We start from the raw sequence: 52,984 nt of genomic DNA on the forward strand, positions 1-52,984 counted from the left end.
CGTCGAGCATCTGCACGTGCAGTGCCACGACGGTGAGGTGGTGGGCGATGCTGTCGTGCAGCTCGCCGGCGATCCAGCGTCGCTCGGCGAGAACGGCCTGCCGCTCCTGCTCCGCGCTCTCGGCGAGTTCGTGCTCGAGAACACGGCCGCGCTCCGCGGCCGCGCGTAGCGCGAAGCCGACGGCTCCGGAGACCGTGGCCATGATGAGGTAGACGCCGACGTTGACGGTTCCAGCGGTCTCGTCGAATCCGGCCACCGCGGTAGCGATGAGAAATCCCGCCGCATACGACAGAACCAGAGCCGTGCGCCCGAGACGCATCACCAGCCCCGCCGCAACAGCCGCTGCCAGCAGGACCGACGCGTCGGTCGCTATGAAGGAGATCGCCAGAACGACCCCCAGAAGGATCGTCGCGACGGCTGGAGACCACAGGTACAGTGCGAATACTGCAGTGGTCGCGATGCTGAGCAACGACGACCAGAGTGGAACCCCGGGTATGAAGAAGATGCCGAAGACATCGATGCCGACGACGATGACGATGATCGTCAGCAAGGCTATGCGTTCCAGCATGCCAAGCTTCTGCGCGTGGGAGAGGCCGAACGAGGCCGGGCCCATCTGCGCCGACAAACCAAAAGGCATAGCTTAAGTATTCCCTATTGGCAGGGTAGATTTAGCGGTAGAGACCCAGTGCGTATGCGAGCTGCTGCCAGAACGTCATGTCATTCACCTCCGTGATGTGGTCTTACGTTTAGGTACGTATTGATCCTGACGGTTGGCGCACGAAATCACATCGCACCTGTGGTCAGACTTGACTGGCCAAAGGTCTATAGATGCCGAGGGACCCCGGCGCCGTGCTTCGCCCCTCGACTGCCGCAGTTAAGCTGGTCACATGCCGAAAATCCGCGTCTTGATCGTCGATGACGACCCACTGGTGCGCTCTGCACTTGCTCATTTCGTCGCCCGCGGCGATGAGGTCGAGGTCATCGGCGAGGCCGAGAACGGGCTCGAGGCCATCGCGTTCCTGGAGCACGACCGCCCCGACGTGGTGATGATGGACGTGCAGATGCCCGAGATGAACGGCATCGAGGCCACCGCCGCCATCATCCAGCGCTGGCCGGACATCCGCATCCTCGCGGTGACCACGCTCGACGGGAGCGAGACGGTACTGCCGATGCTGAGCGCGGGCGCATCCGGCTACCTGCTGAAGGACTCCAGCGCCGAGAGCATCCTGGAAGGCGTCCGGGAGGTGCACAGCGGCGCCAGCTCGCTGTCCCCGCGTATCGCCTCGCTGCTGGTCAAGCACGTTCGCGAGACCGAGCCGGAGGCCGGCGCGGCCGAGGCACTCGAGACGCTGACCGAACGCGAGTCGGAAGTGCTCGAGCGTCTGGCGCAGGGGATGTCGAACGCCGAGATCGCCCAGTCCCTGATCGTCTCAGAGGGCACCGTGAAGGCGCATCTGGGTCGCATCATGGCCAAGTGGCACGTGCGCGACCGCGTGCAGATCCTCGTCACCGCCGCTCACGCGGGGTTCGTCGACTTCCGCTGACGGAGCGCGCCGAAGCACGCAGGTGCATCCGCAGCGACGCTGCTGTCTCCGCGGGGAGGGCGCCCGATGACGCCACCCTCCCCGCGGCGCGGTATCAGGCCCGCACGCGCTCCCTGCGCCGCACCCGCGCGACCAGCAGCGCCAGGCCGCCGACCGCGAGCAGGGCGAGAGCCCAGCCCATACCGGTGACCACGCCACCCGTCGTCGCCAGCAGGTGCAGGTCCACAGTCGCGGTCGCCGCCGCCGTGACGGTGACCGCGCCCGCCACGCCACTCACAGTGGCCACGTTCACGACCTTGCCCGCTGCGGCATCCGACGCCGTGAGCGTGTACGGGATCGGTCCGCAGTCCGCACTCGCGCCGGGTGCGAGTGCAGGAACGCGGCAGGCGACCGCACCGCCCAGCAGAGGATCGTGGATCACGACGTCGTCGAGGGTGCGCGCGCCGGTGTTCGCGACCGTGAAGCGGAATGCCACGGAGTCACCGGCATCGATCCGCCCGTTCCCGTTGACGTCGGCGTAGTCGCCGCCCGTCTTCGTCAACGCGATGGCGGGCTGCGCCTCGATCGGCGTGACGACGGTGTCCTCGGTGGTCGGCGGTTCGTCTCCGGTTCCGGTGCCCGTCGCAGATGCGGTGTTGGTGATCTCACCCGCGTCGATCTCGCCCTGGGTGAGTATGGCCGGCGCACCTGCGCAGAGCGTGGACGCTCCGGGAACCAGCTTCGTCGCATCGCAGACGATGTCGCCGGTGAGCCGGGGATCGGCCACCGAGACGCCCGTGAGGGTGGTGGTTCCGGTGTTCGTGACCGTGAAGGTGTACGCGATGGTGTCACCGGCATCCGTGCGGTCGTTGCCGTTCGCGTCCACGATGGCCGCAGCCGACTTCAGCAGCGCGAGTCGGTCGGTGCCGACCAGCGCGACGTCCGCTGTCGCCGTGCCGTCCACGTCTCCGACGACGCTCGTACCGGCTGCCGTCGCGGTGTTGTGCACCGTCCCGGCATCCACCTCGGCCTGTGTCAGCCGGTGCGGGACCGGCCCGCACTCGACCTCGGCGCCGGGCGTCAGCGCGAGCCCTTCGAGCGCTGCGCAATCGACCGGTCCGCCCAGGAGCGGGTCGTCGAGAGTGATTCCGCTGATGTTGACGGTCCCCGTGTTGCGGATCGTGAAGGTGTACGGAACCTCATCGTCCGCACCGATCATGCCGTCGGCCCCCGGGACGACAGCTCCCGGCGTCTTCGTGAGCTGCAGTGCCGCCTTGCCGGGCAGTGTGACGTCGGCGGTGGACGCGTCGTCCACCGTGCCCAGGGGGCTCTCCGCCTGAGCGGTCGCGGTGTTCCCGCGATGCCCGGCCTCGAGGTCCGCCTGCGTCAGCGTGTAGTCGTACGGACCGCAGTCAGCTGACTCGCCGGGCAGAAGCTCGGCGATCGCGCACACGACACCGGCCCCCAGGAGGGGGTCGGAGACGGTCGCCCCGGTCAGGATCGTGTTGCCGGTGTTGCGCACGGAGAAGCTGTAAGGAATGGCGTCGCCGGCTCCGACGACACCATCGGCGACCGTGTCCTTCACGATGCCGACGCTCTTGGTCAACTCGATTCCGGCGGTGCGCGTGATGTCAGCGGAGGCCGACGCCGCGTCACCGACCGTGCCGGTGGGCGAGGTCGCCGTGACAGAGGCGGTGTTCGCGACCACCCCGCCGTCGACATCGCTCTGAGTGAGCACGTAGTCGACGGGTGCGCAGGTGATCGACTGCCCCGGGGCCAGGACGATGCCGTCAGCCGCCTCACAGGTGACGCCGCCGCCGAGCATCGGGTCGCTGATCGACGCCTCGCGCAGGGAGGAAGTGCCCGTGTTCGTCATCGTGAACGTGTACGAGATGGTGTCCCCGGCGTTGACCCCGCCGCTGCTGTTCGCGTCGATCACCGTGCTCGCTGTCTTCGTGAGCACGATGCTGCTGACCACCGGAACAGAGACGTTCGCCTCGGCGCTCGCCGTCGTGGTACCCCAGGCCGACTGGCCGGTCACCGTCGCCGTGTTGTGGACGAGGCCCAGATCTGCGTCGGCCTGGGTCAACGTGTACGTCACGGGCCCGCAGGTCACCTCGGCCCCGGGCGCGAGCGCCGCACTCAGCGCCGCGCAGGCGACGGGGCCGCCCAGCAGCGGGTCGCTGATCGATGCACTCGTGAGTGTCGTGTCGCCGGTATTGGTCACGGTGAAGGTGTAGCCGACGGTGTCGCCCGCGCCGATGCGTCCGTCATTGTCCGCATCCACGGGCGCGGATGCGGCCTTGACCAGGGCGACTCTCGGTGTGCCCGACGTCGGCACGGCAACCGTCGAGGTGTTGTTCGAGGCGTCGGGGTCATGGGTCGTGGAGCTGACCGCCGCGCTGTTGGACAGTGCGGCGGTGCCTGCCGCCGGATCGACGGTGCCGGTCACAGTGGCCGTGAACGACGCGTCCACCGCGAGCGCACCGGCAGCGCAGCTCAATACGCCGGCGGCGATATCGCAGCCCGTCGTGGGCGTCGTGGCGTTCCGCAGCTCAGCAGGCAGCGGGTCGGAGATCGTGACTGCGGACGCGATGCTCGGCCCGTGGTTGGTGACGACGATCGTATAGGTCAGCGGAGCGTTGAGCTGCGCCACACTCGCGGAGGCCGTCTTGACGATCGACAGATCAGCGGATTCCGTGCCCTGGATCGTCGAGGTTCCGGTGTTGTCGGCCGGATCGGGGTCGGGAGTCTGCGAGGTACCCGTGGCGGTGTTCACGAGAGCGCCCGTCGCCGCCACCTGTGCGGTGACGGTGAGTGTTTCGGACGCGCCCGGCAGCAGCGTGCCGACCGTCCAGCGCGCGTCCGCGGGGGTCCACGAGCCGGCCGACGGCGTCGCCGCCGTGATGATCAGCCCCGGACCGGCCGCCTCGTTCACGACCACGCCGACGGCTGCCGAGGGTCCGTCGTTGCGGACGGTGACGACGAAGCTCCCGCTCTCATCGAGCGGCACGCTCGGCGTGCTCGTGGTCTTGGTGACGAAGATGTCCGCGGACGGGGCCAGCGGCTCGTCCACCGTCGACGTGTTGTTCCCCGGCGTGGGGTCAGGCGTCGGGGACGTCACTGTCGCCGTGTTGCTCAGCGTCCCGCTGGATGTCTCCGCGAGGGTGCCGTCGAGCCGGATCTGGACCTGCTGACCCACTGTCAGGTCTCCGACCTGACAGGTGAGGACGCTGCCGCTGATCGTGCAGTCGTTCGGCACGGTGCCGATGGCGAAGCCGGTCGGGAGCGTGTCGCTCACACTGACGCCGCGCGCGACGGACGGGCCGTTGTTGGTGACAGTGATGGTGTACCCGAACGCCGTGCCGGGCACGGCCGCCGCATCGGCGGTCTTCACCACGCTGACGTCCGCGCTCTGCACGATCTTCACATCGGCGGAGTCGGAGTTGTCGGCAGGGTTCTTGTCCTCGGCAGGAGACGCGACGGATGCCGTGTTCGTCACCGTGCCTGCCGGCGCATCGGCTGCGACCTTGACCATGACAGTGACCGTGTGGGAGCTTCCTGAGGTGATGGTCGCCCAGGTGCACCGGATGCGCTGCGCCGTCGGCTGCGAGCAGGTGGTTCCGTCAGCGGTCACGCTCTGCACGGTCAGCCCGGCAGGCAATGCGTCGTCGAGCACCGCATTCTCCGCATCGGACGGCCCGTTGTTCGTGACGATGATCGTGTAATCGAACGTCTCACCGGCCGCCGCCTGCGAAACCGAAGCGGTCTTGGTGAGTGCCAGATCGCTTTCGATGGTCGGGTTGATGCTGGTCGAGCTGGTGTTGTTGGACGGGTCGGGATCAGGCGTGCTGCTGGTCACGATCGCCGAGTTCTGGACGACGGCGGTGGCACCGGAGGCCAGCTGGGCGGTCACCACGACCGTGAGTGTGGCGCCGGGTGCGACCGTGCCGATCGTGCAGTTCAGCGTGTGCTGGACCGAGGCGTCATCGCACGTTCCCTGCTGTGCCACTGCGCTGACGAAGGCCGTCTCGAGGTCGAGCGGGTCAGTCACCCGAACGTCCCGCGCCTCAGAAGGACCCGCATTGTGCACGGTGAGCGTGTAGGTCACGTTCTCACCTGCCACCGGCGACGACGGGGCGAAGGTCTTCACGATGGACAGATCGGCCTGAGTCGACAGCGTGCCGGACGCGGACGCGGTGTTGTTCGACGGGTCCGTGTCCGTCAGCGTTCCCGTCACTGATGCGACGTTCGTCAGGGCGGCACCGGGATCCATCGTCGCGGAGACCGTTCCCGTCACCGTGATGCTGGTGCTCGCCCCCACAGCCAGTGATCCCAGCGCACAGGTGACGGCCGTAGTGATGGTGCACGTGCCCTGCCCGGCGGTGGCTCCGGTCACCGAGAATCCGGCGGGGACGATGTCATTCACAGAGGCGCCCGTGGCCGTCTGCGGACCGTTGTTGGTGACGTCTATCGTGAAGGTCGCCTGCTTCCCTGCCACCAGAGGCGACGTGTCCAACGTCTTGGTGATGGCGAGATCGGCGGCGGCGTTCACCGGCGTCTGAGTCTCATTGCTGGTGGAGGTGCGGTTCTGCCCGACGACTCCGTCGCGGAACGCCACCGTCGCCTCGTTGAGGAGGGTCGTCGCCGCGGCGGAGACCCCGACCTTCGCGTCGAACGTGTAGCTGCTGCTTGCCCCGACCCCCAGCGATCCGCCTGACGCGGCGCTGCCGTTGTCGCCGAGCCGCACCTTCACCGTGCGGTTGGATGCGGTGAACTCGCCGCGGTCATCTCCCGAGGCATCCGTCAGCGCACCCGCCCCGGCGCCACTGATGATCCGGACCGAGCCCGGCACGAAATCGATCCCGTTCGCGAGGACATCGGCGGAGGCGACCTGGGTCGCAGGATTGCCGCCGTTGTTGACGGTCGTCACGGTGTACCGCAGCACGTCACCCACCTCGGCGGTCGCACCGCCGCGGGTGAGGTTCGTGACGCTCTTGGTGGTCACCAGGCATGGGCCGGTGCCGAAAGTGATGTCGTCGAGGAAGTTGCCGACAGAAGCGTTCCCGGAGCCTGCGCTGACGGCCTCGAAGCCGAAGCGCGTCATGGTCTGCCCGGCGGGGACGGTGTAGGTGCCCGAATGCGAGCCCCACGCGGCCGTCGTGTCGGAGAGGTTCGGACCGTTCTGGACGAGGCTCTTCCCCGGAGCGCCGATCACCACGCGCATGACATCCGTTCCCATGCGAGCCCGGTGCTTGAGTGACCAGACGAGCGTCTGTCCCGGGGTTGTGGGCACGTCCTGATACAGCCTGCTGGCACTGTTGGCGTTCAGCTCGGCGAACTGCTTCCCCGCAGCGGAGGGGACTCCGTTGAAGCCGCCCGACCAGATCTCGACCTTATTGAGACTGTCGGTCGTGAGCCAGCCAGGTACGGAGCCTGCGTCGAACATGCCCTGCGAGCCGGTCGGAAGCACCGGCGTCTCGAACGAGCCGTTGGTCAGCGCCACCGAGCCCTGACACTGGGTCGGGTCCTGAGCGGCGGACGCCTGGACGGGGCCCGTCACTGCGGTCACGACGGTGAGTCCCGCCGCGATCAGGAGGGCGGATGCTGCGCCGGCGACGGCGCGACGAATACGCGAGTGAGCATATGCAGGCACGAAGAACCCCCCCTGATCCCTGGAAGCTCCCCGCGCCTTTGGGCGGGGGCGCGCTTCCGGTTCATACTCTAGGGGGATTGGAGACACCGCGTCGTCCTTCGCTCGTGAGGATGTTGCGAGATCGAGACCGGATTACCATCGAAGGCATGCCCGTCAGCGCTGCCGCCCTCGCCCACGCCTCCGACCTCGCGGATTTCATCGCGGCGTCGCCGTCGAGCTATCACGCGGCCGAGGAGGTCGCCCGACGCCTGCAGGATGCCGGGTTCACGCGGCTCGAGGAGACCGACGCCTGGCCTGCGCAGCCCGGCGACAGGTTCGTCGTCGTGCGCGACGGTGCGGCCATCGGCTGGGTGGTGCCGGCGGATGCCACGGCGACAACGCCCGTGCACGCGCTGGGCGCGCACACCGACTCCCCCGGCTTCAAGCTGAAGCCCAAGCCGACCACCGGCTCGCACGGCTGGCTGCAGGCCGCCGTCGAGGTGTACGGCGGGCCGCTGCTGAACTCGTGGCTCGACCGCGAGCTGCGCCTGGCAGGCCGCCTGGCGCTGGCCGACGGCCGTGTCCTGCTGGCTGCGACCGGGCCGCTGCTGCGGCTGCCGCAGCTGGCCATCCACCTCGACCGCAGCGCCAACGAGAACTTCTCGCTCGACAAGCAGACCGGCACGCAGCCTGTCTGGGGGCTCGGTGATGCGGCATCCGGCGACATCCTCGCCGAGCTGGCCGCCGCCGCGGGCGTCGACGCCGCCGACATCCGCGGCTACGACGCCGTCGTGGCGGATGCCGCACGCGGCGCTGTCTTCGGCAAGGACGACGCGTTCTTCGCCGCCGGCCGATTGGACGATCTCGCCTCGGTGCACGCCGGCGCGGTCGCGCTCATCGAGGCGGCCGACGACGCGACAGGCTCCGCGACCCAGGGAGGGGCACTGAGCGTGTCGAAGGGCCGCCCGATCTCCATGCTCGCCGCGTTCGACCACGAGGAGCTCGGCTCGGCATCCCGCTCCGGTGCGGCGGGTCCGTTCCTGGAGGATGTCCTCGCGCGGGTGTACGCCGGACTCGGGGCGGATGCCGAGGGTCAGCGCCGCGCGTTCGCGGCATCCTGGCATCTCTCCAGCGACGTCGGCCACTCCGTGCATCCGAACTTCGCGCACAAGCACGATCCTGTGGTGCAGCCGGTGCTGGGCTCGGGCCCGATCCTGAAGATCAACGCCAACCAGCGCTACGCGACGGATGCCGTGGGTGCCGCCGCCTGGTCCGCCTGGTGCGAGAGCGCGGGTGCCGGCTACCAGGAGTTCGTGTCGAACAATGCCGTGCCCTGCGGCTCGACCATCGGCCCGATCACGGCCACGCGGCTGGGCATCCGCACCGTCGACATCGGCATCCCGATCCTCTCGATGCACTCCGCCCGCGAGCTCGCCGGCGTCAGCGACCTGTACGCCCTGTCCCGCGTGGCACGGGCCTTCTTCGCCGACTGAGAACCCCGCCCTGCTCCACAGGGTCATCCGGCTTCCAGGACTCCTCGGAGACTGACTCGCGCCCACCGGAACGAATATGGTCGCACTGACCAGAAGGAGAGGGCACAATGGAGCCATGTCAACGGCATCTCAGATCCCGAGCTCCTCGCTGATCGAACGCACCGGCATCGAGATCGTCCCCGAGTCCGAGCGCACCGCCAAGCCCCGCGACCTGTTCTGGCCGTGGTTCGCGGCCAACATGTCGGTGTTCGGCATGAGCTACGGCTCGTTCGTGCTGGGCTTCGGCATCTCGCTGTGGCAGGCCACGCTGGTGTCGGTGATCGGCATCGTCGTGTCGTTCTTCCTGTGCGGCCTGATCGCCATCTCGGGCAAGCGGGGCTCAGCACCGACGATGATCCTGTCGCGCGCGGCGTTCGGCGTGCAGGGGCAGAAGCTGCCGGGCATCGTGTCATGGCTGACCTCGATCGGCTGGGAGACATCGCTGGCGATCACGGCCGTGCTGGCCACGACCACCGTGTTCCGCAGCCTCGGCTGGCTGGGCGCCGACGACCAGGGCACGGCGCTGAAGATCATCGCGACCGTCGTCGTCGCGGCACTCATCGTCGCGGCATCCGTGCTCGGCTACCACACCATCATGAAGCTCCAGTCGGTGCTCACCTGGCTGACCGGCATCATGACGATCCTGTTCCTGATCCTCACCTTCGACAGCATCGATTGGTCGGCCGCGTTCTCGCGCCCCGACGGCACGCTCGCGCAGACCATCGGCGCGCTCGTGATGGTGATGACCGGGTTCGGGCTGGGCTGGATCAACATCGCCGCCGACTGGTCGCGGTACCAGAAGCGCACGGCATCCGATTCGAAGATCGTCGCGTGGAACACCATCGGCGGCTCCGTGGCTCCGGTGATCCTGGTCTTCTTCGGCCTTCTGCTGGCGGGATCGAACCAGAAGCTGGCGGATGCCGTGGGCGGCGACCCCATCGGGGCTCTGGCGACCCTGTTGCCGACCTGGATCCTCGTGCCGTTCCTGATCGTCGCGATCCTCACGCTGGTCTCCGGCGCGGTGCTGGGCATCTACTCCTCCGGCCTCACGCTGCTGAGCCTGGGCATCCGCATCCCCCGTCCCGCCGCGGCAGGCATCGACGGCGTGATCCTGACCGCAGGCACGATCTTCGTGGTGTTCTTCGCCGAGAGCTTCATCGGCCCGTTCCAGTCGTTCCTCATCACGCTGGGCGTGCCGATGGCGTCGTGGGCCGGCATCCTCATCGCCGACATCCTGCAGCGCCGCCGCGACTACGACGACGAGGCGCTGTTCGATTCGCGCGGCAGGTACGGCGCGTTCGACTGGACCTCGATCATCACGATGCTCGTCGCCACCGGCATCGGCTGGGGCTTCGTGATGAACCAGATCGAGCACACCCCGTGGAACGACTGGCAGGGCTACTTCCTGCGGGCGCTCGGATGGATGGACGACTGGGGCTATGCGAACCTGGGCGTGCTGTTTGCGCTGGTGCTGTCGTTCGTCGTGACGTGGATCGCCCGCAAGGGCAGGATCCGCCGCCAGGAGCAGGCGTGACGGATCGCTGGCTGGTCGTCATCGACCCGCAGAACATCTTCGCCTCCCCCGACTCCGAGTGGGGCTCCCCGTTCTTCGCCGACACGATGGCGAACATCCGGCTGCTGGCCGACGCGCACGGCGAACGCGTGCTGGTCACCCGCTGGATGCCGACCGCCGACCGGTCCACGTCGTGGGGCGAGTACTTCGCCGCCTGGCCGTTCGCCGACAGGCCGGCATCCGATCCGCTCTACGACCTGGTTCCAGGAGCCGCAGGGCTCTCGCACCACCCCACCCTCGATCTGCCGACGTTCGGCAAGTGGGGTCCGGAGCTGGAGGCGATCGTCGGCCGCGGTGCCGAAGTGGTGCTGGCCGGAGTCTCGACGGACTGCTGTGTGCTGTCGACGGCTCTGGCAGGAGCGGATGCCGGTGCCAGGCTCACCGTGGTGACCGACGCCTGCGCCGGCTCCGACGCCTCAAATCACGCAGCCGCACTGCACGTGATGGGCCTGTACCCGCCGCAGATCACGCTGAAGACGACGGCGGAGGTGCTGGGCTAGAAGTCCCAGGTGTGCACGGGGGTGCCGGTGTGCATGCGCTCGAGGTACTCGTCGAGCATGCCGTGCAGGGCCTGGGAGCGGGAGTCGCCGGCTGCCTCGCGAGCGGCCACGGCGGCGCGCTGCCACGTGGCGCCGTTGCGGCCGGTCAGGCAGCGCTGCTCGATGATGCCCAGGTAGCGGTCGCGCACCGCGGACTCCACACCATAGGCGTCCAGACCCTCCGCCGCCAGCGGCAGCAGCCGGCGGAGCACCAGCTCGCGCGGACCCACCCAGCCCACCTCGGGCCAGTACATCCGCGCCTCGATGCCGTCACGCGCCGCCGAGTGCAGGTTCTCCTCCGCGGCATCGAACGTCATCTGCGTCCACAGCGGACGATCCGCCTCGGCCAGGCTGCGCACCAGGCCGTAGTAGAGCGCGGCATCCGCCAGCACGTCCGGGATGCTGGGACCCGCCGGCAGCACGCGGTTCTCCAGCCGCAGGTGCCGGCCCTCTCCCTGCGCGTCGTAGATGGGCCGGTTCCAGCGGTAGATGGTGCCGTTGTGCATGCGCAGTTCGGCCAGCTTCGGCGAACCGCCGGCGGCCAGCACCTCGAACGGGTCCTCGTCGGTGCACACCGGCAGCAGCGCAGGGAAGTACCGGGAGTTCTCCTCGAACAGGTCGAAGATCGAGGTGATCCACCGCTCGCCGAACCACACCCGGGGCCGCACGCCCTGGTTCTTCAGCTCCTGCGGGCGCGTGTCGGTGGCCTGCTCGAACATCGGGATGCGGGTCTCGTGCCACAGCGCCCGCCCCGCGAAGAACGGCGAGTTGGCGGCAAGCGCCACCTGCACCCCGGCGATGGCCTGCGCGGAGTTCCAGTACGCGGCGAAGTCCGCCGGCGCCACCTGCAGGTGCAGCTGCACCGACGTGCACGCGGCCTCGGGCAGGATCGTGTCGCACACGATCTCCAGGCTCTCCCGAGGTCCGCCATCGGACAGCGACGGCCCGTCCAGCACCAGCTCGATGTCCTCACCGCGGGCGGCGAGGATCTGCTGCCCCAGCAGGCCGTAGCGCGGATCCTTCGAGAGCCACTCCTCGGTGAAGTGGCGCTCATCCAGCGTCGGCAGCATCCCGATCATCGCCAGCCCGCAGCCCGCCTCGCGGGCCCGATCATCGGCCGCGTTCAGTGCCCCGCGGAGCACGTCCTCCAGCTCCTGCAGATGCGTCCCGTCGATCGGCCGCGGGGCGACGTTGATCTCGACATTGAACTGCCCCAGCTCGGTCTGGAACGCCGGACTGGCGATGGCTTCCAGCGCCCGCTCGTTCGACATGGCCGGGTCCCGCGCATCGTCGACCAGGTTCAGCTCGATCTCCAGCCCCAGCTGCGGGTCCGAGACGTCGAACCGCCCGTCGGCCAGCATCACGGCCAGGGCATCCAGACAACGCCCGACCTTGGCCCGGAATCGCGTGCGATCCTGGCGTGAGAAGCTCTGCACCCCGACGTGGTCTCCCATGGCCCGACATTACCCGGACGCCGGGGGATCGCACCAGACCTGCGCTCGACCCTCCGCTCTCATGCATGTTCACGGACAATGCGTCTGAGCTCCTCGCCCCTGTCCAGCAGCCTTGCCCCTGCTCATCGACGCAGCTCAACAGGGGCGGGGCAGCTCAGCAGGGGCGTGAACCGGGTGGGTCGCCGGCTAAGCTTCCCGGCGCCGCTCCGGCAGGTGCAGTCGCGCGAGGTACCGGTCGGCCCGGGTGGGCACGCGGTCCCGATCCCGCAGCGAGACGATGACGACCACCGCAGTGGCCAGCGGAATCGCCCACGCGGCAGGCTGCGCCAGCAGGGCGGCCGCGAGTGCGGCATCCGCTCCCGACAATGCCTCGCCGACGAGAGCCGATCCCAGCAGCGCCGCCCCGCAGGTGAGGGCCCCCACCAGCATCCCTGCCGCAGCGCCCCGTGCGGTGAGACCGCGCCACCACACCCCGAGCAGGATCACCGGCGTGAGACTGGTCGCGGCCACGAGGAACACCGTGCCCACGCTCGAGACCAGCGCCTCGGGGCCGGTCAGCAGCGCCACGCCCAGCGGCACCACCACGCACAGCACGGCCGACAGCCGGAACGAGCGCACCGAGCCGTCGAAGACGTCCTGGCTGATCACGCCGGCCAGCGACACGACCAGGCCCGACGACGTGGACAGGAACGCGGCGAACGCCCCCGCGACCACCAGCGCGGTCAGCAGCGTGCCCAGTGGCCCTGGCAGTACGCGCGAGGGCAGTGCCAGCACGACCGTGTCGGCCAGTCCCGGATGCGCGAGATCGGGGGTGACGACCCGGGCGATGAGCCCCATCGTGCCCGAGACCGCGTAGAACGCGCCGATCATCGCCACCACCAGCACCGTCGTGCGCCGCGCGGAACCGCCGTCGGGGCTGGTGTAGAAGCGCACCAGCACGTGCGGCAGGCCGATCGTGCCCAGCAGCAGCGCCAGCATCAGCGATCCGGTCGCATAGGGATGCGTCGCCGCCGGTCCGAGCTCCACCGGGAACGCCTGCAGGGGCTCCATCGCCGGCGAAAGCTCCGGCTCACGGCCGGACAGCGCGATCAGCAGGACGACCGCGGGCACCAGCAGCGCGGTGAGCTTGAGCCAGTACTGCATGCCCTGCACCACGGTGATGGCCCGCATGCCGCCCGCCGCGACCAGCCCGCACACCACGACCGCGACCACCACGGCGCCCGCCCATCCGGGCAGGTCGGCCACCACTTTCAGGGCGAGGGACGCGCCGTGCAGTTGAGGCACGATGTACAGCCAGCCGATCACCACCACCAGCACGCTGGTGAGCCGTCGCACGGCCTTCGACTCCAGCCGCGCTTCGATGAAGTCGGGAATCGTGTACGCGCCGCTGCGGCGCAGCGGGGCCGCGACGAACAGCAGCAGGAGCAGGTAGCCGGCCGCGTAGCCGATCGGGAACCAGAACCCGTCGGCACCCACCAGCAGCACCAGCCCGGCAAGGCCCAGGAACGTGCCGGCGGAGAGGTACTCGCCGCTGATGGCCGAGGCGTTCCACACCGAGCGCACGCTGCGGGATGCCACGAAGAAGTCACCGGTGGTGCGACTGAGCCGCACGCCCATCGCGCCCAGCACCACGGTCGCGATGAGCACCAGCACCACCGCGGCGATGTCGAGAGCGGGATTCACGCGTGCTCCTCGTCAGTGTCCGCCAGGGAGCGGTATCTGCGCTCATTGCGGGCGGCGCCGCGGGCGAACAGGACCGCGAACACCAGGATGAGCGGGTAGTAGCCGTAGGCCTGCAGCAGCCACGACAGCGGCACTCCGAACAGGATCGGATCGGCCGTGCGCGCGATGATGAAGATGGATGCCGTGAACACCAGCGACACCAGCAGGAAGCCCACCAGGCTCCCCGCTGCAAGGCGCAGCTGCGCACGCATCAGCCCGTGCAGGAACACCGTGTCGGCCTCGTGCACGGGCGCACCGGGCAGGGCGATCCCCGAGGTGCCAGGGCTCTCGGCGGCGGCAGCGTCGTCGGCCGACACCCGCACCCGGCGGGGCTCCTCGGGGTCGTCGGTCATCGCCGGTCCGCCCGCACCAGACGGCTGCGCACGGCGGGGATCAGCCGACGGCTGACGGGCAGTTCGATCTCGGCAAGCACCACCACGGGTGAAGGGCCGCTCAGCCGCAGCTCGGTGACAGCGTCGGCGTGCACGAGGTACGAGCGGTGGATGCGCACGAAGCCGGCCGCGGCCCAGCTCTCCTCCAGCTCCGAGATGGGCGTGCGGACGAGATGGTCGTCGCCCGATGCCGTCCACAACCGCGAATAGTCGCCCTCGGCCTTCACCCAGCGCACGTCCCCGCGTCGCACCAGTCGCACCGCCTGGCCGACCGGCACGGGCACGGTCTCGCCATCCTCGCCGTCGACGCCCTCCACGCCCGCCCGCACCGCCAGCACACGGTCCACGGCCCGCCGCAGCCGTGCCGGGCGGATGGGCTTGAGCACGTAGTCCACGGCGCGCACGTCGAACGCCTCCAGCGCCCCTGCATCGTCGGCGGTGACGAAGACCACGGCCGGGCGCTGCACGAAGTGCTCCAGTGCCCGCGCCAGGTCGAAACCGCTCACGCCGGGCATGTGGATGTCGAGGAACACCGCGTCCACGGCCTCGGCCGACAGCATCCGCAGCGCATCCGCGCCGCTGGACGCCTGATGGATGGCGCCGATCCTGGCGTCCGCGCGCAGGAAGGCCGCCAACTCGGCGAGTGCGGGCGGCTCGTCGTCGGCGACCAGCACGTCCAGAATCACGGCGCGTCCGTCTCGTGCAGGGGCTGCGACTTCGGTATCCGCATCCGCACCATGGTACCCGCGCCGGTGTTCGTCTCCACGACCAGTCCCCCGGCCGGGCCGTACAGCCGACGCAACCGGGTGTCGACGTTGCGCAGCCCCACGTGCGTGACGGGTGCGGGGCCGGACAGCGCGGCCCGCAGCTGCTCGGGATCCATGCCGGCGCCGTCGTCCTCGACCGAGATCTCGGTGTGCGTGATCTCGTCGACGGCGGCGATCACGATGCGCCCGCCCTGCGCCAGCGGCTCCAGCCCGTGCTTGACGGCGTTCTCGACCAGCGGCTGCACGGACAGGAACGGGATCACCGTCGACAGCGTCTCGGGCGCGATGCGCAGCCGCACGTCGAGCCGTTCGCCGAACCGGGCGCGCTCCAGCTCGAGGTAGTGACGGATGCTGCCCAGTTCCTGCGCGAGGGTGGTGAACTCCCCGCGCTGGCGGAACGAGTACCGCGTGAAGTCGGCGAAGTCCAGCACCAGTTCGCGCGCCCGTTCCGGATCCGTGGTGATGAACGAGGCGATGGCCGCCAGCGAGTTGTAGATGAAGTGGGGGCTGATCTGCGCGCGCAGCGCGCGCAGCTCGGCCTCGGCCAGGCTCGCCCGCGACTCTTCCAGCTCGGTCATCGCGATCTGCGTCGCGCACCACTGAGCCACCTCGCCGGTCGCGCGCACCAGCGGGCCGCGGACGGTCTCCGCGAACGCGATCAGCACGCCGCGCACCTCGCCGCCCAGCAGCATGGGCGCGCCGACGGCCTCTGCCGCGGCGCCGGGGGCGTCCCTGCGCGGGAACACCTGCCGTCTGCCGGTCTCGCGCACCCGGTCGGCGATGCGCCGGGCCGAAGTCTCCAGTCCCGTCACAGCCCCGTCGGTGGCGACCGCGCCGTCGCCCATCACGATCGCGACGGCCTGCGCTCCCAGCAGCGTGTGCAGATGCCGCGCGGCCCTGGTGAGGTCGGGACCCTGATCTCCTCTGAGCTCGGCGGCGGCCAGCCCCGCCACATGCAGGGTGCGCGACGTGGCTCGCTCGGCCTCGCCTCCGAGGTCGCGCGAGCCGCGCGCGAGCCTGCGCACCAGCACCAGGGCGAGGGTCAGCAGCACGCCGACGGCGACGCCCAGGATGCCGGCGAGCACCGCCTGGTCGGTCATGCGCTCAGCATACGGCCGACCGGGCGGAGCCGCTCAGCAGCACCGGGCGCCGGGGTTGCGGTCCTGGTCGGCCATCCGGTCGCGCCAGAACTGCCGTTCGGTCGGCACCTCGGCATCCGGATGATGCGCGCGCTGGTGCGCGATGTAGGTGTCGTAGGCGCCGTCGCCCATCAGTGCGGTGACATACCAGCGGATGCCGGACGCCGCGCTCCGCACCCACCGCCAGGCGGCGGCGGGTGCGGAGCGGACCGCGGGGTCCTGCGTCCTCGCGATGGCGGTCATCAGTGCCTCGATGCTCCCCGGCCGGCAGGCTGCGCAGCGTCGTGCTCGGCCCACCGCGCTTCCAGCTCGCGCTCGGCGCGGGTCGGGATGAGGCTCGCGGGAGCGAAGCGGCGGGAGGGAACCGGGGCGTCCTCGCCGTCGTCGGAGACGCCGTCGCGAATGGCTCTGATGCCCACGATCACGGCGACGATCATCACGACTGCGGTCAGCACAACGAAGATGATCGACAGCGTGCCCTGTACGGCGGTGTTGCGGATCACGGCCTCGACGACCTCGGGCTTGCCGAGGCTGCCGTCGCCTGCCGCCTGCGCGGCGCGGTACTTGGCGTTGTTGGCCCAGTAACCGATGCCCGGCACCGGCGAGAAGATCTTGTACAGGGATGCCGTGATGGTGATCACCGCCGTGAACGCCAGCGGCACGGCGATGATCCACAGCCAGCGCACGTAGCTGCGGCCCCGCTTGGCCACGATGGCGAACACCACGGCGAGCGCGATGCCGGCCAGCAGCTGGTTGGCGATGCCGAACAGCGGGAAGAACGTGTTGATTCCGCCGAGGGGGTCGGTCACACCGAGGATGAGGATGTAACCCCAGGCCGCGACCATGATCGCCGTGCACACCCACACGCCCGGGCGCCAGCTGACGTCACGGAAGCGGGGGAAGAACGCGCCGATGGAGTCCTGCAGCATGAAGCGCGCCACGCGCGTGCCGGCGTCGACGGCGGTCAGGATGAACAGCGCCTCGAACATGATGGCGAAGTGGTACCAGAAGCCCATGATCGACGGACCGCCGATGAGCTGGTGCATGATGTGCGCCAGGCCCAGCGCCAGGGTCGGCGCACCGCCGGTGCGGGAGATCACGCTGGGCTCCCCGACTCCGGCTGCCGTGTTCGTGAGCATCTCGGGGGTGACGTGCACGCCGGTCAGACCCAGCGAGTTCACGAACGCCGCCGCGTGCTCGACCGTACCGCCGGTGAGGGCTGCGGGGGCATTCATGGCGAAGTAGATGCCCTGGTCGATGGAGATCGCGGCGACCAGCGCCATGATGGCGACGAACGACTCCATGAGCATGCCGCCGTATCCGATGAACTTGGTCTGGCGCTCCTTCTCGATGAGCTTCGGCGTGGTGCCCGAGGAGATCAGCGCGTGGAAGCCCGACAGGGCGCCGCAGGCGATGGTCACGAACAGGAACGGGAACAGCGAACCGGAGAACACCGGGCCCATGCCGTTGGAGGCGAAATCGGTGAACGCGGGGACGGCGATCTCGGGGCGCACCAGCACGATGGCGCCGGCCAGCATGACGATCACGCCGACCTTCATGAAGGTGGACAGGTAGTCGCGCGGGGCCAGCAGCAGCCACACGGGCAGGACCGCGGCGATGAAGCCGTAGATGATGAGGGCCCACGCGAGAGTGGTGCGGTCCAGCGAGAACACGGCCTGGCCCCACTCGGTGCCGGCGACCGCGCCGCCGCCGATGATCGCGGCCATCAGCAGCACGAAGCCGATGAGGGAGACCTCGGTGATCTTGCCGGGGCGGATGAACCGCAGGTACAGGCCCATGAAGATGGCGATCGGCAGCGTCATGCCGACGCTGAAGACGCCCCACGGGCTCTCGCCGAGAGCATTGACGACGACCAGCGCGAGGATGGCGATGATGATCACCATGATCAGCAGCGAGGCGATGATGGCGGCCGTGCCGCCGATCCTGCCCAGCGTGTCACGGGCCATCTGGCCGATGGAGCGGCCGCTACGGCGCATGGAGAAGAACAGCACCGTGTAGTCCTGCACAGCACCTGCCAGCACGACGCCCACGATGATCCAGATGGTTCCGGGCAGGAAGCCCATCTGCGCAGCCAGCACGGGGCCGACCAGCGGGCCGGCGCCGGCGATGGCGGCGAAGTGGTGGCCGTACAGCACGCGGCGGTCGGTGGGGACGAAGTCCTTGCCGTCCTCGAGGATCTCAGCCGGAGTGGCTCGGCGGTCGTCGGGGCGCAGGATGTACTTCTCGATCACCTTGGCGTAGAACCGGTAGCCGATCAGGTAGGTGCACACCGCGGCGAACACGAACCAGATGGCGTTGACGGTCTCGCCGCGCACGATGGCCAGCATCGTCCAGGCGACGGCGCCCAGCAGGGCGATGGCGGTCCAGAGCAGGATCTTGGGCAGGGTCCAGCGGTTCTCCCGCTCGTGCTCTTTCTCGGATACGGCGACGGGCGGAAGCTTCGGGTCCTGTTCGAGGACGCCGTTCTTGCCCCGCCCATGGGGCATGGCAGCTGTCATGGGGGTTTCTCCTTCACACGCGACCTTGCGTGCCTTCACACGCGACTTTGCGTGCCGTCAGGATAGAAGGGGCGCACCGCGCGGGCGCGGCCGGTGAGGCTCGCTGGTGCGGTCGTGCGACGAGCGGTGCCGCTGGCGCGACGAACGGCAGCATCCGACCGAGCTCGGGACAGTGATTTCATTCTTGTGACGCTCGACATAATGCTGATATCGTCAGGTTATGAGCAGCGAAGCGAACGAGCGCGAACTCGAAGAGGGAATCGTCACCGACTTCAAGAACCGGATGACGTACGGCTCGTACCTCGACCTGGACAAGCTGCTGGATGCGCAGCATCCGGTCTCCCAGCCCGAGCACCACGACGAGCTGCTGTTCATCGTCCAGCACCAGACCACCGAGCTGTGGCTGAAGCTCATGATCCACGAGCTCGGACGCGCCCGCGACCTGCTGGCCGCCGACGACCTGCGCGAGGCGCTCAAGCCCATCGCCCGCATCAAGCACATCCAGGATGTGATCACCCGGCAGTGGTCGGTGCTGGCCACACTGACCCCCACCGAATACTCGGAGTTCCGCGGGTTCCTGGGCAATGCCTCGGGCTTCCAGTCCGTGCAGTACCGCTGCGTGGAGTTCGCGCTCGGCAACAAGAACGAGAAGATGCTGAGCGTCTTCCGCAGTCACCCCGAGAACCTCGCGATGCTCACCGCCGAGTGGGAGCGCCCGACACTGTATGACGAGTTCCTGCGCCTGGTCGCCCGGCGCGGCCTGTCGGTGCCGGCATCCATCCTCGAGCGCGACGTGCGCCTGCCGTACCGCGAGACCCCCGAGCTGATCCCCGTGATCAAGGAGGTCTACGAGAACACGCACGAGCATTGGGAGCTGTACGAGGCGTGCGAGGAACTCGTCGACGTGGAGGACAACTTCCAGTTCTGGCGCTTCCGCCATCTGCGCACGGTCACCCGCACCATCGGCATGAAGCGCGGCACCGGCGGGTCGACCGGCGTCGACTTCCTGCAGCGCGCTCTCTCGCTGACCTTCTTCCCCGAGCTGTACAGCGTGCGGACCGAAATCGGCCGATGATCGAGCTCCGCCACGTCGAAGGCGGCATCGTCACGGGCCGCTTCACCGACCACCACGTGCACCTGCAGCTGGTCGATCACCGTCTGCTGGCGGGTTCGCGGCTGGGCCGCGTGGTGGATCTGGGTGCGGAGCCTTCGTGGGTGCGGGAGCTCGCGCGCGAAGTCCGGAGCGCGGGCTGGATGGAAAACGCCGGTCCAGAGGCCTCCGCAGCAGCACTTTCCATCCAGGCCGAGTCCAGTCGGATGGAATTCGCCCGGTCCGAGGGCCAGGGACCTGCGGAAAGCATCCCGACCGACGTCGCGATCGAGTACGCCGGCGCCTTCCTCACCGCACCCGGCGGGTATCCATCGGATCGTGCCTGGGCTCCGGCGGGTTCCGTGCGCGAGGTGACGGATGTTGCAGACGCGGCGAGCGCGGTGGGCGAGCTGGCTGCTGCCGGGGCCTCGTGCATCAAGGCCGTGCTGCACAGCGAGGCCGGCCCGGTGCTGGACGACGACGTGTTCAGCGCCATCGTCGAGGCCGCCGCCGCCCACGACCTGCCGGTCGTCGCGCACGCGGAGGGCGCCGGCCAGGCGCAGCGCGCCGCACGCCTGGGCGCCGATCTGCTGGCGCACGCACCGTTCACCGAGCGCCTGGGCGACGACGAGATCGCCGCGCAGGCGGCATCCGTTCAGTGGATCTCCACGCTGGCCATCCACGACGCCCAGCACCGCGGCATCGCCATCGACAATGTGCGTCGGTTCGCCGCGGCGGGCGGCATGGTTCTCTACGGCACCGACATGGGCAACGGTCCGGGCCCCGTCGACCTGCGCACCGACGAACTCGACGCCCTGCGCGAGGCCGGGATCGACGGCATGCGCCTGCTGAAGGCGCTCGCGCCGTCCGGCCCGGAGGCCCTGTTCGTTCCCCATGGCGATCCCGCCGCCGCACGACCACTCACCCGTTCCGAGCTGGAGGCCTGACATGACCGAATCCACCGCCCCCGAATCACCCGAGGACGAGCACCGCCGCGTGGCCGGCGTGAGCGCTCCCGACCTGCTCAGCGAGGCCCGCCGTCTCGATGCCGCCGACCCGCTGGCCCGCCACCTCGACGCATTCGCCGACGCTCCCGGCGTGACCGCCTACCTCGACGGCAACTCGCTGGGCCGCCCGCTGAAGGACCTGCCCGAGAAGGCCGCCGCGTTCATCCGCGAGGACTGGGGCACGCGTCTGATCCGCTCCTGGGACGAGCAGTGGATGGAGTTGCCGATGACGCTCGGCGACCGCATCGCGGAGGTCACGCTGGGTGCCGCCGCCGGACAGACCGTCATCGCGGACTCCACGAGCGTGCTGCTGTACAAGCTGATGCGCGCGGGGATCGCAGCGCGCCCGGGCCGCGATGAGATCGTCATCGAGGCAGGCAACTTCCCCACCGACCGCTTCATCGCCGCCGGCGTGGCGAAGGAGGCCGGCGCGACGCTGCGCTGGGTGGAGCCGGATGAGATCACCGGCGTCAGCGTCGCGGATGTCGCCGCCGTCGTCTCCGAGCGCACGGCACTGGTCGTGCTGAGCCACGTGGACTACCGCTCCGGTGCGCTGGCCGACATGCCCGCCATCACGTCCGCCGTGCACGAGGCCGGTGCGCTCATGCTGTGGGACCTGTGCCATTCGGTGGGCGTCGTGCCCATGCAGCTGGATGCCTGGGGCGTGGACATGGCCGTCGGATGCACGTACAAGTACCTGAACGGCGGGCCCGGCTCCCCCGCATTCGCGTACCTGCGCACCGAGCACCACGGCTCGATCACGCAGCCCATCCACGGCTGGTGGAGCGCTGCCGACATCTTCGCCATGGGTCCCGAGTACGCGCCGGTGAACAGCATCCGCCAGTTGCTGAGCGGAACCCCGCCGGTGCTGTCGATGCTGGGGATGCAGGGGATGCTGGACATCATCGAGGCCGAGGGCGTCACGGCCGTCCGGGCCAAGTCGGTCTCGCTGACCGACTTCGCCGTGCGCGCCTACGACGAACTGCTCGCCCCGCTGGGCGTGCGACTGCTGTCGACGCGGGATGCCGCGCACCGCGGCGGCCACATCACGATCGGGCACGACTCGTTCCAGCAGGTCACGAAGACGCTGTGGAGCGAGGGGATCATCCCCGACTTCCGGTTCCCCGACGGCATCCGCCTGGGCCTCTCGCCCCTGAGCACCTCTCACTCCGAGACGCTGCGCGGCATCGCCGCCGTGCGCGACGCCCTGCTCGCCTGACCCCCGCCTCATGCCCGCCATGCCTTTTTCGCCGAACCCCCTCACCACCGCCGAAGCCCCTCGTGATTCGCGTCGCTCAGGAGGGGTCTCGGCGACCAGGAGGGGTGTCGGTGAGGTGGGTGGCGCGGTGCTCGACGACGTCGACGCCCGCCCGGGCAGCACTACCTCACTGCTGCGGACGGTGATCGGTCTGTACCTTCGACCGCTGGGCGGGACCATCACGTCCGCGGCGCTGGTCCGGCTGGCCGAGGATCTCGGCATCCCCGCGGCGCGGGCGCGCACGGCGATCACCAGGCTGAAGAAGCATGGGCTGCTGCTGGACGGCCCCGGCCTCCTGACCCTGAACCCGGCCGCGGTCCCGATGCTGGAGCGCGGCGACCGGCGCATCTTCGCCGTGCGCACCATGCACGCCGGCGACGAGTGGATGCTGGTGTCGGCGACCATCCCGGAGACCCGGCGCGACCTGCGGCACCAGCTGCGCAGACGGCTGCAGTACCTGGGTGCGGGCGCCGTCTCGGCCGGGCTGTGGATCCTGCCCGGGCATCTGGATGCGGAGGTCGAGGAACTGCTCGACGAGGTCGGCGCTCGCGAGTTCGCGACGCTGTTCCGCACTGCGGACCCTCGGCCCGCCGTCCCGCTGGCCGAAGCGGCGGCGAGCTGGTGGGATCTGGACGCGCTGCGTGGCGAGCATGAGCGCTTCCTGGCATCGGTGGAAGAGCTCGACACAACGCGCCCGTTCGCCGCCTACACCCGGCTGCTGGACAGCTGGCGCGTGATCCCCTACACGGACCCCGGCCTGCCTGCCGAGATGCTCCCCGCCGACTGGCCGGGCAACCGCAGCGTCGAGGCGTTCCAGCGCCTGCGTGCCGAGTTGGCCGACGCCGCGCTCGCGCATGTGCGGGATGCCGTGGGCTGAGTGTGCTCAGCCGATCTCGGCGATGAAGGCGGCGACGTGCTCCTGCAGGCGCAGCATCCGCAGTTCGCGGGCGAGTTCGCGGTCGTAGCCCTCATAGGCCAGGGGCGGCAGCCTTCGGACGTTCGCCGAGCAGCCGAAGTTCTCGCAGATCAGCGTGCCGATGGTGTCGCCCTTGCGGCCGGCGGCTCCGCCCTTGCGGGCCGAGAAGAACTGCACGTCGTTGCGCAGGGTGACGTCATCGCACCACGAGCACTGGGCTCGCCGCGCGGTACGCTGCTCGGTGCGCTGCAGCAGCACGCCGGCCAGGCCGTCCTCGGTCTCGACCACGACGTAGGCCCGGCGGGGCATCTTCGGATCGAACCAGCCGAGATAGTCGAGCCCCGAGAAGGCCAGCTCGTCGAAGCCGGGCGGCAGGGTGAGAGACGAGACCTCCTTGCGGGAGGCGTTGCGGAAGGACGCGCGGATGGCGCGCTCGTCGATGGGACGCATGAGAAGTGCTTTCTGTTCGGAACCGCCGGGTTGGCGGGAGTTGGGCGGGCCCGGAAACGGGCGCGGCAAGAGACAAGAGAAGGAGCCCGGATGCCGGGTACGACGCTTCTCCGGTGACGGGGGTTCCGCCGCCGGATCGTTCTCAGCCTCTGCCGTCGGCGCGTGACGCGCCGACGATCACCTCTCGCGCCGTACGGGCGCACTCATGGAACAGCACGTCGGCAAGTGTACGCCGCCGCTGCGGACAGCTCACCCTGAACGCCGTCAGCGGGCATTGTTTCGTCGCGTTTCACCACGAGTCGACCGCGCCCGATCACGGACGTAGCCTCGGAGCATCCGATCGTGAGGAGATCACCGTGACCAGCCCGCAGACCCGCCTTTCGCCCGTCGAGGTGACTGAGCGTGCTGCGTGCATGTGCGACCACGGCTACGCCTGCTCCTCATTCGCTCCGGGCCACGCGCTGCACCTGATCCAGGCGCGGCTGGCCTCGGCCACTCCGCAGGGCTGGGCGGATGCCCTGGTGGACGCCGCGGACGCGGCATCCGGAGTCGTCACCCTGCGCACACTGGACGGCGAGAGCATCACGGTCTGGAACGCCGGCGGCGCGGCGCTCGAGGTCATTGCGGGCACGCCGGTGGCTCTGCACCGCAACTACCACGTGCTGGCGGTCGGCACGGCGCTGTACAACGTCGCCCGCTGAGGCTCAGCTCGCCTGTTTCGCGATGGGGCACTGAGCCCGTCGAAGAGTCGTCAACTCGCCATCTTCATCATGGACTCGCGCATCGCCATGCAGGCGTCCATGCAGGCCTTGCACGACTGAGCGCACATCCGGCAGACCTCGCTCATCTCGGCGTGCTCCATGCACTTGTCCATGGCGTACTGGCACATCGCCATGCAGGCATCGAGCATCGACATCATCACGGCTGGAGTCATGCCCTGCATCCGCATCATGCCGCGCATCATGGTGTTGCACATGTCGGCGCAGTTCATGCATGCCGGGGCGCAGTCCATCATCTGCATCGCGCAGACCGTGCACGCCTGCTCGCAGGCCGAGCACGCATCCATGCACGCCTGCATGACGGCCATGTCCATCATCTCCATGCCGGGCATCTTCATCTCCGCGGACATGGCGTCCATCATCATCGAATCCATCGCGCACCGCTCCTCGTCATCGGCTCTCGCCGGCTGCGGGCGGGCAGGTGGACCCGCCTGAGGCTCAGCGTACGCCGGGGAGTATGCCGCGTCGATAGGCGGATGCCGTTGTTCATGGGCCGTTCGGCTTGCGCGGTGAACGTCGGCCGCCCCGCCCTCACCACCTCCCCTCCGGGGTAGTGTCAGCCTGTGCCGCCGTTCTCCCCTCTGCAGCGCCTGGTCATCACGGTCGCGATCCTCGCGTCGTTCGTGACCTTCCTCGACGGCACGGTGGTGAACGTCGCACTGCCGGCCATCAGCCGGGAGCTGGGCGGCGGGATCACCACGCAGCAGTGGGTCGTCGATGCGTACCTCATCACCCTCAGCGCGCTGATCCTGCTGGCCGGCTCGCTCTCGGACGCCTACGGGCGCGTGCCCATCATGCGGATCGGCCTCATCGCATTCGGACTGGCATCCATCGCCGTCGCCGCAGCCCCCGAACCGCTGACGCTGATCATCGCTCGCGCTGCGCAGGGAGCCGCAGGCGCCCTGCTGGTGCCGAGCTCTCTGGCGCTGATCACCGCCACCATGCGCGGACAGCTGCAGTCCCGGGCCATCGGAGTGTGGACGTCGTTCACGACCGGCGCGCAACTCGTGGGACCGCTGATGGGCGGACTGTTCGTGGATCTGCTGTCGTGGCGGTTCGTGTTCCTCATCAACGTGCTGCCGATCGCCGTGAACCTGCTCCTGCTGCGCCGGCTGCACCTGCCGGAGCACGAGCGCACCGCGCACGTGGACTGGTTCAGCGGCATCCTCTGTGCCGTCGGCCTGGGCGGGCTGGTCTTCGCGCTCATCGAGCAGGAGCGGCTGGGCTGGGCCTCGCCCGCGATCTGGGCACCGGGCGCGATCGGCATCCTGCTGCTGGTGGTGTTCCTGCTGCGACAGAGGGGATCGGACTCCGCTCTCATGCCGCTCTCGCTGTTCCGGGTGCGCAACTTCGGCTGGGGCAACATCTCGACGCTCTTCATCTACGCGGCGCTGTCGCTGAACGGCTTCGTGATCGGCGTGTACCTGCAGCAGGGCCCGGGGCTCAGCGCGACGGCCGCGGGGCTCGCCAGCCTGCCGGTGACCATCCTGATGATCCTGCTCTCCTCTCGCGCGGGTGCATGGGCAGGCCGGCTCGGGCCGCGGCTGTTCATGACCGTGGGACCGCTGGTGATGGCGGTCGGCGCCGCACTTCTGCTCACGGTCGGGAGCGAGTTCAGCTACTGGTGGCAGGTGCTGCCGTCGATGATCGTGCTGGGGCTGGGTCTGGCACTGACCGTGGCGCCGCTGACCTCAGCGATCCTCGGCGCCATCGATGAGACCCGCAGCGGCATCGCCTCGGCCGTCAACAACGCCGTCTCGCGCGTCGCCGGCCTGCTGGTGGTGGCATTGCTGTCCACGATCGTCGGCGGCGCGCTCGATCTGCGCGGCTTCCACAGCGCCGCGTGGGTCACCGCAGGACTGTTCGCGCTCGGCGGGGTGGTCTCGTGGATCGGCATCCGCCGGAATCCGGTGGAGGCGCCGGCCGCAGTCTGACTCAGCGGATGCTGTGGTCGTGCACACCCGTGCTGAGATGGGTGCCGTTCAGCTCGACGTACAGCTGTCGCTCGGTGACCGACACGGTCACGCTGTTCCGACGCACGAGCGCCGCGGCCGCATCGTCGAGGAAGCCCGCATCGAAGCTGTGCAGCACGATCGCGTCCGCATCGTGGATGGTCTTGCCTGCCCAGTTCGCGATCACCTTGGCCGGGTCGCGGTAGGTGTAGACGGTGGTGCGATCCGCCAGCTTGCTGCCGTGGTGCAGCCGGGTGGCATCAGGCGCGCCCACCTCGATCCACGCGGCCACGCGACCGGTTGCGTCGCGCACCAGCACGGCGGGCTCGTCGGTCGCGGCGACACCCTCCGTGAAGGCGATGCCCTCCTCGTACTCCAGGCAGTACGCCAGAAGCCGGGTGAGCATGTAGGCGTCGGTCTCGGACGGATGCCGGGCCAGGCGCAGCGTGAAGTCGTCGTAGACGCCGCGGTCCACATCCGCCAACTGGACGTCGAAAGTGTGGATCGTCGAACCTGCCGCCATGATCCCCGAGCCTACGCGGTCTGCGCCGTGCCGCCTGCCGGGTCGTCGAGGTACCCCCAGCGCACGCCCAGCACGCCGGGGCCGAAGCCGTGCCGGACGGCGTGAGCGAGGCCGCCGCGCAGCATCACCGGCGACGAGGACTCCTCCTCCCCCTCCTCGGACTCGACGTACTCCTCGCACCAGTCGGGCTCGCGTCCCGGCGGGAACCGCACGGCGATCAGCGTCTCCTTCGCCGAGCGCGCCGTGGCGTGCCATGCCCTGCGCCGGCGGGGGTAGTCCGGGGGCGTCACCTCGGTGAACTCGAACAGCACCGTCTCCCCCGCCTCGACTCGCCGGTCGAACGCGATCACGATGCCGGAGACCCGTCCGCCGGGATGGCGGTGCTCCCGATCCAGCCGTGCGCCGACGACATCCGTGATCTGCAGGTTTGCGCTCGTCTGCGCCTCGTCGACGTCGATCAGCGACAGTTCCGTCAGCGATCCGCTGGTCACCTGGATCAGGCACCGGTAGGTCGAGCTCTCGATGGCGCCGTCCTCACCGACCACCACGGCCATGTGTGTCGAGAGGTCGCGCAACGTCTCCTGCCGGGCCGCTCCGAGGGCGGCGAAGGTCTCGGCGATCTCACGCCGTTCGCGCTCGTCGTCGAACGGGATGCGCGGTGCGCGGACCGCTCCCACCCGAGCAGGGCGGACGATCAGCTCCGACAGCGCGCGGGGGCGGAGCCCGAGGATCCGCTCAAGCTCGTCGACGGCACTCAGCGAGGCCGCTCCCTCCGGATGCCGCTCCCCTGAGCGCCAGTAGCTGAGCGTGGCCATCGAGACCGGATTGCCGCTGTCTCGAAGCCGCATGCGCAGCTGCGACAGCGACAGCCCGCGCTGCACGATCGCATTGCGCAGCGCGATCGCGAAACCAGCATTCCGAACAGCATCCTCCACCGTCATCACAGTCTCCCCCGAGTCATGTGAAGGCCCAGCCCGTACGCTCAGCATACGTCGAGCCGTAAGCCCCTCGGGGGCTCCGACGCAGACCGATGCACTGGGGTGCGTCGGATTCTCCCCTATGCGGGGGGCGGCTCTGGGGAACCGTCCTCCGCATCAGGAGGATGGCGCCGCCCTGCGCCAGGGGCCCGCGATGCTGACGCCGTGCGGCCACAGCATCAGCCGGGCCGGCGGAGCGATCCACCAGCCGATCCGCAACCCAGGCCCCGACGACCGGACGCCGACACAGGCCTCGCACGGGGAGGACTGTCCGCAGAGCACTGTCCTCACTAGAATCCAGTGCAGCGGGGGGTGTCCGAGCAGAGAGGCGGGTGGCACCACGATGGCCGCACCTGTGCATCCCGCCGCCGCATCCGCTCCGCCCTTCCTGGGCCGTGATGCCGAACTCGCCGACCTGATCTCCACCTGGCGGGGAGGGCTCTCCAGCGGACGGTTCCTGCTGGTGCGGGGCGAGGGCGGCATCGGCAAGACCGCCCTCATCGACGCCGCGGTCGCACAGGCGCCGAAGGAACGGCGGGTGCTGCGGGGCGCTGCGGATGCCATGGATCACCGTCGCGCCTTCGGAGTCCTGCTGGACGCCCTGGGCCCGGTGCTCACCGAGCAGGACCGGCAGGTCGCAGCGGAGCAGAACGAGCACATCACCGGCGAGCGCCTGCTGTCGCTGCTGGACGGCATGGCCGGTGAGCCGACGGTGCTCATCCTCGAGGACCTGCACTGGGCGGACGACGCCTCGCTGCACCTGCTGACCCGGCTGGCGCGCACGCTGGGTCAGCTGCCGGTGGTGGTCGTGGCAGCACTGCGCCCGCAGGCGCGCCACGAAGTCGCGCCCGCACTCGACCGGCTGCTGGGCGAGCTTGACAACCGGGGGCTGCTGCATGCGTTCGATCTCGGGCCGCTGCCCGAGAGCAGCTGCATCGCCATCGCCGAGGGCCTGACCGGCGCTCCGATCGGCGAGACCTTCGCGCAGTACACGGCCGCCGCAGGCGGCAATCCGCTGTTCCTGACCGAGATGGTCCGCTCGCTGCTGCGCGACGGCGCGGTCACCGTGGACGAAAACCGCGCCGAGCTGCGCGATGCCCCGCTGGGGCCCTCGCCGTCGCTGGCCACCGTCATGATGCGCCACCTCAGCAGGCTCACCCCCGCGACACGCGAGCTGCTGACCACTGCTGCCCTCCTGGGCACCCGATTCCCGGCCGTGCAGCTGCGGCTCGTGACGGGCCGGACGATGCGGGATCTCGTGCCGCTGCTGCGGGAGGCTCTCGCGGCAGGCTTCCTCGCCGAGATCGACGAGAGCACCCTCGGCTTCCGCCACGAACTCATCCAGCACGTGCTGCTGCACGATCTGCCGGCCGCCGTGCGGGCGGAGCTGCACCACGACGTGGCGCTCAAGCTCGAGGGCGCTGGTGTCCCGGCGGCGACCGTAGCCGGTCATGTGCTTCGCGCGCCGAGCGTGGGCGAAGACCTGCCATGGCTGCAGAGACTCGCACAGCGCACTGCAGCATCCGCACCGGCGACGGCGGTCGAGCTGTGGGGGCGTGTGGTGCAGGGCACCGACCCCTCGGAACCCCTGCATGTCGCAGCCGTCGCGGGGCTTGCCCGCACGGCACTGAGCGGAGGGAGGGTGCACCAGGCCTACGAGCTCGCTTCTGCGGCTCTCCCGCATGCCGACGAGCCGGAGGTTGCAGCGGTGCTGCGCAGCATCCGGGTGCGATCGCTGGTCATGCAGCACCGGCACGCCGCGTCTCAGCGGCTGGCGCAGGAGTACGCGGCATCCGATGCGCTGGAGCCCGCTGAGCGCGCCGCGCATCTCGCATTCGCGGGATGGCCGACGATGCTGCTGGGCGACATGGATGAGGCGCTGCGGCTGGCGGCCGAGGGCGCCGCCTCGGCGGCAGTCGGCGGCAACCCGGTCGCAGAGGTGAACGCGCTCACGCTGCAGGGACTGATCCTGAACGGCCGCGGCGACCTGGACGACGCCGTCCGGGTGCTCACGCGGGCCGTGGAGCTCGCCGAGAGGCATCCGTCGGTCGCGACGATCGAGACATTCCCTCATGCGGTGCTGGCTGTGGCGCTGGCCGACGTCGACCGCATCGACGAATCCGCCGCGATGATCCGCCGCGGGCTGCAGCTGTCGGCACAACTCGGTCTGCGCACCGGCATCCTCGCCACGCACGCGATGGCGGCCGAGGCTCGCAGCCACAACAGCAACCTGGCCGACATCGCCACGGAGCTGCAGGCGCATGCCGCGCTGCTGGGGCAGATGGACATCGGCCTCGACCCGCCCGTGCTCGCGCTGCGTGCCCGGGTGATCGCGCTGCAGCACGGGTCGGAGGCGGCGCTCGAGGTCGCCGGGCTCGTCGACCCGATCGCGAGCCGGCGCGTGTGGAGCAGTCGCGGCAGCGCACTGATCTGACTGGGGCACGTCCACGCGGTGCGTGCGCGGGGTGATGTCTCCGCGGTTCTCGAGACGCTGTGGCGCGGCTGGCAGGACGTGCACGGCCTGCGCATGCTGATGGAGTGCACGGAGATCGCCCTCGATCTGGCCGAGCTGTGGCAGCGACCGGCAGGCGACGAGCGCCTGCGGGGCCTGATCGAAGCGGATGCCGCGGCCAAGGCGCCCGAGGTGGTCGAGGCGACCCGCACGGTGGCGGCGAGGAACCCTGGCGTCGCGCACCTGCAGGCCACCGCCCTCGCCGTCGCCGGCGTGGCCGACGGAGATGCCGAGGCGCTCCTCGAGGCCGAGCGGGTGATGTCCGCGACGCCCCGCCGACTCGATCACGCCCGCATCGCCGAGCTGGCGGCGCTGGCCCTGCCCGCTTACAGCGAGCGCACTCGCGTGCTGGCCGAGACCGCGCTGCACGAGTACCAGGAGGTCGGCGCCGATCATGAGGCGACGCGGGCGAGGGCCCAGTTCCGCCTGCTCGGGGTGAAGGTGCCCGGACAGCGCCGTCGTCCGGCATCCGGATGGGGATCGCTCACCCGCACGGAGGAGAGGATCGCAGGCCACGTCGCCACCGGAGAGACCAACCTCGAGATCGCACAGAGCCTGTTCGTCTCCCGTCGCACGGTGGAGACGCACGTCTCGAACATCCTCGCCAAGCTCGGGCTGCGCTCACGCACCGAGCTCGCGATCCGCTTCGCCGCCAGGCTCGACAAGCCGGGTCAGTGACGCCATCAGCTCGATCCAGCCGCGGAACCGCAGCTCGTGCTCGCCATCGGCGACGCGCCCCTCGGGGGGATCCCTGCCGTCCAGCCAGATGTCGATGTGCACACTGCCAGCGTCGCCCGAGTGCGAGCACGCGGTATCCGTATCCTCACTGAACTTCTTCCCGCGATCTTGTCGGGGGCGGTCCCGCTGGAGTAGTTTCGCGTCATCGCACGCAGATAGTGAGGGGACGTGCACCCGGAAGCCGCACGCTGGGGTCGGCTTCCGGGTTCTTTCATGTCCTGCGCCGAAGGGTCGGGGGCGATCTCACTGCGTCCCGCGGTAGGCTCGCCGCGACGGCTGCAGCGAGGGGGAACTGTGGGGGGACCTGACTTCGCGACGTCCGAACGCCTGTGGCCGGGTCCGAACGACCTCCCGAAGGCGATCGGGCTGTTCATCGTGCAGATCGGCGTCGCGTGGGTGGCCTGGCTCATCTTCGTGCTGACCACTCTGAGTATTGCGGGATGCGGTGATCGGTGCGACTATGCGCTGGCGGGCACGGCCAATGACTTCCAGATCCGAGGCAGCATCGCCCTGCTCGCGGCAACCCTGCTCGCAGCGATCCTGCTGCGGGTGCTGCACCGACCGGCGTGGTGGGCTCCCGCCGTCGGCATCGTGCTGACCATTCTTCTGTCCGTCGGCACGACCTTGGCCATGCGCGTGGCGACTTCGGTGGGCTGAGGCGCACGCGCGGCTGAAAGCGATCCGCCTTCGACGAGGGCGGATAGGGTGGCGAGGTGACAGCATCCGCCTCGCCGAGCCCCGTGCCGCGGGCCGGCGCCGTCTACTTTCTCGGACGTGCGATCCTGCGCCCGCTGTTCTGGCTGATGTATCGTCCGCGCATCGAGGGCCGTGGGAACGTGCCGGAGCAGGGCCCGGTGCTGCTGGTGAGCAACCACCTGTCGTCGCTCGACACTGTCATCATCCCGACCTCGGCCGCGCGCCCCGTGCAGTTCCTCATCAAGGCGTCGTACTTCGCGGGATCCGGGCTGCCCGGGCACTTCAAGCGCTGGTTCTTCGGATCGATCGGGGGCGTCCCGGTGCATCGTGCGACTGGGCGGGACGCGCGTGCCGCGCTCGACGCGGGCAGCAGCATCCTGCGAGCCGGGAACGTCTTCGCCGTGTTCCCGGAGGGCACCCGGTCACGTGACGGGAAGCTGCACGACGGTCATGGCGGCGCCGCGTGGATGGCTCGCGACACCGGTGCCGCGGTCATGCCCGTCGGGCTGGTCGGCACCGGCTCGATCAAGCCCCTCAGCCATCTGCTGCCGGGCAGACCGCGCCTCGAGGTGCGCTTCGGCGAGCCGCTCGATCTCACCGATCTCGTCGGGATTCCGGCCGGCAGGGCTCGTCGCGAGATCACCGAGCGGATGATGGCCGCCATCGCGAGTCTGAGCGGGCAGGAGCGCTCCGGCAGCGTGAACGCGAGCTCGCACGACTGACGCTGCCCGCACGGGGCCTGAGGGGATGCCTGCCACAGACCCCGCCGACGCGCAACCCACTGCCCCGCGGCGACGCCCGAGGATACGGTGAAGCGACCGGTCGGGCGACGAATGCTGACGAATGACCGGTCCGACGACGAAGGCTGAGGAGGGGCGCGATGTCCCGCAACGTGAGGGTGATGCACTGCACGCCGGAGGACGTGTTCGACGTGCTGGCGGACGGTTGGCTGTACCCGACATGGGTGGTCGGCGCATGGCGGATGCGCGACGTCGACGAGGACTGGCCGAGAGTCGGTGCCGGGCTGCACCACTCCGTCGGCGTGTGGCCCGCGCTGATCAACGATGAGACGGTGGTCGAGGACTACCAGCACCCGCGCGCGATGGTGATGCGGGCGAAGGGCTGGCCGGTGGGCGAGGCTCGGGTCACGATCCAGGTCAGGCCGCGCGGCACGGAGACGATCGTCCGCATGCAGGAGGAGGCCACCGCGGGCCCGGCGCGACTCGTGCCCCGTGCTGTCATGGACGTGCTGTTGTACTGGCGCAATGCCGAGACGCTGCACCGTCTCGCCTACCTGGCGGAGGGGCGCGCGTCTCATCGCGCGCTCGCGCGAGCATCCGCTTCCGCCGCCGTGCCGGAGGTGCCTGCATCGTGAGCCGTGGCCGCGCCGAGGTGGACGCCGTCGTCGTCGGCGCCGGTCCGAACGGACTCGCCGCGGCGGTTACGCTCGCCCGCGCCGGGTTGCGCGTGCGGGTCTACGAGCGGGCGAGTCAGCCCGGCGGCGGCGCCAGCACCCGGGAGTTGACACTGCCCGGATTCCGGCACGACGTGTGCTCAGCCGTGCATCCGATGGCGTTCGAGTCGCGGTTCTTCCGCGAGTTCGCCCTGCCCGATCGCGTCGAGTTCGTCACCCCCGAGGTGTCGTTCGCGCAACCGCTCGACGGCGGACGAGCCGGCATCGCCTACCGCGAGCTCGCCCGCACCCGCGAGGCGCTCGGCGTCGACGGGCCGGCGTACGAGCGGCTGATGCGCCCGCTCGCGGAGCGATCCTCCGCAGTCGCCGACTTCACGGGGTCATCGCTGCTGCGCATCCCGCGCAGTCCCCGCACCGCCATCGAGCTGGGCCTGCGCGCGCTCGAGCAGGGCAGCCCCGCGTGGGGCCTCCGCTTCCGCGAGGACATCGCGCCCGCACTGCTCACGGGGGTCGCCGCGCACAGCATCCTGGCCCAGCCGAGCATCGCCGGCGCCGGCGCCGGGCTCGCGCTCACCGCCTACGCGCATGCGCGCGGCTGGCCGATCCCGGTGGGAGGCAGTCAGGCCATCTCGGATGCCATGGTCGACGACCTCCGCGCGCACGACGGCGAGATCGTGCTCGATCACGAGGTCGCCGCGCTCGCCGAGCTGCCCTCCTCGACCGTCACACTGCTGGACGTGACGCCGAAAGCGCTCATCCGCCTCGCCGGCTCGGCCATACCCGCCCGCTACCGGCGAGCGCTGGAGCGGTTCCGCTACGGCGACGGCGTCGCGAAGGTCGACTTCGCCCTGAACGCACCGGTCCCCTGGACGCATCCGGAGCTGCGCCTCGCCGGCACGGTGCACGTGGGCGGAACGCGCACCGAGATGGCGGATGCCGAGAATCAGGTGCAGCGCGGCCGGCATCCCGAGCATCCGTACGTGCTGGTGTCGCAGCCGTCGCTGTTCGACGGCACCCGTGCCCCGGCCGGCATGCAGACGCTGTGGACCTACACGCATGTGCCGGCGGGAAGCGCGCTCGACCGGCAGGAAGCCGTGATCCGGCAGATCGAGCGCTTCGCACCCGGCTTCCGCGACACGGTCGTCGCCACCAGTTCGCGCAGCGCACGGGATGTCGAGGAGCACAACCCCAACTACCCCGGCGGCGACATCGCCGCCGGGGCCCCGGACATACTGCAGCTTCTCCGGCGCCCGGTGCTCAGCCCCGACCCCTGGCGCACGCCGATCCCCGGCGTGTACCTGGCGTCGGCATCCGCCTCGCCCGGGCCGGGCGTGACGGGCATGGCGGGATGGCTCGCCGCGCTCAGCGCGCTGCGCCACGACTTCGGCACGCGGATGCTGCCGGATCTGTCGCCCGACGCCTGAGCCGGGTGCGGCGGCCTGATGCGCGTCTGCCCGCCGACCTGAGCCCCCGCCCCCGACCCGACCTGCTCTACTGGTTGTGGTCCGTGTGGATCGTGCCATGACGATCTTGGAACCGTTCCGGCCGGGGGGAGCAATATCCAGTGTGAGTGAAGACAGCGAATGCATACAGGCGTCCATGAACTCGCCTGCCCGATTCTCGGAGATCTTCGAGCGCCACGCGAGTCACGTTGAGGCGTTCGTCCTGTCCCGAGTCGGGGAGACGGCGAAGGACGATGTTCTGAGTGAGACCTTCCTGACGGCCTTCCGGCAACGCGGGAAGTTCGACCCGACGGCCGAATCGGCGCGGCCATGGCTGCTGGGCATCGCCACCCGGCTGATCAGGCGTCACCGCGCTCAGGAGGCAGCGCATTGGCGGCGGCTCGTCGCTTCGGCGAAGGTCACCGAAGTGACGGCGCCGAGTGAGGAGGCGAGGGCGTCCGACCGGGTCGACGCGGCCGCGGCGATCCGGACGCTCGGTCCGCTGATCGCCGCGCTCCCGCGGCGCGACCGCGACACTCTGCTCCTGTACGCATGGGGTGACCTGACCTACGAGCAGGTCGCCGCGGCACTCAAGATCCCCGTGGGAACGGTCCGGTCCAGGCTCAGCCGGATCCGAGCCCGATTGTCGGCGCCCCCGCTGACGGCATCGGCAGTGAAGTCATCACCTGAGAATGGAGGAGCGATCGCATGGACAGCATGACCAAGGTGCGCGAGATGCGCCAGTTCGGCGGCAGCGACCTGACCGCGGCACGCACGGCTCTGGAGGCCGAGATCTCGTCAGTCGGCGGCGCCCGTGGCCGGCACACGCGAGGAATGGTGATCGGCGGCGGAGCGATCGCCGCCGGCGTGGTGCTGGCTGCGTCGCTGGTCGGCGGCATCCATCCGTCTCCAGCCAGCGCGCAGGAGATCCTCGAGAACGCGGCGGCGCTGCAGGTCGCCCTGTACGACACCCCGCTCGAGAAGGGCCAGTTCCTGCGCACGACGTATGTGCGCGAGAGCCTCAGCTATCTCGGCGCGGGATGGCAGGAGGAAGCCGAGCCGTTCTCGACGGTGCCCGACGACGCCATCGCGGCCGTGCTGACCGGCTCCTCGGACGTCTCCTACCGCTCCGCGGACCCGTCCGACGATGTCACGCACGACACCGACGACTACTACGGGATCGCGGCATACGGCGACACGGCAGCGGCGGAGGCCGCATGGGCCGACTACTACATGACCGGCGGGGCGGCGAAGATCGGGAAGAAGAATCCCGGCAAGGTCTGGCGCACCGGCAGCAGCGCCCAGGGGACCGGCTTCCTCGAGTGGGAGCTGCAGGGCGAGATCCCCGAGGACCCGCAGGCATTCCTCGACGCGTGGACGGCACGAGCAGGCGCTATCGATCCCGAGTCGGATGCCGGCACCCGGACGGGCACCCGGGAGCCCGCCCTCGACCGGCTCTGGCGGCTTGTCGGCGACGTGGACTTCGCCAACGCGTCCGGCCACGACCGAGCGGTCGTGCTGAGGGCGCTCGCGCTGACCGATGGAGCGGAGGTCGTCTCGACCTCGGGCGATCTCTCCGTCGTGCAGTACCACGGTGAATGGGGGACGTACCGACTGACGATCGACACCGCCAAGGGGCAGCTCGTCAAGGTGCAGACCGAGAGCACGCGCGGCATCCGCTACGCCGCCGACAGCTCCGACGAGAGTGTCGTCGACATCAGGGTCCCCGCGTTCGTCCCGGAGGGCACCTACGCGAGCACGGAGACGATCACCCAGGATGTCGTGGACGCCGCTCCGCAGACCGACGACCGCGACGACTGACACCGACTCCCGGCATGCAGCGCGGGGATGCGACCGTCGACGGCCGCATCCCCGCGCTGTGTGCGCCCGGCATCCGGTGCGGGCGGAACGCCGTTCCCGGTCGTCAGCGGCCGATCCCGTTGAGCTCGGCGATGTCCTCGTCGGTGAGCGTGATCGCCGCGCCGGCGATGTTCTCGCGCAGATGGGAGGCCTTGGAGGTGCCGGGGATGAGGAGGATGTTCGCAGACCTCTGCAGCAGCCACGCGAGAGCGACGGCCATCGGCGTGGCGCCCAGCCGTGCGGCGACGTTCGACAGCGCCTCCGCCTGCAGCGGGGTGAATCCCCCAAGGGGGAAGAACGGCACGTAGGCGATGCCGTCGGCGGCGAGTTCGTCGATCAACGGGTCGTCTTCGCGATGCGCGAGGTTGTACATGTTCTGCACGCACACGATGGGCGCGACGGCACGGGCTTCGGCGATCTGCGCGGCGGTGACGTTGCTGACGCCGAGGTGACGGATCAGGCCCTGCTGCTGGAGCTCGGCCAGCGTCTGCATCGCCTCGGTGACGGAACCGGGCTGCGGGCCCGTCGCATCTCCCATCCGCATGTTCACCAGTCCCAGCGTCTCGACGCCGAGGGTCTCCAGGTTCTCGCGGACCTGCCGGCGCAGGTCGTCGGGGGTGCGCGCGGTGGGCCAGCCGCCGGCCGCGTCGCGGTTCGCTCCGACCTTCGTCGCGATCAGCAGCGAGTCCGGGTACGGGTGCAGCGCTTGACGGATCAGCTTGTTCGTGACGCGCGGACCGTAGGCGGCACTCGTGTCGATGTGCGTGATTCCCTGTTCGATGGCCTCGCGCAGGACGGCGATCGCGCCATCATGATCCGCGGGAGGTCCCATCACCCAGGGTCCGGCGAGCTGCATCGCCCCGTATCCGAAACGAGCGACGGTGCGGTCGCCGATGGTCCAGGTGCCTCCGGGGAGGGTGGTCGACGAGGTCGTGGTCATCTGTTGTGCCTTTCGGTTTCTCATGCGCGAGGGCTGGTCTCCGCGCCGCGCTTGCACCAGTATTGGAGAGCAACTCTCTCCCGGGAAGTACGCACTTCAGAGTGCGTTGCTCTCTCACGACTTCGAAGGATGAGCATGGCGACGACGACCGCGGCCGGCAGACGGGCTCAGGACAAGAGCGCGTACAACGCATTCTTCGCGATGTGCCCGAGCCGTCAGCTGCTGGATCGCCTCTCCGACAAGTGGGTCGTGCTGATCCTGTGCGCCCTCGGCGGCGACGGACCGGACGGCAGCGGCGACCCCGTTTCCATGCGCTATTCGGAACTGTCGCGTCTCATCGCGGGGGTCAGCCCGAAGATGCTGACCCAGACCCTCCGTGCCCTGGAGCGGGACGGACTCGTCACCCGCACCATCACCCCCACCGTCCCTGTGACCGTCGACTACGCGCTCACCAGCCTCGGTTCCTCGTTGCACCGGACCACCCGACAGCTGCGGGCCTGGGCCCAGGAGCATATGGACGCCGTGCGCGCGAATCGAGACCGCTACGACGCGAACGCCTGACGCGTTCGCTGGGGCTCGGCCGCGGTTACCTCCCGATCTTCTCGGCCTGCTTCACGACCGATCGGGCGGCCGCATCTGCACGTTTGAGCGCCTCCTTGCGCGCCTTCTTCACCTTGGGGTCGTTCCATACCGCGTCGATGCTCGCTCGGATGTCGCGGTATCGGCCGCGGCCAGCCTTCGTGCCGTAGACGTACGCGACCATCACGATCACGCCGATACCGAGCCAGAGGATGTACTTTCGCATGTCGCTCTCTCCTCGAGAAGGAAGCAGTCGCCGCTCGTCGCCGCACGGAGACCACCGCGGATGGGAACCCCACGATCGCTCTGCTCACGTGCCGGCACCAGGTCATTGACAAACGCGAGGCGCTCCCGCTACGGATGCCGGAACCCGGACGGACACCGAGGAGCCCGCCCTCGACCGGCTCTGGCGGCTCGTCGAAGAGAACGAGAGCTGGACGCAGCCTCGGCGCACGGACGATCATGCTTGTCGCCCTTTGCAGCGTGGGGTTGTGTCCGGTTGAGGACGACGCCGGCGAGATCGATGGAGCTGTCCGACTCAGCGCCGGAGTGACCTGCCTGGAGAGCAGTCAGGCCATCTCGGATGCCATGGTCGACGACCTCCGCGCGCACGACGGCGAGATCGTGCTCGATCACGAGGGCGCCACGGCGCCCTCGTGATCTCTCAGTACCCGATGATCTCCACGGGGTGACCGGTCTCGATGGACTCGAGCACCGCGCACAGTACAGCGGTGACCTGGATGCCCTCCTCCCCCGTCGCCAGCACGGGACGGCGGCCGGCGACGGCATCCACGAACTCGCTGATGGAGTCCATGATGAAGCCGGTCAAGTGCTCGCCGTACGGCGGCGCCATCACATCGGGGAAGCGAGCCGTGTCGGCGGAGTAGATCTCGACGGCGCGGTTGTGGGATCCGTCGATCAGCACGGACCCCTCTGACCCGAGGAGTTCGAACTTCAGGTCCTTCGCCGTGGCGTGCGAGTTCGGGAGGATCCAGGCGTGCTCGAACGTCCCGATCGCACCGGAGGCGAACTCCGCCATGATCACGAACACGTCCGGTGTCGTGATGCCGCGACTCTCCAGCGTGCCGGAGACGGTCTTCGCCGTCACCCGGACGATGCGGTCGCGCATGATCCACTGGGCGATGTCGACCATGTGGCTGGCCAGGAACCACAGCGACGACGATGCCGAAGCCCAGCGGATGCCGGAAGCGACGCCGATCGTGTTGCTGAGCCGCGCGTACACGTACTCGACCCGCCCGAGCCGTCCGTCCTGCACGGCCTCGTGGGCTGCGACGAACGGCGGGTTGACGCGGTTGTGAAAGTCCACCATCAGCGTCACGCCATTAGTCTCGGCAGCGGCGACGATCGCCTGGGCGTCCTCGACGGTCGTCGCCAGCGGCTTCTCCACGCGTCGAACAGCGCGTTCGCGCGATACGCCTCCACCACCCCGCTCGGGTAGGGCTCAGGCACAGCAACACCCTTCCAGTCCCACCACTCAGGCAGACCAGATCAGATTCCCACTTATTCGTGCAGCAGTCCCAGCTCTCATTCGGAGCGACTGCTGTCGTTGTCTGCGGTGAGCGTGTCCCGGAGCGACGCGGCGACTGTGTGGAGGCAGGCTGCGAAGTCCTCCCGTCCACCTCCGTCAGTCCAGCGGTTGAAGGCGTTCTGGGATGCGATGGTGGCGATCTGCGCCACCAGTTTCGCGCTGTCGTCGTCAACGCCTCGCTGCAGGAGTGCGTCTTGGATCGCGCTGGTGACCGCGGCGAGCTTGGTGCGTTCCCGCTCCTGGAGCTCCGGGCTCGAGGCGATTACGGCGCGGCGTTCGGCGGTGCGGTCGATGTGTTCGACCAGGGTGGTGCCGACCTGGGCGAGGGCCTCAAGGGTGACCGCAAGCGGGGAGGCCGCCGGCCGGGCTTCGAGGACGGCGTCACCGATTGCGGACGGGCTGGTCGGACGCGAAGGCGACGGTGACCGGCTGCGCAAGACCGCTGCGGACCTCGGCAGCCGTGTCGTCATCGTCGACGGCATCGACGACATTGCGGCCGGGATCACCCGGCAGCGACCTGCTGTGGTCTTCAACGGCATCGGCAACTACGCCGAGACGGCCTCGATCATCGCCCGGGCGTGCATGCCCGGTGGCCACTACCTCGACCTGGCCGCAGACCTGACAGCCGTCCCCCGCCTGCTCGACCTGCGTCAGGAAGCCGAACAGGCTGGCAGCACACTGGTGACCGGCTCCGGGTTCGGCGTGCTGGCCACCGAGGCCGTCGTGATCAAGCTGTGCCAGGGCCGCCCGACCCCCGCCGCTGTGCGCGTCGACGCCGTGGCCTCCGTGTCCCTCAGCGCCGGAGTCGTCGGCGCCGCCTTCGCCACCGCGATGATCGACATGTTCACCACTGGCGGACGCCGCTACACCGACGGTCGCGTGGTCCCCGCACGCCTCGGCTCCGATCTCCAGAACCTCAGTCTGCCTGATGGCCAGCAGGCGAAGTCTGCGGCTGCTCCCAGCGCCGAGCTCCTCGCCGCCCACCGGGCCAGCAATGCGCCGTCCGTCACTGCGACCACCGGGATGGCCCCCACCTCGCTCGCCGTGCGGATCGTGGCCCCGCTGGCCGGAAAGCTGCTGTCTATCGAGCGGCTGCGACGCTTCGCCCTCGGCCAGATGGCCAAGGCCAAGATGAAAGAGACCACGGCCCCGCGCCAGCACTCCTGGGGGCATGCGGTCGTCACTTGGTCTGACGGTACCAGCCGCGAAGGCTGGCTGCGCGCCGGCGACGGTATGGCATACACCGCCTCCGTGGCAGCCACGGTGGCCGCCAAGCTCTCCCGCGGCGAGGGCCAGCCGGGCGCCTACACACCGGGCGCGCTGTTCGGTGCAGGCGTCGCCGAGCAAGCGGGCGGAAAGTTTCTCCTCCCTCACGAGACCCATCGCGCCCAGGGCGGAACGGTCATCGACTGAAGACGTGCCCGTGTCTCACCCCAACGCCCAGCTGACCGTTCACGGCCGCCGACTCCTGGTCGACCGGGTCCGAGCCGGCCGTCCCGTCGCCCACGTCGCTGACGAGATGGGCATCTCCCGGGCCACGGCCCACAAGTGGGTTCGGCGCTGGCGGGCCGAGGGCGATGCGGGCCTGTACGACCGCACGAGCCAGCCGCGAACCGCTCCTCATCGCACACCCTCCGACGTGGAGGAGCAGATCTGCGCGCTACGACGCGAGCGGAAACTTGGCCCCGCACGGATCGGCCCGATCCTGGGCATGCCGGCCTCCACGGTGCACCGCGTGCATCAGGTCCTGCGGGCCGGCCTGCAACATCCGACGGCACACGTCCTGATGCGCGAGCTCGGGATCGGCGAGGACTTCGCCGATCAGGATCGACAGGGCAGACTGACCCGTCACCGACCCGTTCGAGCGAGCGCGTCGTTCATGCCGCAACCTCGACACGACGGCAGATTCTGGCTCTACTCGAAAAGATGCACCACGGATACACCACGCCTTACCCTAAACACGAAGAAACCCCCGATTTCTCGGGGGCTTCTGTGGCGGTGACGGTGGGATTTGAACCCACGGTAGGGGGTTACCCTACACAACTTTTCGAGAGTTGCACCTTCGGCCGCTCGGACACGTCACCGCGGACAAGCTTACGATACGGAGCCGGGTGCGCGCGAATCGGAATCGCGCATCCACGCCTCGATGCCGACGGCGTCGATGGGCAGCGCATCCGAGAGCACTTCGGCGCCCGCCGAGGTGACCAGCAGGTCGTCCTCCAGCCGCACCCCGATGCCGCGCAGCTCAGGAGGGACCGTCTCATCGAAGGCGTGGAAGTACAGGCCCGGCTCCACAGTCAGCACCATCCCGGCGGCCATCGTCGCGCCCTGATACGCCGCGTACGACGATGTGGAGCAGTCGTGCACGTCCAGACCGAGGTGATGCCCCACACCGCACACGATGAACCGGCGATGCTGCTGCCCGTCGGGAGACAGCGCCTCATCGACCGATACGCCGAGCAGACCCCAGTCATCCAGGCCGTGCGCGAGCACTTCCATGCATGCGACGTGGAAGTCGCTCCAGGGCCTGCCAGGGCCGACCGCTGCCAGCCCCGCGCGGTGCGACCGCTCGACCAGGTCGTGCACCTCTCGCTGCACGGGCGAGAAGACGCCGGATGCCGGGAATGTGCGCGTCACGTCCGCCGTGTAGCCGGATCGGCGCTCGACGCCCATGTCCAGCAGCAGCAGCGCCTCGGGGTCGACCTCGCCGTCTGCGCGCACCCAGTGCAGGGTGGGCGCGTGCGCACCGGAGCCGACGATGGTCGCATACCCCGGCCCGCTGCCGACCGTGCGAGCATGCCTGTCGAACGTGCCCTGCAGCCAACGCTCACCGCCGGAGCGCACGGCGGCGGGAATCTCGCGCACCGTCACCGCGAATCCGTCGACGGTGCCGTCGATGGCGGACCTCAGTTCCGCGATCTCCCACTCGTCCTTGAACATGCGCAGTTCGGAGAGCACACGGCTCAACTCGCTGGAGCGCTCCCCGCGCTCCAGCGCCGGCGCGGCGGGTCCCGTCGCTGTCGGCGTCCCGCCGACCAGTGCCGCGTCGTCCAGCACGAGCTCCTCGATGGGCCGGGTCCGCACCGCGAGCGCCTCCGCATACTCGCCGAGACCGGGCATCGGACCGACCCACAGCTCGCCTCGCAGAGCGGATGCGAAGAAGCCGTCGTCTCCGGGCCGGAACGGCGCCGGCAGGTACAGGGTCGCGTCGTGCCCGCCTGCTACCGGATCCAGCACCAGCACGGCGTCCTCGATGGGCGCACCCACCAACCAGAGGAAGTCGCTGTCGGCGCGGAACTCGTACGCGCAGTCGTTCACGCGCATCGGCGCGCGCCCTGATGCCACCGCCACACGCCTGCCAGGCAGGGCATCCGACAGCCTCTGCCTGTGCCGAGCGGCTGCACCAGCGGCGCCGACGGGCAGCACGGGCGTGCGGTCCGCATCACCCCATCCCGTCTGCATCGAGCGGACGAATCCGGGCGAGAGCGTGAGCTTCGGCATCCGCGAGTCGCGTTCCGCCGGAGCGGGCATGGATGCCGCGGCCGGAGCGTGCACATGATCAAGTGCCATCTGATTCCTTTCCTGAGCCGGCGGCCGGGCATGCCGGCCACCAGGTGAATGTCACTGCCGTGCCGTGCGGACCCGCGAGTCCATCGTCGCGTACAGGATGTCGACGATGAGGTTGGAGACGACGACGAACAGTCCGCCCAGCAGGACGATCGCGATCACGACGGGACGATCCTGCATCGCCACGGCCGATACGGCGAGACTGCCGACGCCGAGCAGGCCGAACACCTGCTCGATGACGATCACTCCGCCGAGCATCAATCCGATGTCGATGCCGAGCTGAGTGACCAGAGGGGGCATTGCGCTGCGGAATGCGTGCACATACGTCACCCGCCGCTCGGTGAGGCCCTTCGCCCGTGCCGTGCGGATGTAGTCGTGACCGTAGACCTCGAGCATCTGCCCGCGAGTCAATCGCGCGTACACCGCAGCGACCACCAGGGCGAGAGTCAGCCACGGCAGCATGAGATGCCATGCCCAGCCGAGCGGATCCTCGAGGAAGGGGACGTACCCGCTGGGCGGGAACAGCATGATGCCCGCTCTCGATGGCAGGAAGTACAGGAAGTACAGCGCCACCATTCCCAGCACGAAGGTGGGGAAGCTGATCCCGACGATTGCGAAGGTCTGGCCCGCGCGATCCCGGAGCGTGCCGGGGTGGCGCGCCGACGTGATGCCGATCGGGATGCCGATGGCCAGCCACAGCACGACCGCGCCGAGCACGAGCGACATGGTCACCGGGATGCGGGATGCCAGCAGCTCGGTGACCGGCATGTTCGACCGGTACGAATACCCGAGATCGCCGTGGAACAGATTCCCCATGAACTGCAGGTACTGCATGTAGATGGGCTGGTCGAGGCCGAGCTTGACCCGGATCTGCGCCATCAGCTCCTCCGTCGCCTTGTCACCGGCGATGATGCGCGCGGGGTCCGACGGTGTGACGTAGAAGAGGAAGAACACGAACACGCTGAGCAGGAACAGCACCAGGAGCCCGAACCCGATGCGGGACAGGATGAAGCGCGTCATCGCGCGGCCCCCGATCGACTCGACGGGTCGAGCGCATCGCGCAGTCCATCCCCCAGCAGATTGAACGACAGCGTGAGCGCGAGCAGTGCAAGGCCCGGAACCATCACCATCCACCACGCGACGAGGTAGATGGAGCCATTGGCGGCATCCGCCAGCATGTTGCCCCAGCTCGCCGTGGGCGGAACGATTCCGAGACCGAGGAAGGACAGCGTCGCCTCGAACACGATCGCGGAGGGGATCATCAGTGTCGTGTAGACGACGATCGGGACGACGAGGTTGGGCACGATGTCGCGGAACATGATCGACCATCGCGATGATCCGAGCGACCTGGCCGCCTCGACGAACTCACGGTGCCGCAGTGCGACCACCTGACCGCGGATGACACGCGCGAGCCCTGTCCAGCTGAAGAAGACGATCACGGCGATCGACAGCCCCAGGCTCGGGCCGAGGACCGACACCAGGGCGATCGCGCACAGCAGGAACGGCACACTCATCACCAGATCGGTGATGCGGCTGAGGATCGTGTCGGTGACGCCGCCGATGAACCCGGAGACCACGCCGACCGTGACTCCGATCAGCGAGGCGATGAGCGAGGCCACCACGCCCACGAGCAGAGACACCTGCGCGCCGTACGCGAGCCGGACGAGCACGTCCCTTCCGAGCTGGTCGGTGCCCAGGAGGAACTCGCCTCCCGGTGCGACGGGCATGCCCTCCGGGCTGAGTCCGGTCTCTCGGAACTGCTCGGTCGGGCCATGTCCAGTGATGGCAGCGATGAGCGGTGCGCAGATGGCGAACGCCACGATGAGCAGGATCACCACGAGGGATGCGATGCTCGCCGGATCCCGCCTCAGCCTCTCGAAGGTGAGTCGCCACGACCCCTTCAGCTGCACATCCGCGGAGTTGCGGGCGGCGATCAGCGCCGTCCGTGGAGTCATGATCTTCATGCCGCGCCTCCTTCGATGCCGACGAGAGCTCTCTGCGCCGCCCGCGGGCGCACCTCCGGCGCACCCGCCGCGAGCAGCGTGCGGGTGAACGGATGAGTCGGGTTGCCGGACAGCGTCTCGGCATCGCCGAGTTCGACGATCCGGCCGCCGTCCATCACCGCGATCCGGTCGCAGATGTGTCTCACGACGGCCAGGTCGTGTGAGATGAACACGTAGGTGAGTCCCAGTTCGCGCTGAAGCTTCTCCAGGAGGTTGAGCACCTGCGCCTGAATGGAGACGTCCAGGGCGGAGACGGGTTCGTCGAGGATGACCAGCTCCGGGTTCAGCGCGAGCGCCCTCGCGATGCCGATGCGCTGGCGCTGCCCTCCGGAGAACTGCGACGGGAACCGGTTGTAGTGCTCCGGATTGAGTCCGACGACCTCCATCAGCTCCTGCACGCGAGCTCGGCGCTGCTCCCCGGATGCCAGGCGATGGATCCGGAACGGGTCGCCGATGATCGAACCGACCCGGCGCCGTGGATTCAAGGAGCCGAAGGGATCCTGGAACACGACCTGAACCTTCTGGCGCAGCGCGCGCCATTCCGCGCGGTCGAGCCCGGAGAGCTCTGCGCCCCCGAAAGTGACAGAGCCCGATGTGGGCGGGATCAGCCCGGCGAGAGTGCGTGCCAGTGTCGTCTTCCCGCATCCGCTCTCCCCGACGAGACCGAGGGTCTCGCCCCGATGCACCTCGATGGAGATGTGATCGAGAACCGTGCGGACCTGACCCCGTCGCTGCGTGAACTTCAGGGTGACGTCGGATGCCGCCGCGATGGTCGACGACGGCTGGGCGTCGGCCGTGATGCCGAGCGCTGCCGGAACCTCCGGCTCCGATGGCGGCGTCTCCAGCCAGCAGTCGACCTCGGTCCCGTCGTCGTAGCGGCGGCGGGGCGGCTGCTGATGGCAGATGTCCATGACGTCAGGGCACCGATCGGCGAACACGCACCCCGTCGGCGGCGCGAGCAGGCTCGGCGGACGGCCGGGGATCGGGGTCAGCGGCACACCGGGCTCCCGGTTGAACGACGATGACCGCAGCAGTCCCGCCGTATAGGGGTGAGCGGGCGACCCCAGCACGGAGTCGCTGCTCCCCAGTTCGAGTCGACGTCCGCCGTACATGACCATCACCCGGTCGGCGACGCGGGAGAGCACTCCCAGATCGTGGCTGATCATCAGCACCGTCGAGCCGGTCTCACGCTGCATCTCCCCGAGCAGATCGAGGATCTGCGCCTGAACCGTGGAATCCAGCGCCGTCGTGGGTTCATCGGCGATGACCAGCGCCGGGCGCAGGACGAGCCCCATGGCGATCATCACCCGCTGCCGCATGCCCCCGGAGAACTGATGCGGATAGGCGTCGAATCGCGCTGCCGCATCGGGGATCCGGACTCGGTCCAGCAGCTCGATCGCCCGCGATCTCGCCGCATGCGCACTGACCTTCTCGTGCGCACGGATCTGCTCGACGATCTGCCACCCGATCGTGTACTGCGGGTGCAGGCTCGACAGCGGATCCTGGAAGATCATGCTGATCTCCCTGCCCCGAACGGACCGCATCGCGGACGGGCCGAGCGTGAGCAGGTCACGATCGCGGAACATCACCGTGCCGGAGGTCTTCGCACGGGGGATCAGTCCCATGATCGACTGCACGAGGACGGATTTCCCCGACCCGGACTCGCCGACCACGCCGAAGAACTCGCCCTCCTGCACGGTGAACGAGACATCGCGCACGGCGTGGACTGTGCCGTCCTCGGTGGGGATGTCGACGACGAGGTTCTTCACGTCGAGTAGTGACACGGTTTCTCCTTCGAGAGGAGACCCGGCGGCGAGGCGCATGCCCCGCCGCCGGATCCTGTCAGCGAACTACTTGGTCAGCCAGAGGTTGGTCCAGTCGCCGTTCTGGCTCTGGGCGTAGGGCAGGAATCCTGCGACTCGCGCGGAGTGGTAGTTCGGCTTCAGCCGGTACGCGATGCTGACGATCGGGGAGTCCTCCATCACTGCCTCGTCGACCTGATGCCAGAGCTTGCCGGACTCATCCGCCGTGCTCGCGGCGAGCGCCTCCGCTGCCAGCGTGTTCGCCTTGTCGCTGTTGTAGTCGACATAGTTGTACGCCTGCGGCGTGCCGGTGAACACGAACTGCGGCTGGAACACGCTGCGCGCCGCACCGCCCTGCCAGTCCGGGGACCAGCCGACCAGTGCGACATCCCACTTGCCGGATGTGGCGTTCTCACGGTTGGTCATGAAGTTCGCGTAGTAGTCGGTCGGGGGCACGGGCGTGAGCTCCAGCTCGATTCCCGCCTTCTTCAGGCTCGCCTGCACCGTCTGCGCGATGTCGGGCTGGGTGCCGACGTTGCGGTAGGGCATCTTCAGCGTGATCCCGTTGGGGAAGCCTGCCTCGGCCAGCAGCTGCTTGGCCTTCGCCGGGTCGCCCTTCCCGTCGTTCGCCGGGTACGGGTCGTACTTGTCGTAGCCGAGGATGCCGGGGCCGAAGATCCCGTTGGTCACGCCTGCCAGGTCCTTGCCACCCATGGTCTGCACCACCGCGGTCTTGTCGACGGCGTACTGCAGTGCCTGACGCACTTTGAGGTTGTCGAGAGCCTTGCCGTTGTTGGGCGACTTGGTGTTGATCCACATGAACTGGTCGATGCCGCCGTTGGTCATGGTGGAGAGCTTCTTGTCGTTCATCGCCTTCAGCTGGGTGATGTTCGCCGGGCTGGGTGTCAGATCGAACAGCACGTCCGCGGATCCGGCCTGCAGCTGCTGCATGGCCGCATCGCCTTCGACGCCCATCGTCATCTCGATGCCGTCGACATACGCCTTGCGCAGCGGGTCGCTCTTGGCATTCCACGCCTTGTTCCGCTCGAGCACGATCTTCGCATCGGGCGTGTAGTCCTTGACCTTGTACGGGCCGGACGAGACGAATGCCTTGCGGTACTCCGGAGAGTCGGGCAGGTAGTTCAGCGCCTCGACGGGTGCGGGGTCCGCGGCGTCCAGCGAGAGCATGGACGGGAAGTCGCTGGCAGGCTTCGTGAGCGTGAACTCGACGGTCTTGTCATCCGGGGTCTTGATGCCGGAGATGTCGTGGCTGTCGATGAAGTCCTTCATGGGCCCCACCTCGGGGGCGATCTTCGAGAAGTCCGAGCAGAACGAGGACATGCCGTCGATCAGGTCGATGAAGTACCCGGACAGCGCGCCGGAGATGAGCGGATTGCAGAGCCGTTTGAAGCCACGGGCAACGTCCTTCGACACGATCGCACGCGACCCATCGGGCGCTCCCCAGGTGGTGCCGTCGCGCAGGGTGATGGTGTAGGTCAATCCGTCGGCGCTCGGCTTGGGCACCTCGGTCGCCAGGTCCGGTTGCAGCTGAATGCGCTTGTCGCCGTCGTCACTGGCCGCGTAGCTCAGCAGTGACCTCGACATCGCCCTCATGAAGCTGTAGACCGGCACGTACGCCACCAGCTGAGGGTCGAGGTGGTCGACATCGCCGTTGGCCAGCACTTTGAGCGTGCCGCCCTTGACCGGAGTCCCATCGGCACCGGAGCTGCCCGTCTTGACTGCCGATGAGCAGCCGGCCGTGATGAGCAGCACCGCGGCTGCGGCAGCAGCAGCAGCAGCGATGAGGATTCTGTTTCGCGCCATGAGTCGCCTTCGATTCTCGGGTAGGACCGCCGCCACGTTCCGGGGCTGCGTCCGCTGCGGCCTCATCGCCGAGCGATACGTGACATATTACACATCACGTTCTAAGATGGAAACATGCCCGACGTCATCGCCGATCTCACGCTCATCAACGCGCAGACCATCGCGGAGCGAGTCACCATGGCCGCCGCGATCGCCGAGCTGCAGCGCATCCTCCGTACAGGATTCGACCCCGAAGAGGACCTGCCCCGCGGCATCCTCGACGTGCCGAACGGGCAGCTCCTGCTCATGCCCGCGGCCGTCGACGGCTCAGTCGGCCAGAAGTTCGCCACCGTCGCGCCAGGCAATCCCGCACGGGGGCTCGAGCGCATCCAGGCGCTGTACATCCTGCTCGACGGCACCACCCTCGCCCCCTCCGCCATCCTCGACGGCACCGCACTGACCAGTCTGCGCACACCGGCGGTCTCCGCCGCCTGCGTCGATCTGCTGGCCGGCCAGGATGCCGGCGACCTGGTCGTGTTCGGCACAGGACCGCAGGCCATCCGGCACGTCGAGGCGATGCAGGCGATCCGCCCGCTGCGCACGGTGCGCCTGGTCGGGCGCGACCGTGCGCGGGCCGAGCGGGCCGCGCACGATGCCAGGCAGTACGCCCCGGATGCGCTGATCACCGTCGGAAGTCCGGATGCCGTCTACGACGCGGACCTCATCGTGTGCGCGACCACGGCATCCGATCCCCTCTTCGCGTCCGGACTCGTCAGAGATGACGCGACCATCGTCGCGATCGGCTCGCATGAGCCGGCCAAGGCCGAGCTCGACCCTGCACTCGTCGGCCGCTCGCAGGTGGTCGTGGAGAGCCGTCGGGTCGCGGCATCCGAGGCGGGTGACGTGATCCGCGCCATCGCCGCCGGCACCCTCCGTGAGGGCGACGTGACGACCATGCACGAGCTGTTCACCAGCGCAGTCTCTCCCGCGACAGATCGCCCTCGTATCGTGAAGACCTGCGGCATGGGCTGGCAGGACCTCGCCACCGCCCGCCTCGCCGTCTGACTCGGAAGGAACCCCCGCATGCTCTGGACCACCGAGGACTGGCACACCGCCGGCGAGCCGTTCCGCATCGTGCGGGACGTGCCCACGCACGGCGCGACCGTCGCCGAGCGCCGGGGGGAGGCGATCAGCGGCGAAGCCGACGGCATCCGCCGCTTCCTCTGCCTCGAGCCGCGCGGGCACGACGACATGTACGGCGGGTTCATCACGCCGCCCGACGACGCCGGCGCCGACTTCGGCGTGCTGTTCTGGCACAAGGACGGCTTCTCCACCGCCTGCGGGCACGGCACGATCGCGCTGGGCGCCTGGGCAGTGCGCACCGGACTGGTGCCCTCCGACCCCGACGGCGAGACCGTCGTCACCATCGACGTGCCCAGCGGACGCGTGCAGGCGCGCGTGCGCCAGAGCGCGGGGCGCATCGAGGACATCGTCTTCCGCAACGTCGAGTCCCGCGTGCTCGAGCGCGGCATCCCGCTGCACACCTCGCGCGGCGACGTGATCGTCGATCTGGTGTTCGGCGGCGCCGTGTACGCCACGCTTCCGGCATCCGCTGTCGGTCTGTCCATCGTTCCGGAGGACACCACCGATCTGATCGCGATCGGTCGCGAGATCAAGTGGGCGCTCAATGAGCATCCGTCGGCTCAGCTGGAGGATGCCCGGCTCTCCGGCGTCTACGGCACGATCCTGTTCGACGATCTGGGCCGCACGGCCGACGGTCCGCACCAGCGCAACGTCACTGTCTTCGCCGACGGCGAGGTCGACCGCAGCCCGTGCGGCTCGGGCACCGCCGCGCGCGTCGCGCTGCTGGCGGAGACGGGCGAGTTGGCCGACGGCGAGGTGCTCACGCACGACTCGATCATCAGCACCCGGTTCCTCGCGCGCATCGCCGAGCGCACCTCGCGCGGCGTGATCCCCGAGGTCAGCGGCATCGCGCACCGGGTCGGCGCGTGCACGTTCGAACTCGATGAGGGCGACCCCCTCGCATCCGGCTTCAGCCTGCGCTGACTTTCTCAGGAGGACATCATGGGGACGGGATCGATCAGCATCACCGGCGCCCAGGTCTGGGACGGCGCGGTTTTCACTGCCCGCGACGTGCACATCGTGGACGGCCGGGTCGTTTCAGACGCGGGAGCGGATGCCGAGGTACTGGATGCCTCTGGCCGTTGGCTCGTCCCCGGACTCATCGATGCGCACTTCCACGCCTATGCCACCAGCATGGACGGATTCGAGAACGAACGAGGACCGCTCAGCTACGCCGCCATCAACGGCACGAGGCGTCTGACCCGGGCACTTCAGCGCGGCTTCACGACCGTGCGCGACGTGGCCGGTGGTGACATCGGGCTGGCCCAGGCGATCGACGCCGATCTGTTCCTGTCTCCCCGGTACCACTTCACCGGTCCCGCGCTCAGTCAGACCGGCGGGCACGGCGATCCCCGGTCCGCGCACGTGGACGTGTGCTTCTCGCATGGGCACATGTGCGAGGTCGTCGACGGCGTCGACAACCTGCGCCTGGCCGTGCGCAACCGGCTGCGCACCGGTGCGCACGCCATCAAGGTGATGGCCTCCGGCGGGGTGTTCTCGCTGGTCGACCCGATCCGCAATCCGCAGTACTCCGCCGAGGAGCTGCGCGCCGTGGTCGAGGAGGCCACCCGCCGCGGCTCGTACGTGTGCGCGCACGCGTACTCGTCCGAGGCCGTGCAGCACGCGGTGAACGCCGGCATCCGCTCGATCGAGCACGGCAATCTCATCGACGAGGAGACCGCTTCGATGATGGCGGCCGCGGGCGCCTTTCTCGTGCCGACCCTCGCCGCGTACGACGCGATGGACCGGCGAGGCGCCTCGATCGGGCTCAACGAGACATCGCTCGCGAAGAACGCCGTCGTGTTGGAGAAGGGGCAGGATGCCGTGCGCCTGGCGCACGCGGCGGGCGTGCGCGTGGGCTTCGGCACCGACCTGATGGGCGACCTCGAGGACGACCAGCTCGCCGGGGTGCGCCTGCAGGTGGCCGCATCCAGCGCTGCGGACACACTGCGCTCGATGACATCGGTGAACGCCGAGCTCATCGGCGACGAGGCGCTGGGACATCTCGGCAAGGGCGCCTACGGCGACGCCGTGCTGCTGTCATCCGATCCCCTGGCGAACCCCAGCGCCCTGTGGGAGCAGAATGCCCGCGTCGCCGTGGTGCGCGCGGGGATCGTGGTCGCGTAGCCCACCCTCCCCTCTAGCGTCGAGAGCACGGGGCCTCGCCGAGCGCACGGGCTGTTCGCGTGAAGAAGCCGTGCACTCGGCGAGATACCGTGCTCTCGACGAGGTGAGGGGTGTGGGATCAGCGCGCCGACGAGCCCCAGGAGCGCGAGTTGCCGGGCTGGCTGAACCGCCGCGGCGGCGCTCACGATCGAGCCGCCGCCGAACCCTTCTCCTCACGGATGATGAAGCGAACCGCGACGTAGCCGAGCAGCATCCCGGGTCCTCCCCCGAGGAGCACCATCGACAACGACCCCGGTGCGACCAGGGCGAGCACCGCACCGCAGACCGAGCCGACGATCCCGATGATCAGGAGCAGGCGCGCGTACCTCTGCAGATTTGCCAGTCGCTGCTCCGCTGTCAGCGGCCCTGTGCGACGGGAGATGGCGAAGACCAGGAGACCTGCGGGAACCAACCCGGCGAAACTGACCAGCGACCCGAGAAGAAGATGATCCATCGCTATCAGTGCCAAGGCCGCGGCGATCGTCGTCCCTCCGACGACATACAGCACGATCTTCAACGTCTTCATGATTCCCCCGGCATCCGCATTGTGGCCAGAGTAGTCCCGCTCGCTGCTGTACGTACGCCCCGCCCCTGTTCGGCTGCACAGCTGAACAGGGGCGGGGACGGGCAACAGGGGCGGGGACGGGCAACAGGGCCGACGAAGCGTCAGCGCGCCGACGAGCCCCAGGAGGTCGAGTTGCCGGGGCGGCTGATCTGCTGCGGCACGCCCCAGGGGTTGGCGTCCTGCAGGGGCGCAGGCAGCAGGGACTGCGGGGCGCCCTGGTAGGCCACGCCGCGCAGGAAGCGCGTGATGGCGGCCGTGCCCACGCTGGTGCCGTCGCTGGTTGTGGCGGGGTACGGACCGCCGTGCTGCATGGCCGGCGTCACCGAGACGCCCGTCGGCCAGCCGCCGAACAGCACACGGCCACTCGTCTCGGCCAGCTTCTCGACGAGGCCGCTCAGCGAGCCGTCTTCAAGTTCGGACGAGCGGGCGTGCACGGTCGAGGTCAGGTTGCCGGGGAA

The 52,984-nt window shown here is 69.2% G+C and carries 47 protein-coding genes, 1 tRNA gene and 2 pseudogenes; 25 read left to right on the top strand and 25 right to left on the bottom strand.

Annotated features, from left to right (window positions below; all coding sequences use genetic code 11):
* Nucleotides 1–568 (bottom strand): histidine kinase (locus tag WA967_RS07935; protein ID WP_424420925.1); only part of this gene is annotated, 568 nt, incomplete at its 3' end.
* A gap of 319 nt (nucleotides 569–887) precedes the next feature.
* Between WA967_RS07935 and WA967_RS07940 the strand changes: the two genes are divergently transcribed.
* Entirely contained in the window at nucleotides 888–1,544 is a 657-nt protein-coding gene (locus tag WA967_RS07940) for a response regulator (RefSeq protein ID WP_424420927.1), read from the top strand.
* Between the two features lie 94 nt (nucleotides 1,545–1,638).
* Here WA967_RS07940 and WA967_RS07945 read toward each other — a convergent pair whose 3' ends face one another.
* Complete coding sequence (locus tag WA967_RS07945) at nucleotides 1,639–7,179, bottom strand: DUF7507 domain-containing protein (RefSeq protein ID WP_424420930.1); 5,541 nt, start codon at nucleotides 7,177–7,179, stop codon at nucleotides 1,639–1,641.
* Between the two features lie 146 nt (nucleotides 7,180–7,325).
* On the opposite strand from WA967_RS07945, the gene WA967_RS07950 reads away from it, so the two are divergent.
* The 3 genes from WA967_RS07950 to WA967_RS07960 all read left to right on the top strand — a co-directional run bounded on the left by WA967_RS07950 (nucleotide 7,326) and on the right by WA967_RS07960 (nucleotide 10,763).
* Nucleotides 7,326–8,651, top strand: coding sequence for a M18 family aminopeptidase (locus WA967_RS07950; protein WP_424420932.1), 1,326 nt, complete (start codon nucleotides 7,326–7,328; stop codon nucleotides 8,649–8,651).
* A 115-nt stretch (nucleotides 8,652–8,766) separates the two neighbouring features.
* Nucleotides 8,767–10,224, top strand: a complete 1,458-nt coding sequence (locus WA967_RS07955; protein WP_424420935.1) for a purine-cytosine permease family protein — start codon at nucleotides 8,767–8,769, stop codon at nucleotides 10,222–10,224.
* Nucleotides 10,221–10,763: a cysteine hydrolase family protein gene (locus WA967_RS07960; protein ID WP_424420938.1), complete on the top strand. Its 543-nt coding sequence runs from the start codon at nucleotides 10,221–10,223 to the stop codon at nucleotides 10,761–10,763. The genes WA967_RS07955 and WA967_RS07960 overlap by 4 nt, the downstream gene beginning before the upstream one ends.
* On the opposite strand, the gene WA967_RS07965 is transcribed toward WA967_RS07960, so the two are convergent.
* From WA967_RS07965 to WA967_RS07995, 7 genes are all read right to left on the bottom strand, one after another.
* A complete protein-coding gene (locus WA967_RS07965; RefSeq protein ID WP_424420941.1) occupies nucleotides 10,760–12,256 on the bottom strand; it encodes a glutamate-cysteine ligase family protein in 1,497 nt (498 codons plus the stop codon). The genes WA967_RS07960 and WA967_RS07965 overlap by 4 nt on opposite strands.
* A gap of 186 nt (nucleotides 12,257–12,442) precedes the next feature.
* On the bottom strand, nucleotides 12,443–13,939 hold the full coding sequence (locus WA967_RS07970) for a cation acetate symporter (RefSeq protein WP_424420944.1): 1,497 nt from the start codon (nucleotides 13,937–13,939) through the stop codon (nucleotides 12,443–12,445).
* On the bottom strand, nucleotides 13,936–14,331 hold the full coding sequence (locus WA967_RS07975; RefSeq protein ID WP_424420946.1) for a heavy metal transporter: 396 nt from the start codon (nucleotides 14,329–14,331) through the stop codon (nucleotides 13,936–13,938). Before WA967_RS07975 ends, WA967_RS07970 begins: the two co-directional genes overlap by 4 nt.
* The gene (locus tag WA967_RS07980) at nucleotides 14,328–15,053 is read right to left on the bottom strand and encodes a LytR/AlgR family response regulator transcription factor (protein ID WP_424421042.1); all 726 of its coding nucleotides are present in this window, start codon (nucleotides 15,051–15,053) and stop codon (nucleotides 14,328–14,330) included. Before WA967_RS07980 ends, WA967_RS07975 begins: the two co-directional genes overlap by 4 nt.
* Nucleotides 15,053–16,237 carry a sensor histidine kinase gene (locus tag WA967_RS07985; RefSeq protein WP_424420948.1) on the bottom strand — a complete coding sequence of 395 codons (1,185 nt, stop codon included), beginning with the start codon at nucleotides 16,235–16,237 and terminating at the stop codon, nucleotides 15,053–15,055. Before WA967_RS07985 ends, WA967_RS07980 begins: the two co-directional genes overlap by 1 nt.
* A gap of 33 nt (nucleotides 16,238–16,270) precedes the next feature.
* Entirely contained in the window at nucleotides 16,271–16,519 is a 249-nt protein-coding gene (locus tag WA967_RS07990) for a YbdD/YjiX family protein (RefSeq protein WP_424420950.1), read from the bottom strand.
* Nucleotides 16,519–18,795 (bottom strand): carbon starvation CstA family protein, encoded by a 2,277-nt coding sequence (locus tag WA967_RS07995; protein WP_424420953.1) that lies wholly within the window; start codon nucleotides 18,793–18,795, stop codon nucleotides 16,519–16,521. The genes WA967_RS07990 and WA967_RS07995 overlap by 1 nt, the downstream gene beginning before the upstream one ends.
* 220 nt (nucleotides 18,796–19,015) lie before the next feature.
* Here WA967_RS07995 and WA967_RS08000 point away from each other — a divergent pair, with 220 nt between their 5' ends.
* The 4 genes from WA967_RS08000 to WA967_RS08015 all read left to right on the top strand — a co-directional run bounded on the left by WA967_RS08000 (nucleotide 19,016) and on the right by WA967_RS08015 (nucleotide 23,027).
* Nucleotides 19,016–19,870, top strand: coding sequence for a tryptophan 2,3-dioxygenase (locus WA967_RS08000; RefSeq protein WP_424420955.1), 855 nt, complete (start codon nucleotides 19,016–19,018; stop codon nucleotides 19,868–19,870).
* Complete coding sequence (locus tag WA967_RS08005) at nucleotides 19,867–20,832, top strand: hydrolase (protein ID WP_424420958.1); 966 nt, start codon at nucleotides 19,867–19,869, stop codon at nucleotides 20,830–20,832. Before WA967_RS08000 ends, WA967_RS08005 begins: the two co-directional genes overlap by 4 nt.
* Nucleotide 20,833: 1 nt before the next feature.
* The gene (locus WA967_RS08010) at nucleotides 20,834–22,111 is read left to right on the top strand and encodes a kynureninase (protein WP_424420960.1); all 1,278 of its coding nucleotides are present in this window, start codon (nucleotides 20,834–20,836) and stop codon (nucleotides 22,109–22,111) included.
* A gap of 127 nt (nucleotides 22,112–22,238) precedes the next feature.
* Nucleotides 22,239–23,027 carry a PaaX family transcriptional regulator C-terminal domain-containing protein gene (locus WA967_RS08015; RefSeq protein WP_424420963.1) on the top strand — a complete coding sequence of 263 codons (789 nt, stop codon included), beginning with the start codon at nucleotides 22,239–22,241 and terminating at the stop codon, nucleotides 23,025–23,027.
* A 6-nt stretch (nucleotides 23,028–23,033) separates the two neighbouring features.
* Here the strand turns inward: WA967_RS08015 and WA967_RS08020 are convergent, their stop codons facing one another.
* Nucleotides 23,034–23,516, bottom strand: coding sequence for an FBP domain-containing protein (locus tag WA967_RS08020; RefSeq protein ID WP_424420966.1), 483 nt, complete (start codon nucleotides 23,514–23,516; stop codon nucleotides 23,034–23,036).
* A 356-nt stretch (nucleotides 23,517–23,872) separates the two neighbouring features.
* On the opposite strand from WA967_RS08020, the gene WA967_RS08025 reads away from it, so the two are divergent.
* Nucleotides 23,873–24,217: a hypothetical protein gene (locus WA967_RS08025; protein WP_424420969.1), complete on the top strand. Its 345-nt coding sequence runs from the start codon at nucleotides 23,873–23,875 to the stop codon at nucleotides 24,215–24,217.
* Between the two features lie 50 nt (nucleotides 24,218–24,267).
* On the opposite strand, the gene WA967_RS08030 is transcribed toward WA967_RS08025, so the two are convergent.
* Complete coding sequence (locus WA967_RS08030) at nucleotides 24,268–24,669, bottom strand: hypothetical protein (protein WP_424420972.1); 402 nt, start codon at nucleotides 24,667–24,669, stop codon at nucleotides 24,268–24,270.
* A gap of 189 nt (nucleotides 24,670–24,858) precedes the next feature.
* On the opposite strand from WA967_RS08030, the gene WA967_RS08035 reads away from it, so the two are divergent.
* Nucleotides 24,859–26,229: an MFS transporter gene (locus tag WA967_RS08035; protein WP_424420974.1), complete on the top strand. Its 1,371-nt coding sequence runs from the start codon at nucleotides 24,859–24,861 to the stop codon at nucleotides 26,227–26,229.
* A 1-nt stretch (nucleotide 26,230) separates the two neighbouring features.
* Here WA967_RS08035 and WA967_RS08040 read toward each other — a convergent pair whose 3' ends face one another.
* Both WA967_RS08040 and WA967_RS08045 read right to left on the bottom strand, forming a co-directional pair.
* Nucleotides 26,231–26,770: a YaeQ family protein gene (locus tag WA967_RS08040; RefSeq protein WP_424420978.1), complete on the bottom strand. Its 540-nt coding sequence runs from the start codon at nucleotides 26,768–26,770 to the stop codon at nucleotides 26,231–26,233.
* A gap of 11 nt (nucleotides 26,771–26,781) precedes the next feature.
* A complete protein-coding gene (locus WA967_RS08045) occupies nucleotides 26,782–27,711 on the bottom strand; it encodes a hypothetical protein (RefSeq protein ID WP_424420981.1) in 930 nt (309 codons plus the stop codon).
* A gap of 379 nt (nucleotides 27,712–28,090) precedes the next feature.
* Here WA967_RS08045 and WA967_RS08050 point away from each other — a divergent pair, with 379 nt between their 5' ends.
* The 8 genes from WA967_RS08050 to WA967_RS08085 all read left to right on the top strand — a co-directional run bounded on the left by WA967_RS08050 (nucleotide 28,091) and on the right by WA967_RS08085 (nucleotide 36,370).
* A complete protein-coding gene (locus WA967_RS08050; RefSeq protein ID WP_424420984.1) occupies nucleotides 28,091–30,181 on the top strand; it encodes an ATP-binding protein in 2,091 nt (696 codons plus the stop codon).
* 18 nt (nucleotides 30,182–30,199) lie between these two features.
* Nucleotides 30,200–30,937, top strand: coding sequence for a response regulator transcription factor (locus tag WA967_RS08055; protein WP_424420986.1), 738 nt, complete (start codon nucleotides 30,200–30,202; stop codon nucleotides 30,935–30,937).
* A 354-nt stretch (nucleotides 30,938–31,291) separates the two neighbouring features.
* Nucleotides 31,292–31,654: a hypothetical protein gene (locus WA967_RS08060; protein WP_424420988.1), complete on the top strand. Its 363-nt coding sequence runs from the start codon at nucleotides 31,292–31,294 to the stop codon at nucleotides 31,652–31,654.
* Nucleotides 31,655–31,710: 56 nt separating this feature from the next.
* On the top strand, nucleotides 31,711–32,415 hold the full coding sequence (locus WA967_RS08065) for a lysophospholipid acyltransferase family protein (RefSeq protein WP_424420990.1): 705 nt from the start codon (nucleotides 31,711–31,713) through the stop codon (nucleotides 32,413–32,415).
* A gap of 158 nt (nucleotides 32,416–32,573) precedes the next feature.
* Nucleotides 32,574–33,068, top strand: a complete 495-nt coding sequence (locus tag WA967_RS08070; protein WP_424420992.1) for an SRPBCC family protein — start codon at nucleotides 32,574–32,576, stop codon at nucleotides 33,066–33,068.
* Complete coding sequence (locus WA967_RS08075) at nucleotides 33,065–34,531, top strand: phytoene desaturase family protein (RefSeq protein WP_424420995.1); 1,467 nt, start codon at nucleotides 33,065–33,067, stop codon at nucleotides 34,529–34,531. Before WA967_RS08070 ends, WA967_RS08075 begins: the two co-directional genes overlap by 4 nt.
* 175 nt (nucleotides 34,532–34,706) lie before the next feature.
* A complete protein-coding gene (locus WA967_RS08080; protein ID WP_424420997.1) occupies nucleotides 34,707–35,270 on the top strand; it encodes an RNA polymerase sigma factor in 564 nt (187 codons plus the stop codon).
* Nucleotides 35,258–36,370: a hypothetical protein gene (locus WA967_RS08085; protein ID WP_424421000.1), complete on the top strand. Its 1,113-nt coding sequence runs from the start codon at nucleotides 35,258–35,260 to the stop codon at nucleotides 36,368–36,370. Before WA967_RS08080 ends, WA967_RS08085 begins: the two co-directional genes overlap by 13 nt.
* A gap of 103 nt (nucleotides 36,371–36,473) precedes the next feature.
* Here WA967_RS08085 and WA967_RS08090 read toward each other — a convergent pair whose 3' ends face one another.
* Nucleotides 36,474–37,349: an aldo/keto reductase family oxidoreductase gene (locus WA967_RS08090; RefSeq protein WP_424421002.1), complete on the bottom strand. Its 876-nt coding sequence runs from the start codon at nucleotides 37,347–37,349 to the stop codon at nucleotides 36,474–36,476.
* Nucleotides 37,350–37,484: 135 nt separating this feature from the next.
* On the opposite strand from WA967_RS08090, the gene WA967_RS08095 reads away from it, so the two are divergent.
* Entirely contained in the window at nucleotides 37,485–37,910 is a 426-nt protein-coding gene (locus WA967_RS08095; RefSeq protein ID WP_424421005.1) for a winged helix-turn-helix transcriptional regulator, read from the top strand.
* A 25-nt stretch (nucleotides 37,911–37,935) separates the two neighbouring features.
* Here WA967_RS08095 and WA967_RS08100 read toward each other — a convergent pair whose 3' ends face one another.
* Nucleotides 37,936–38,154 carry a hypothetical protein gene (locus tag WA967_RS08100; RefSeq protein ID WP_424421007.1) on the bottom strand — a complete coding sequence of 73 codons (219 nt, stop codon included), beginning with the start codon at nucleotides 38,152–38,154 and terminating at the stop codon, nucleotides 37,936–37,938.
* Nucleotides 38,155–38,390: 236 nt separating this feature from the next.
* Between WA967_RS08100 and WA967_RS08105 the strand changes: the two genes are divergently transcribed.
* Complete coding sequence (locus tag WA967_RS08105) at nucleotides 38,391–38,588, top strand: hypothetical protein (RefSeq protein WP_424421009.1); 198 nt, start codon at nucleotides 38,391–38,393, stop codon at nucleotides 38,586–38,588.
* 4 nt (nucleotides 38,589–38,592) lie between these two features.
* Here WA967_RS08105 and WA967_RS08110 read toward each other — a convergent pair whose 3' ends face one another.
* The gene (locus WA967_RS08110; RefSeq protein ID WP_424421011.1) at nucleotides 38,593–39,336 is read right to left on the bottom strand and encodes a Gfo/Idh/MocA family protein; all 744 of its coding nucleotides are present in this window, start codon (nucleotides 39,334–39,336) and stop codon (nucleotides 38,593–38,595) included.
* 137 nt (nucleotides 39,337–39,473) lie between these two features.
* The gene (locus WA967_RS08115; protein ID WP_424421014.1) at nucleotides 39,474–40,010 is read right to left on the bottom strand and encodes a hypothetical protein; all 537 of its coding nucleotides are present in this window, start codon (nucleotides 40,008–40,010) and stop codon (nucleotides 39,474–39,476) included.
* Here WA967_RS08115 and WA967_RS08120 point away from each other — a divergent pair.
* Nucleotides 40,000–40,890 (top strand): hypothetical protein, encoded by an 891-nt coding sequence (locus WA967_RS08120; RefSeq protein WP_424421016.1) that lies wholly within the window; start codon nucleotides 40,000–40,002, stop codon nucleotides 40,888–40,890. The genes WA967_RS08115 and WA967_RS08120 overlap by 11 nt on opposite strands.
* A gap of 10 nt (nucleotides 40,891–40,900) precedes the next feature.
* A pseudogene (locus tag WA967_RS08125) lies at nucleotides 40,901–41,269 on the top strand (helix-turn-helix domain-containing protein); the annotation flags it as partial.
* A 201-nt stretch (nucleotides 41,270–41,470) separates the two neighbouring features.
* On the opposite strand, the gene WA967_RS08130 reads toward WA967_RS08125, so the two are convergent.
* The 6 genes from WA967_RS08130 to WA967_RS08155 all read right to left on the bottom strand — a co-directional run bounded on the left by WA967_RS08130 (nucleotide 41,471) and on the right by WA967_RS08155 (nucleotide 48,673).
* Nucleotides 41,471–41,561, bottom strand: a tRNA-Ser gene (locus WA967_RS08130).
* Between the two features lie 10 nt (nucleotides 41,562–41,571).
* A complete protein-coding gene (locus tag WA967_RS08135; protein ID WP_424421019.1) occupies nucleotides 41,572–43,047 on the bottom strand; it encodes an aminopeptidase P family protein in 1,476 nt (491 codons plus the stop codon).
* Between the two features lie 51 nt (nucleotides 43,048–43,098).
* The gene (locus WA967_RS08140) at nucleotides 43,099–44,064 is read right to left on the bottom strand and encodes an ABC transporter permease (protein ID WP_424421021.1); all 966 of its coding nucleotides are present in this window, start codon (nucleotides 44,062–44,064) and stop codon (nucleotides 43,099–43,101) included.
* Nucleotides 44,061–45,008 (bottom strand): ABC transporter permease, encoded by a 948-nt coding sequence (locus WA967_RS08145; RefSeq protein ID WP_424421024.1) that lies wholly within the window; start codon nucleotides 45,006–45,008, stop codon nucleotides 44,061–44,063. Before WA967_RS08145 ends, WA967_RS08140 begins: the two co-directional genes overlap by 4 nt.
* Nucleotides 45,005–46,831, bottom strand: coding sequence for an ABC transporter ATP-binding protein (locus WA967_RS08150; protein ID WP_424421026.1), 1,827 nt, complete (start codon nucleotides 46,829–46,831; stop codon nucleotides 45,005–45,007). The genes WA967_RS08145 and WA967_RS08150 overlap by 4 nt, the downstream gene beginning before the upstream one ends.
* A gap of 66 nt (nucleotides 46,832–46,897) precedes the next feature.
* On the bottom strand, nucleotides 46,898–48,673 hold the full coding sequence (locus WA967_RS08155; RefSeq protein ID WP_424421029.1) for an ABC transporter substrate-binding protein: 1,776 nt from the start codon (nucleotides 48,671–48,673) through the stop codon (nucleotides 46,898–46,900).
* A gap of 114 nt (nucleotides 48,674–48,787) precedes the next feature.
* On the opposite strand from WA967_RS08155, the gene WA967_RS08160 reads away from it, so the two are divergent.
* From WA967_RS08160 to WA967_RS08170, 3 genes are read left to right on the top strand one after another with little or no spacing between them, the layout of a single operon-like run.
* Nucleotides 48,788–49,717 carry an ornithine cyclodeaminase family protein gene (locus tag WA967_RS08160; RefSeq protein ID WP_424421032.1) on the top strand — a complete coding sequence of 310 codons (930 nt, stop codon included), beginning with the start codon at nucleotides 48,788–48,790 and terminating at the stop codon, nucleotides 49,715–49,717.
* Nucleotides 49,718–49,735: 18 nt separating this feature from the next.
* Nucleotides 49,736–50,719 (top strand): proline racemase family protein, encoded by a 984-nt coding sequence (locus WA967_RS08165; protein ID WP_424421034.1) that lies wholly within the window; start codon nucleotides 49,736–49,738, stop codon nucleotides 50,717–50,719.
* An 18-nt stretch (nucleotides 50,720–50,737) separates the two neighbouring features.
* Nucleotides 50,738–51,922 (top strand): amidohydrolase family protein, encoded by a 1,185-nt coding sequence (locus tag WA967_RS08170; RefSeq protein WP_424421036.1) that lies wholly within the window; start codon nucleotides 50,738–50,740, stop codon nucleotides 51,920–51,922.
* 181 nt (nucleotides 51,923–52,103) lie between these two features.
* On the opposite strand, the gene WA967_RS08175 is transcribed toward WA967_RS08170, so the two are convergent.
* Both WA967_RS08175 and WA967_RS08180 read right to left on the bottom strand, forming a co-directional pair.
* On the bottom strand, nucleotides 52,104–52,487 hold the full coding sequence (locus WA967_RS08175; protein WP_424421039.1) for a hypothetical protein: 384 nt from the start codon (nucleotides 52,485–52,487) through the stop codon (nucleotides 52,104–52,106).
* Between the two features lie 140 nt (nucleotides 52,488–52,627).
* Nucleotides 52,628–52,984: pseudogene (locus tag WA967_RS08180) on the bottom strand (aldehyde dehydrogenase (NADP(+))); the annotation flags it as partial.

It is taken from the genome of Microbacterium sp. (genome assembly GCF_049650565.1).
Taxonomy (GTDB): Bacteria; Actinomycetota; Actinomycetes; order Actinomycetales; family Microbacteriaceae; genus Microbacterium.

What these genes read in the sequence shown, in the direction of transcription:
- WA967_RS07940 (WP_424420927.1), top strand. Translation starts at nt 888, where the DNA reads ATGCCGAAAATCCGCGTCTTGATCGTCGATGACGACCCACTGGTGCGC.
- WA967_RS07950 (WP_424420932.1), top strand. Translation starts at nt 7,326, where the DNA reads ATGCCCGTCAGCGCTGCCGCCCTCGCCCACGCCTCCGACCTCGCGGAT.
- WA967_RS07955 (WP_424420935.1), top strand. Translation starts at nt 8,767, where the DNA reads ATGTCAACGGCATCTCAGATCCCGAGCTCCTCGCTGATCGAACGCACC.
- WA967_RS07965 (WP_424420941.1), bottom strand. Translation starts at nt 12,256, where the DNA reads ATGGGAGACCACGTCGGGGTGCAGAGCTTCTCACGCCAGGATCGCACG.
- WA967_RS07975 (WP_424420946.1), bottom strand. Translation starts at nt 14,331, where the DNA reads ATGACCGACGACCCCGAGGAGCCCCGCCGGGTGCGGGTGTCGGCCGAC.
- WA967_RS07985 (WP_424420948.1), bottom strand. Translation starts at nt 16,237, where the DNA reads ATGACCGACCAGGCGGTGCTCGCCGGCATCCTGGGCGTCGCCGTCGGC.
- WA967_RS07990 (WP_424420950.1), bottom strand. Translation starts at nt 16,519, where the DNA reads ATGACCGCCATCGCGAGGACGCAGGACCCCGCGGTCCGCTCCGCACCC.
- WA967_RS07995 (WP_424420953.1), bottom strand. Translation starts at nt 18,795, where the DNA reads ATGACAGCTGCCATGCCCCATGGGCGGGGCAAGAACGGCGTCCTCGAA.
- WA967_RS08000 (WP_424420955.1), top strand. Translation starts at nt 19,016, where the DNA reads ATGAGCAGCGAAGCGAACGAGCGCGAACTCGAAGAGGGAATCGTCACC.
- WA967_RS08005 (WP_424420958.1), top strand. Translation starts at nt 19,867, where the DNA reads ATGATCGAGCTCCGCCACGTCGAAGGCGGCATCGTCACGGGCCGCTTC.
- WA967_RS08010 (WP_424420960.1), top strand. Translation starts at nt 20,834, where the DNA reads ATGACCGAATCCACCGCCCCCGAATCACCCGAGGACGAGCACCGCCGC.
- WA967_RS08020 (WP_424420966.1), bottom strand. Translation starts at nt 23,516, where the DNA reads ATGCGTCCCATCGACGAGCGCGCCATCCGCGCGTCCTTCCGCAACGCC.
- WA967_RS08030 (WP_424420972.1), bottom strand. Translation starts at nt 24,669, where the DNA reads ATGGATTCGATGATGATGGACGCCATGTCCGCGGAGATGAAGATGCCC.
- WA967_RS08040 (WP_424420978.1), bottom strand. Translation starts at nt 26,770, where the DNA reads ATGGCGGCAGGTTCGACGATCCACACTTTCGACGTCCAGTTGGCGGAT.
- WA967_RS08045 (WP_424420981.1), bottom strand. Translation starts at nt 27,711, where the DNA reads ATGACGGTGGAGGATGCTGTTCGGAATGCTGGTTTCGCGATCGCGCTG.
- WA967_RS08050 (WP_424420984.1), top strand. Translation starts at nt 28,091, where the DNA reads ATGGCCGCACCTGTGCATCCCGCCGCCGCATCCGCTCCGCCCTTCCTG.
- WA967_RS08070 (WP_424420992.1), top strand. Translation starts at nt 32,574, where the DNA reads ATGTCCCGCAACGTGAGGGTGATGCACTGCACGCCGGAGGACGTGTTC.
- WA967_RS08080 (WP_424420997.1), top strand. Translation starts at nt 34,707, where the DNA reads ATGAACTCGCCTGCCCGATTCTCGGAGATCTTCGAGCGCCACGCGAGT.
- WA967_RS08085 (WP_424421000.1), top strand. Translation starts at nt 35,258, where the DNA reads ATGGACAGCATGACCAAGGTGCGCGAGATGCGCCAGTTCGGCGGCAGC.
- WA967_RS08090 (WP_424421002.1), bottom strand. Translation starts at nt 37,349, where the DNA reads ATGACCACGACCTCGTCGACCACCCTCCCCGGAGGCACCTGGACCATC.
- WA967_RS08095 (WP_424421005.1), top strand. Translation starts at nt 37,485, where the DNA reads ATGGCGACGACGACCGCGGCCGGCAGACGGGCTCAGGACAAGAGCGCG.
- WA967_RS08100 (WP_424421007.1), bottom strand. Translation starts at nt 38,154, where the DNA reads ATGCGAAAGTACATCCTCTGGCTCGGTATCGGCGTGATCGTGATGGTC.
- WA967_RS08105 (WP_424421009.1), top strand. Translation starts at nt 38,391, where the DNA reads ATGCTTGTCGCCCTTTGCAGCGTGGGGTTGTGTCCGGTTGAGGACGAC.
- WA967_RS08135 (WP_424421019.1), bottom strand. Translation starts at nt 43,047, where the DNA reads ATGGCACTTGATCATGTGCACGCTCCGGCCGCGGCATCCATGCCCGCT.
- WA967_RS08140 (WP_424421021.1), bottom strand. Translation starts at nt 44,064, where the DNA reads ATGACGCGCTTCATCCTGTCCCGCATCGGGTTCGGGCTCCTGGTGCTG.
- WA967_RS08145 (WP_424421024.1), bottom strand. Translation starts at nt 45,008, where the DNA reads ATGAAGATCATGACTCCACGGACGGCGCTGATCGCCGCCCGCAACTCC.
- WA967_RS08155 (WP_424421029.1), bottom strand. Translation starts at nt 48,673, where the DNA reads ATGGCGCGAAACAGAATCCTCATCGCTGCTGCTGCTGCTGCCGCAGCC.
- WA967_RS08160 (WP_424421032.1), top strand. Translation starts at nt 48,788, where the DNA reads ATGCCCGACGTCATCGCCGATCTCACGCTCATCAACGCGCAGACCATC.
- WA967_RS08165 (WP_424421034.1), top strand. Translation starts at nt 49,736, where the DNA reads ATGCTCTGGACCACCGAGGACTGGCACACCGCCGGCGAGCCGTTCCGC.
- WA967_RS08170 (WP_424421036.1), top strand. Translation starts at nt 50,738, where the DNA reads ATGGGGACGGGATCGATCAGCATCACCGGCGCCCAGGTCTGGGACGGC.
- WA967_RS08175 (WP_424421039.1), bottom strand. Translation starts at nt 52,487, where the DNA reads ATGAAGACGTTGAAGATCGTGCTGTATGTCGTCGGAGGGACGACGATC.